Raw genomic sequence first — 46,266 nt, forward strand, 5'->3', positions numbered from 1 at the left:
GCCGGTCCGTCCGCCCGCCGGTCCGCCGGTCCCGTGAGCGAAAGGCCCTGCCGTGGAACTGTTCGACGATCCGTTGCCGCCCGCCCCCGGCCCGGCCGGTGGCTCCCGGGTACGGGGGGAGCACGCATGACGGGGGACCGGCAGGGCGAAGGGCGCTACGGCGAGGCGGTGTTCCGGCCGGAGCAGGCGGGGGAGGGCGAGCGGATCGACTTCGGCGCCCTCGCCTACGACGAGGTCACCATGGCCCGGCTGCACGCCCTCGGGGTCGGCCCCGGGTGGCGCTGCCTCGACATCGGCGCCGGTACCGGAACGGTCTCCCGCCGGCTGCTGGACGAGGCCGGGGTGGCGGAAGTGCTGGCCGTGGACCGCGATGTGCGCTTCCTCGCCGAGCGGGCCGTGCCCGGGCTGGAGGTGCGGGAGGCCGACATCACCGCCCCGGACTTCGCCCCCGGCCGGTTCCGGCTGGTCCACGCGCGCTTCGTGCTGATGCACCTGCCCGACCGCGAGCGCCTGGTCCGGGCGCTGGCCCGACTCGTCGAGCCGGGCGGGGTGCTGGTGCTGAGCGACGCGGTCGACCTGACCGGCGACCGGGTGCCCCGCACCCCGTACAGCACGGCGATGCGGGCGATGTGGCAGGGGCTGCGCGCCACCATCGGCACCGATGTCTCCCGGGTGCCGTCGTACCCGCAACTGCTGCGCGCGGCGGGGCTCGAACGGGTCGGCGCCGAGATCCACGTACCGCCGCTGCTGCCGGGCAGCCCGATCAGCCGGTTCTGGGCGGACACCTGGGAGCGGAGCCGGGCCGCGATGCTCGCCACCGGTCTGGTCGACGACGCGGCGGTGGACGAGGCGGTCCGCTACCTGGACTCCGAGGACTGTGCCGCCCTGGCGGCCGGCATGCTCACCGCCTGGGGGCACCGGCCCTCGGCCCGCCCGGCCTGACCGGGGCCTGTTCCCCGGCCTGACCGGGGCGCGTTCCCCGGACCGGCCGGGGCGCGTTCCCCGGACCGGCCGGGGCGCGTTCCCCGGGCCGGCCGGGCCGAATCCTCGACCCGGCCGGTGGTTCAGCGCACTCCGAGGGGTCAGGCCACTTCCTCGGGTGTCCGCCCGCCGACGAGCGCGGCGAGTTCGCCGAACGTCCGGTGGGTGACGATCTCGATCGCGTCGATCTCGATCCGCAGCTGGTCCTGGATCTCGGCCGCGAGATAGACGGCCACGACGGACGTACCGCCGGACTCGAAGAAGTCCGTGTCCTCGGTGACGTCCTCGCATCCGAGGAGCTCGGTCCACAGTGCCGCCAGGCGGCTGTTCACATCTGCCACGTCACACGTCTCCTGACTGCCGGTAGGCATGCTGGGGAGAAGTCCCGCCGGAGGTGGCGGGACATTCCATGGGGAACACCAGGTGGGACGAATCCGCCGAGGAAGCGCGGGGATTCACGCCGGGGAACCGGCCGGACCCGCGACCGCGAACACCGGCTTCAGCGCCCGGTCGCAGGCCCAGGCGGAGGCCAGGTCCTCGGCCACGATGCAGTACATGACTCCGTTGTTGCCGTCGAAGGCGTTGGTCAGCACGATCCCGGTGCGGGTGCCCGGGTCGTAGCGGAGACCGGCGCTCTCCACGGCGGCGAGGGCGGCCGCGAACGAGGTGGTCGCCCAGCCCTCCGGCCACACCCGTTCGAGGATGATCCGGTCCTTGCCGAAGCCCTCGCCCACCACGATCCCGCCGATCCGGCCGTAGATGTGGGTGGAGCCGGTGACCCGGCCGTTGTACTCGGTGAAGAGCACCTCGCGGTCCGGGGTCACGATCGCGTCCGGGCCCAGGACGCCCCGGTAGCCGATCGCGTGCAGCGCCTCGGCCAGCCGGCGGCCGCCGGTGACGATCCGGTCGAGCACCTCCGGCTCCAGGCCCTGGGACGGCATGATCTGCCCGACCGCGTAGGGGGCGGAGAGCAGTTCGCCGTCCCCGGTCAGCTCCACGCCCTCCTCGGTCAGGAGGAACTCGGAGAAGAACGCGGAGCTGTCGCGGACGTAGCGCTCCGCGACCGGCCGCCCCCGGCCGCCGGCGGTCAGCCACTCCCACCGCTCCCGCAGGTAGGACCGCACGTCCTCGCGGCCGGCGACGGTGATCACCCGGCGGGCGCCGATCGGGCGGAAGCTCTCGCCCGTCGTCAGGATCTCGTTGCCGCGCCCGCCGGAGAGGAAGTCGTGCTTGACCATCACCGGGCCGCCGCCGAGCAGGTCCAGGATCGCCTCCTCGGCGACCTGGGGGCTGACCAGGACGGCGCCCTCCGGCATCGGCACTCCCGCACCGCCCGCGACGGTCCGGAACGCCGACTTGCTGTTGACCATCACACCGCCCGCCTGGTCCACGAAGCCGTGGCCCGGCATCGCGTCCCGCAGGCCGAGGGCGGCGGCCAGGCGGGCCACCGCCGCATCCGGCCACAGGGCGGACAGATGGGTCACCTCCCGCTCGCCGAAGGCCAGTTCGAGCGCCTCGACGAACTCCGGGGCGGCCAGGCGGGCGGGGGAGAGGGTGCCCTCGCTGCCGGCGTGGGCCGGCGGCACGACGACCGTCAGGCTCTCCCGCCGCACGCCGGTCAACGAGGTCACGTAGTCGAGGAACTCCTCCTCGGGGCGCACCGGCAGGACGAGGACGTCGCCGTCCTCGGCGAACCAGGCGATCCGCTGCACCCACCAGCCGGTCCAGCCCCGGTCGGTGCGCACGTCCTCGCTGAAGTCGTTGCCGATGAGGACGCGGGTGGAGTGCCCGGTCCGGGCGGCCGTCCGCGCGGGCCGCGCGCTGGGCAGGATCAGCATCGGTTCTCCCGTTCGATCAGGTGGGCCATGGTGGCGACGGTGGGGGCGGCGAGGATCTCCAGGAGGTCCAGTTCGACGCCGAGTTCGGCCTGGAGTTCGGCGAGCAGGGTCAGCAGCTGGATCGAATCCCCGCCGCTGGCGATGAAGTTGCTGTGCAGGCGCGCCGACGGGATGCCGAGGACCCGGCACCAGACGTCGGCCACCGCCCGCTCGGTCGGGGTGTTCGGGGCGTCGCCGGTGTCGGCCGGGGCCTCCTCCGGCGCGGGCAGTGCGGAGCGGTCGAGCTTGCCGGTCGGGCCGAGCGGCAGCCGCTCCAGGGCGACCACCCGCCAGGGCACGGCGTGCTCGGGCAGGGTGCGGGCCAGGTAGCGTCCCAACTCCTCGGCGTCCGGCGGGAAGGCCGTCGCCGGGGTCACGTAGGCGACCAGCCGGGTCGTCGGCCGCCGGGTGTCGACGGTCAGCACGGCCTCCGCGACCGTGGGGTGGCCGCGGAGCACCGCCTCGATCTCCCCGGGCTCGATCCGGTGGCCGCGGATCTTGATCTGCCGGTCCCGGCGGCCCAGGAACACCAGCGCCCCGTCGGCGCGGCGCCGCACCAGGTCGCCGGTGCGGTAGAACCGCGTGCCGTCCGGCGCGGTGCCGAACACCCCGGCGGTGACCTCGGGTTGGTTCCAGTAGCCGGCGGCCACCCGCTCGCCGCGGGCCTCCAGCTCGCCGCGGAGTTCGGTGGGGTGCCCGTCCGCGTCGACGAGGCGGATCCGCACCCCTTCGACCGGTCCGCCCACCGGGAGGGCGCCGCCGCCGAGGTCGGCCCGGCCGGCGAGGTGCTGGGCGACCAGGGTGCACTCGGTCGGGCCGAGGCCGTTGACCAGGGCGCTGCCGTCGGGGAAGGCCCTGAGGAAGCGGCGCAGGTCGTGCTGGCCGGCCTCCTCGCCGCCGAGCACCACGACCCGGACGGTCCCGAGCGTGGCCTCGTGGCGCGCCGCGTCCTCGGCGAGGTCGCCGGTCAGGTGCCGGAAGACGGTCGGGGTGCAGTGCAGCACGGTGGCCCCGGCGGCGGCGAGCCGCTCGCGCAGCCGGGGGGCCGGCAGCAGCGGGTCCAGCACATGGAGGGTGGCGCCGGTCAGCAGCGCGCCGTAGAGGTCCATCACGGCCGCGTCGAAGGTGTGGCGGGCCAGCAGCGGGACCTGGTCGCCCGGGCCGAGGCGGATCCGGTCCGCGTAGGTGAGCGCGTGCGCGAGGACGTTGCCCCGGGTCTGCATCACCGCCTTCGGCTTTCCGGTGGACCCCGAGGTGTGCAGGAGGTACGCGAGCGCGTCGGGCCCGGCGGTGGGAGCCTCCCCGGCGCCCGGCGGTGCCTCGGCGGCGGGGCCGGGGTCGGTCGGCGGTGCCTCGGCGGCGGGGCCGGGGTCGGTCGGGTCCAGGGGGACGATCTGCCGCCCCCGGGCCAGCAGCGAGGCGCGTTCCGCGAGTTCGGGGTCGCAGAGGATCGCGGCGGCGTCGACGTCGAGCAGCAGCCTGGTCAGCCGGCCGTCCGGCTGCCGGGGGTCCAGCGGGACGTACGCCGCGCCCGTCCTGAGCACCGACCAGGCGCCGACCACGGCGCCGATGTCGTGGGCGCAGAGCAGCGCGACGCGCTTGCCGGGGCCGCCGAAGCGCCGCAGCCGTCGCGCCGTCGCGGCGGTGACGCGCTCCAGCCCGGCGTAGTCGAGCGCGCCGGAGGGGCCGGTCACGGCGGTGCGGTCGGCGTGTGCGGCCGCCGTCCGCAGGAACCGGTCGACCAGGGTCTCGCCCGGTCCGGCCGGCGCGGGGGCGGTGAAGCCCGCCGGGGCGGGCAGCGACCAGGTGTCGGCGGGCGGCTCGTCCTGCACCCGCAGCTCCCGGACCGGCCGCCCGGGGTCGGCCAGGGCCTCCCCGAGCAGGGTCAGGCAGTGGCCGAGCATCCAGACGGCGGTGGAGCGGGACAGCAGGCTCGTGTTGTAGCGCAGGCACAGGTCGGCGGTCCCGTCCTCGCGCTCCAGCGACAGCGCGAGGTCCGGCGCCGCTTCGCGCAGCTCGCGCTCACCGGGGTGGCCGGCGACGGCGCGCAGTTCCGGCGGCGCGGTGTCCGGGTCGACGGTGGCAGCGGTGGCGTCGGCGGCAGCGGCGGCCGCGGAGTGGACGCGGGGGAGCTCCTCGGCGAACGGGGCCGCGGGTCGCAGCCGCAGGAGCAGCGGCAGGACGGCGGGGCCGGTCGCCGGGTCGGCGGCCAGGCCCAGCAGCAGTTCCGACTGCCCGGTGTGACGGTGCAGCACGGCGGCCCAGGCGGTGAGCACCGTGATCGACGGGGGAACCCCCGCAGAGTCGCTCACCCGGTCGAGGCGGGCCGTCGTGGCGGCGGGAAGCGGCAGGCGCTCGGTCCCGGGGCGGTACGGCCCGGCGGTGAGCCGGGGCCGGTCGGTGGCCAGGTCGATCGCCGTCGCTCCGTCGAGGTGCCCGTGCCGGGCCCCGGACCGGATCGACGCGGTGTCCGTCATGTGGTCCCCCTTCGTGCTTCGGTGTCTGGGTGGTGCGACGGCATGCGGGATCGACAGAGCGCCGGCCCGGGCCGTCGTCCTGCTGCTGTCGTTGTTGTCGTTTGTTGTCGCTTGCTGTCGCTGTTGTGCCTGGCGGGCCCGGTCAGCCCGACCGGTCGGCCGGCTCGGCCCGCTCGCCGTGCCAGGAGCGCCACAGCCGGGCGTACGGACCGCCCTGCCGCACCAGCTGCTCGTGGTTCCCGGTCTCGGTGATCCGGCCGTCCTCCATCACCACGACGCGGTCGGCGTCGTGCGCGGTGTGCAGCCGGTGGGCGACGGCGACGACCGCGCGCCCCTCCAGTACGGCGGCCAGGGCCCGTTCCAGCTGCCGTGCGGCACGCGGGTCCAGGAGCGAGGTGGCCTCGTCCAGGACCACGGCGATCGGATCGCTCAGCACCAGCCGGGCGAGGGCCAGTTGCTGCGCCTGGATCGGCGAGAGCGGCGCGGCGCCCGAGCCCACCTCGGTGTCCGGGCCCAGTTCGCAGGCCCACTCCCAGGCGTCGACCGCCTTCAGGGCGTGTTCGAGCTCGTGCTCCCCGGCGTCCGGCCGGGCGATCAGCAGGTTGTCCCGCAGGGTGCCGCGGAAGACGTGGTGCTCCTGGGTCACCAGGGCGATCTGGCGGCGGAGTTCGGCCACCGGGACGGCCGCCATCGCGGTGCCGCCGATGGTGATGGAGCCGGCGGTGGGGGTGTGCAGCCCGGCCAGCAGTCCGGCGAGCGTGCTCTTCCCGGCGCCGGACGGGCCGACGACCGCGATCCGCTCCCCGGCCCGGATCGTCAGATCGACGGAGTGCAGGACGTTCTGGCCCTCCCGGTAGGCGTGCGACACGCCCTTCAGGACGATGTCCTTCCCGGCGCCCGCACCGCTCGCCCCCGCACCGCCCGGGCCGGACGCCGCCGCACTGCCCGTCTCCGGCGTGGCCACGCTGCCCGCCTCGGACCCGGGCCCGTGCACGCCGAGGATCCGGGCCAGCGAGGCCCCGCCGACCTGCAGCTCGTCCATCCAGTACAGCAGCCGGTCCACCGGGCCGATGATCTGCTGCACGTACAGGGTGGCCGCCGTCACGGCCGCCAGGGACACATGACCGTCGAGGTACAGCAGGCCGCCGATCAGCAGGGTGGCGACCACCGGCAGCACATAGCCGGTGTCGGCGATCGGCAGGTAGACGCTGCGCAGGTACAGCGTGCGGCGCTCGGCCGCGTAGGACTCGGCGATGTCCTCGTTGACCCGGGCGAAGCGGTGGTCGGCCAGCCGCATCGCGTCGACGGTGCGCGCCCCGTCGACGGTCTCGCCGAGGCCCCCGGTGAGCCGGGCGTAGGAGGCGTTCGCCCGCAGGTAGCCGGCCCGGGCCCGGCGCAGGTACCAGCTGGTCGACAGCCACAGGACGGGCACGGCGACCAGGCACGGCAGCACCAGCACCGGCGCGGTGAGGGCCACCGCGCCCAGCGTCAGCGCGACCGTGGCGAGTGCCACCAGGGTGTCGGGGACGGCGAGTTGCACGGTGCCGGCGAGCACGTCGATGTCCCGGGTGGTGCGGGTGATCAGCTCGCCCGGGCCGGCCCGTTCCACCGTGGCCAGGGGCAGGGCGAGCACCCGGTCGACGAACTCCTCGCGCAGCCGGGCGAGGACCTTCTCGCTGAGCCGCAGCGAGGCGAGCAGCGCGAAGCGGGTGAGGACGGCCTGGGCCACGACGGCGGCGCCGATGGTCAGCGCGGTGCCGGTGGCGCCGTCGATGCCGGTGCCCCGGCCCGCGTCCTCGACCAGTCCGCCGAGCAGTTTCGGCGCGACCAGCCCCGCCGCGGTGGCGAGGGCGTGCAGCAGCAGGGAGAACGAGAGCTGTCCCGGGTACCGGAGGGCGAGGCGCCTGGCGTACGCGCGCACCTCGCGGGGTGTCGCGACGGGAAGGGTGCTCATGCCACCGTCACCTCCCTGGTGACGACGGCGCGGTAGCGGGCGTCGGCGAGCAGTTCGCCGTGCCGGCCCTCGGCCACGACCGTTCCTCCCTCGACGAGGACCACGTGGTCGGCGCGGTCCAGCAGGATCGGGCTGGTGGTGAACACCACGGTCGACCGGCCGCGCCGGTGGGCGCCCAGCCGTTCGGCGACGCGGGCCTCGGTGTGGGCGTCGAGCGCGCTGGTCGGCTCGACCAGGACGAGCGTGTCCGGGTCCGTGACCAGGGCCCGGACCAGGTTCAGCCGCTGCCGCTGGCCGCCGGAGAACTCCCGGCCGCCGGTGATCTCCTGGCCGAGGCCCTCGGGCAGCGCCTCGACGACATCGTGGGCCGAGGCGGTGTCGAGCGCCCTCCGCAGCCGGTCCGTGCCGCCGTCCGTGCCGCCGTCCGCGTTGCCGTCCGGGCTGCCGTTCGCGCCGCCGCCCGCGGGACCGTCCGGCCTGCCGCCCGCCGGGCCGTGCGGATCGAGCTGGCCGGCCAGACCGCCGGAGAACAGCCGGGCGTCGTGGTCCACGACCAGGATCCGGCGGCGCACCCCGGCGAGCGGGAACTCGGCCAGCGGGGTGCCGCCGAGGGTGGCCGGGGAGTCCACGTACCGGCCGAGCCGGTCGGCCAGCAGCAGCATGTCGTCCGGGCGGGCGCAGGCCACCGCGACGAACCGGCCCGGTGGGATCTCCAGGCCCGATGCCGGGTCCCGCAGCGGCCCCCGCGCGCCCTCGGTGTCGAGGTCCCGGTCGCCCGAGCCGAGGCCGGGTTCCATCGCGAGGAGGTCGGTCACCATCCGGGCCGCGACGAACGCCCTGGTCAGCTGGTCGACCATGGAGGTCGCACGGCGCAACTGCTCGGCGAGGAACACGGCGTAGCCGTAGAAGGCGACCAGCGCGCCCGGGCTCATCCGGCCGGTGCCGACGAAGTGGGCCCCGAGCCAGACGATCACCGTGACCAGGAGTCCGGGCAGCAGCAGCCGTCCGGCGGCCACGCTCGACTCCACGCCCGCGACCCGGACGCCCTCGTGGCGCACCCGCTGCGAGCGCTCGCGGTACCGGTCGGCGAAGACCCGCTCGCCGCCGATGCCGCGCAGGACCCGCAGGCCGTCGACGATGTCCACGGCGAGGTCCGCCAGCGCGCCCTGTTCCTTCCGCAGGCCCTGCTGCCTGGCGTGCAGCAGCCGCATCAGCGCGGCGATCGCCGCCGCCGAGAGCGGTACGCCGACCAGGGCGACCAGGCCGAGCTGCCAGGAGACGGTCAGCATGACGCCGGCGATGACCGCGATGGACACCACGGCGCCGCCGCCGCGGGCGGTGCTCTCCAGGGCGGCGCCGATCCGGGTGATGTCGGTGGCGCCGACGCTCACCACCGTGCCGGCGGAGACCCGCCGGGGCAGTTCCGCGCCCAGCTGGGCCGCCTTGCGGGTGACGAGCTGCATGGTGCGGTAGCTGGCCCCGAACCGGTTGGTCACCGAGCAGCGGTCGCGCAGGGTGCCGGCGACGGCCTGGGTGACGCCGAGGCCGAGGACGACGGCGCACCAGGCCACCAGCGCGCCCCTGTCCCCGGCGATGAGCCCCCGGTCGACCCCGCGGCCGATCGCGGCGGGCACGAAGGCCTGGGCCAGGGTGCAGAGCACGCCGTAGCCCACGGCGAGGACCGCGGAGGCGCGGTGGGCGGCCGCGAGCCACAGCAGGTAGCGGCCGGGGGAGCCGAGCGCGGGCTCGCCCGGGTCGGGTTCGGGGAAGGGACGCATACGAGGACCCTAGGCTTTCGTGCCGAGGGTGAGGCCGTGCTCGTAGGGGAGTCCGCCGACGGTCCGCACCTCGGTGAAGCCCACCCGGCGCAGCCACTCCTCGTAGTCCTTGGCCGGGTAGGCCATGCCGCGGCCGCTGGCGAGCACGTTGAAGTAGAGGCCCAGCCGGGCCGAGAAGATGCCCTCGGTCTCGTCGTCGGACACGTTGAAGCCGTAGACGAAGACCTTGCCGCCGGCGGGCAGGGCGTCGTACGCCTTGGTCAGCAGCGCGAGGATCTGCTCCTCGGCGAAGATCTCCAGGACGTGGCTGAAGAGCACGGCGTCGGCGCCGGGCGGGAACGCGTCCTCGAAGATGTCGCCGGGGTGCAGCCGCACCCGGTCGGCGAGTTCGGCGGCCGCGCCGTCGCCGGCGAGCCGCGACACGCTGGGCATGTCGAAGACGGTGGCCCGGAGTCCGGGGTGGCGCCGGGCGAACTCGGCCGAGGTGGTGCCGTCGCCGCCGCCGATGTCGAGCAGGTGCCGCACGGAGGCGAACTCGCTCCGTTCGACCAGGGCGTCGACGCTCCGCAGGGTGAAGGCGCTCATCGCCCGGTGGAACACCGCCTCCAACTCGGGGTTGCGGGACAGGCGCTGGTAGAGCGTGGGTTCGTCGCCGGGGTGGTCGGCGAGCGCCGTGTTGGTACCGGCGCGCAGCGCCCCGGTCATGTGTGAGAAGGCCGGGTAGTAGACCTCCTTCCAGCCCACCAGGATGTGGGACCAGCTGTCCGGCGCGTCCGTCGCCAGCAGGTCCCCGGCCACCGCGGAGTTGGCGTACTGGCCGTCGGTCCTGGTCAGGAGGCCGGTCGAGCAGACGCCCTGGAGGAGCACCCGGAGCTGGTGGGCGGGGATGCCGGTGAAGGCGTGGAGCTGCTCGAACGAGGCCCGGTCGTGCTCCTGGAGGTGGCGGAAGACGCCGAGTTCGACTGCTGTGGTCACCGCGTTGAAGAGCGCGGGGGCGTTCACCAGGAACCGGAAGCGCTCGTAGACCGGATCACCATCGTGCGTGTTGCTCATATGGACGAGCATTCCCTTCTGGATCGTCGGCGGAGGACTTCCCGAAGCGCGAGAACTCGGAACGCGAAAGGCGGAGAACTCGGAAGCGCCCGAGGAATGCGGGCGGCCCGAGCGGAACAATCGTCGCGGGGGCCGTCGATCCGGGGATCCACGGCCTGGACGGGCCCGGCGGACACCCCGGTGCCCAGCAGATGGTACGTCACATTGCACCGGTAGGCGACCCCTCGGGATCAAGAGGGTCCGCGCGGCCGACTCTGTGGGCTTATGGGTGAATCGTCCCGCAGATCTCGAAGCCCCGTTCGTCACCGGGGTCTTGACGCACAGTCGGGCGGGATGAAGTGATGGTGTGCAGACACCGCGCCCCCGGGGCGGATGTGACGATCAGTCAGGGCCCTGGAGGGCCGGGCCGGGAGGGTCGCGCATCCCGGTTCCGGCGCGATTCCGCCCCCCCTGGGTCATGAGCGGCGAACGGCCGACCGCACCCGGTGGTCACCCTGGTCGCCGGACCATTCACATGCCGACAGAACCACCACTGGAGGAGCCCGCGATGCAGCTGAACAGCTTCGACGAATGGTCGCCGCTCAAGGAGGTGATCGTCGGTTCGGCGGAGAACTACACCTCGCACGAGCGCGAGCTGTCCTTCGATCTGTTCTTCCACGACAACATCGCCAAGGACAACTCCTCGCGCTCGGAGTGGTACTACCCCCGGCTGACGGCCGCCGCCGACGGCGGGCCGGGCGCCGGATCCGGCCGGAAATCGATCAAGCAGCGCTATGTGGACGAGCTGAACGAGGACCTGGACGGCATCGTCAAGGCACTCGAATCGCTCTCCGTGACGGTCCGCCGGCCGATGAGCGTGGACGCCGCGACGGCCAGGGTCGAGACGCCGGCCTGGACGGCCTCGGTGGTGCCGCCCCTCAACGTCCGCGACAACACCCTGATCCTGGGTGACGAGATCATCGAGACGCCGCCGATGATCCGGTCCCGCTACTTCGAGACCCAGTTCCTCACCGGGATCTTCAACGACTACTTCCAGCAGGGCGCCCGCTGGACCGTCATGCCCCGGCCGCTGATGACGGACGCGTCCTTCGACCTCGACTACGCGCGCACCAGCACGGTCGGCGGGCCCACCGAGCCGATCGGGGACCCGCGACCGTCGCCGTACGACGTCGGCTTCGAGATGATGTTCGACGGCGCCCAGTGCCTGCGGCTCGGACGCGACCTCGTGGTCAACATCTCCACCGCCAACCACGCGATGGCCTGCGACTGGCTGGAGCGCCACCTCGAAGGCCGGTTCCGGATCCACCGGGTGCACCGGCTGAGTGACAGTCACATCGACAGCATGGTGCTGGCGTTGCGGCCCGGCACCCTGCTGGTCCGGAACGAGCGGGTGGTCGAGAAGCTGCCCGAGGCGCTCCGGAAGTGGGACCTGATCGTCCCGCCGCCGGCCGAGGGCAACAACTTCCCGCAGTACGACGACGACGACCTGATTCTGACCAGCCCGTTCATCGACCTGAACGTGCTCTCCGTCGCCCCGGACACCGTCCTGGTCAACGAGGCCTGCCCGGAGCTCGGGCGCACGCTCGAACGGCACGGCTTCACCGTCGTGCCGGTCCGCCACCGCCACCGGCGGCTCTTCGGCGGCGGCTTCCACTGCTTCACGCTGGACACGGTCCGCGAGGGCGGGCCGGAGGACTACCTCGACTGACGCGGCGGCGGGGCGGCGGGGCGGCGGGCACCGGCGCGGTGGCCGGTTCCCGCCGCCGAAGGGGGGAGCGGCCGGGTGTCAGCGGCCCTCCCAGTCGGGGGTGCGCTTCTCGACGAACGCGAGCGGCCCCTCCACCGCGTCCCGGCCGGCCATGCGCCGCTCCTCCCAGGGGTAGCGCATCGCGAAGGCCTCTTCCAGCGGCACGGTGGCGGAGCGGGTCGCCGCCTCCTTGATGGCCCGGACCGAGAGGGGAGCACAGCGCAGGATGTCCGAGACCCACCGGTCGGTGCAGGCGTCGAGCTCGGCGGCCGGCACCACCTCGTTCACCAGGCCGAGTTCGAAGGCGCGCCGCGCGTCCATCGGGCGCCCGGTCAGCAGATGCCCCATCGCGGTCTTCCACGGCAGCTGCCTGGTCAGCCGGAACACGCCGCCGGCGCCCGCCATGAGGCCGAGCCTGGCCTCCGGCAGCGCGAACGTCGCGTCCTCGGCGGCGACGACGAGGTCGCAGGCCAGGGCGAGTTCGAACCCGCCGCCCATCGCGAACCCCCGGACCGAGGCCACCACCGGCTTGGCCAGCTCGAACCGCTCCGTCAGCCTCGGCCAGCCGGGTTTGCCCCGGCTGCCGAAGGTGGCCGTGCCCGCCGTCCCGTCCCGGACCCGGCCGGCCAGCTCCTTGAGGTCCTGGCCGACGGAGAAGGCGCGCTCGCCCGCGCCGGAGAGCACGGCGACCCACAGGTCGTCGTCGGCCTCGAAGGCGTCCCAGGCCCGCGCCAGCTCCTCGTGCGTCCGGAAGTCCATCGCGTTGAGTACGGCGGGCCGGTTGATCGTCACCCGGGCCACCCGGCCGTCCTTCTCGAACAGGACCCTCGGCTTCTCGGCATTCCCGGCGGCTGCCGCGTTCCCGTTCGTGCTCTCGTCCGTGTTCCCGTTCCCGGATTTCCCTGAAGATTCTTCCGACATGGCGGAATCGTAGCCCGGCGACACCGAAGAAACTACCGAGGAAGCGTCCGGAGGAGACGACGATGAAAGTGGCCGACCGGAGTGTCCGGAACCGCCCGAAATCCTTGTCCGCGGAATCCCGAACGACATCCCCCGCGATCGTGGGGGTCGGCACCTCGGTGCCCGGAACCTCCTATTCGCAGCGCGAACTCCTGGACATTTTCGGCATCACCGACCCGCGGGTCCGCTCGATATTCCTGAACAGCGCCATCGACCGCCGCGCGCTCACGCTCCCGCCGCCGCTGCCGGACGGCTCGATGCCCGTCGAGACCCAGGGCCAGCTGCTGGCGAAGCACGTCACCAGCGGTGTGGCGCTGGGCCGGCAGGCGGTCGAGGCCTGCCTCGGGGCGGCCGGCGCGACCCTCGCCGAGGTGCGGTACCTGTGCTGCGTCACCTCGACCGGGCTCCTCACCCCGGGCTTCTCCGCGCTGCTGATCAAGGAGCTGGGCATCGACCGGCACTGCGCCCGGCTGGACGTGGTGGGCATGGGGTGCAACGCGGGCCTCAACGGCCTGACCTCGGTGGCCTCCTGGGCCGCCGCCCACCCCGGTGAGCTGGCCCTGATGGTCTGCATCGAGGCGTGCTCGGCGGCGTACGTGATGGACGGAACCATGCGCTCGGCCGTGGTCAACAGCCTCTTCGGGGACGGCTCGGCGGCGGTCGCCGTGGTCGCACCGGCCACCGCACCGTCCGCCGTCGAACCCGCCACGCCCGCCGGTCCGGCGCTGCTGCGCTTCTCCAGCTGCATCGTGCCCGAGGCCTCCGCCGCGATGCGCTACGACTGGGACGACGCGCAGGGGAAATTCAGCTTCTACCTGGACCCGGACATCCCCTATGTCGTGGGAGCGCACGCGGAACTCTCGCTCGACCGCCTCCTCGACGGAACGGGACTGAACCGCTCCGACATCTCCCACTGGGTGATCCATTCCGGCGGGAAGAAGGTCGTGGATTCGGTCCGGGTGAATCTCGGCCTCACCCGCAAGGACGTCCGGCACACCACCGGGGTCCTCCGCGACCACGGAAATCTTTCGAGCGGATCCTTTCTGTTCTCCTACGAACGGCTTGCCGCCGAGGCCTGCGCCGAACCCGGCGAATTCGGCGTCCTCATGACCATGGGTCCCGGATCAACCATCGAACTGGCCCTGGTGGGCTGGTGACGGAAGGAATGGCGGTCACGATGCACGCGAACCTCGACCCGACCCCGCTGCCCGACGGACTCGGCCCCGAGGTGAGGATCGACGGGACCCGGCCGCTGGCCGAGCTCACGGCGGCGGTGAACGCCGTCTGCGACGAGGTGGAGAACCGGCCCGAGCGGTCCGTCGTGGTGCTGCGCCTCGACGTCACCCCGGCCGACTCCCGGTCCTGGCCCGGCGCCGTCGACGTCCGGCAGGTCAACCGCTGGGAGCGGGCCGTGCGCCGGTTCGAGCGCCTGGCCGCGATGACCATCGCCGCCGCGCGCGGCGCCTGCGGCGGCCCGGCCCTGGACCTCCTGCTGGCCGCGGACTTCCGGATCGGCGCACCCGACCTGCTGCTGATGCTGCCCGTCAACGACGGCCACTTCTGGCCCGGCATGTCGCTCTACCGGCTGGTCCAGCACCTCGGCGTCGCCAGGGCCCGCCAGATCGTCATGTGGGGCAATGACATCTCGGTCGACCGGGCACTGGAACTCGGCCTGATCGACCAGCTCAGCGAGGACGTCGCGGAGGCCGTGCACACCGCGACCGTGCTGATGGGGCGGATCTCGGACCGGGAACTGGCCGTCCGCCGCCAGCTCCTGCTGGAGGCCGGCTCGGCCGACTACGACGAAGCCCTGGGCGCCCACCTGGCCGCCTGCGACCGCGAGCTGCGCCGGCTGACCGCCGCCGCGGCCCCGGGGACTCCGGGGAGCGCCCGGTGACGACTCCGGCCCGCCCGCCCGGCCCGGCACCCCAGCTCCCACCACCGGCACCCGTCCCGGCACCCGTCCCGGCCCCCGCCCCCGCTCCCGCTCCCGCTCCCGCTCCCGCTCCCGCCTTCACCGGCCACCGCGAGGAGGACGCGGCCGCCCTGCGGCGGTACGCCGACGCGGCGGAGCACGCGCTCGCCGCACTCCCGGCCAGGCCCGGGCGGACCGCCGCCCAGCAGCAGCTCGCCGACCGCCTCCACACCGAGACCAGGGCGGCCCGCCGGGCCTTCCTCACCCACCACGTCGACGCGGTGTACGGCGAACTCACCGCGGGCCTGACCCGGCGGCTGCGGCTGCCCGAACTCCTCGCCGCGGCGGCCGAGCACGTCCCCGGCCTGGTCCCGACCCGGGCCCAGCTGGACGCCGAACAGCGCCGCATCCAGGCCGACAAGGAAGGCCGGGAGATCGACCAGGGCCTGTTCTGCGGCGCCGTGCTGCGCTCGCCCACCGCGGGCACCCATCTGGTCGAGACCATGCTGACGCCCACCCGGCGGGCCCTGGACCTGGCCGAGGAGTTCCGGGGCACGGGCCGGATCCGCCTCGGCACCGTCCTGGTCGAGCGCCGCGGCCACGCCGCCCATGTGACGTTCCACAACACCCACTGCCTCAACGCCGAGGACAACCGGCTGAACGCCGACCTCGAAACCGCCGTCGACCTCGCCCTGCTGGACGACCGGGTCCGGGTCGGCGTGCTCCGCGGCGGCGAGATGGAGCACCCCCGCTACCGGGGCCGCCGGGTCTTCAGCGCGGGCATCAACCTCAAGGACCTGCGGGACGGCGCCATCTCCTTCGTCGACTTCCTCCTCGGCCGGGAACTCGGCACCCTGCACAAGATCGCGCGCGGCCTGCTCACCGACCCCGCCCCCGGCGCCTGGACCGAGCGCACCGTCGCCAAGCCGTGGATCGGCGCGGTCGACTCGTTCGCGATCGGCGGCGGCATGCAACTGCTGCTGGTCCTGGACCGGGTCGTCGCCGAGACCGGCGCCTACGTCGCCCTCCCCGCCGCGGCGGAGGGGATCGTGCCGGGCCTCGGCAACCTCCGCCTCACCCGGCTGACCGGCGGCAGGCTCGCCCGGCAGATCGTCCTCGGCGGGCGCAGGATCACGATGGCCGACCCCGAGGCGCGGCTGCTGTGCGACGAGGTCGTCCCCCCGGAGGCCATGGACGAGGCCGTCGAGCGCGCCGTGCGCGAACTCGGCGCCCCCGCCGTGGCCGCCAACCGGCGGATGCTGAACCTCGCCGAGGAGCCGCTCGACCTCTACCGCGAGTACCTGGCCGAGTTCGCGGTGGCCCAGGTGGCCCGGGCCTACAGCCAGGACGTCCTGGCCAAGGTCGAGGCCCGCCGGCAGCGCTCGTCGGCCCGCCGGTGAACCCCCGCCCGGTGCGCCTGGACGCCACCTCGCTGCACGCCTCGCTGGCGGAGCCCGTGCTCGGCTCGATCGGCTTCCTCAACGAGGTCATGGCCCGCTACCCCGACGCCGTCTCCTTCGCCCCGGGCGCCCCCCACCCGGACCTGCTGCCCGACCTCGCCCCCGGGCGCTACCTCGACCGCTTCCTCGACCACCTCGTCCGGGACCGGGGCCACACCCCGGACCGGGCGCGCCGGCTGCTGCTGGAGTACGGGCCGAGCCGCGGGCTGATCGGCGACCTCGTCGCCGGGGCGCTGCGCCGGGACCACGCCGTCGACGTGCCGGAGGCGGCGGTGGTGGTGACCGTCGGCGCCCAGGAGGCCATGTTCCTGACGCTGCGCACCCTGTTCGGCTCCCGGGGGGACGTGCTCGCCGTCGCCGACCCCTGCTTCGTCGGCATCAGGGGGGCCGCCCGGCTGCTCGACATCGACCTGGTCGGGGTCGAGGAGACCCCGCTCGGGCTCGACCTCGACGCCCTGGCGGCGCGCTGCCGGACCGCCCGCGGCACCGGCCGGAGGGTCCGCGCGTGCTACGTCGCGCCCGACTTCGCCAACCCGGGCGGCGGCCGGATGCCGCTCGACGTCCGCCACCGCCTGCTCGAACTCGCCGACCGCGAGGACTTCCTGGTGCTGGAGGACAACGCCTACGGCTTCACCGCGGCGCCCGGGACGGAGCTGCCGCTGCTCAAGGCGCTGGACCGGAACCGGCGGGTGGTGCACCTCGGGACCTTCGCCAAGGTCTGCTTCCCCGGCGCGCGGGTCGGCTACGTGGTCGCGGACCAGGAGGTCGTCCGCCCGGGCGGCGCCGGGACCCTGCTGGCCGACGAACTCGCGGCCGCCAAGAGCATGGTGACCGTCAACACCTCCCCGATCTGCCAGGCCGTGATCGGCGGCATGCTGCTGGAGCACGGCGGCTCCCTGATGGCGCTGAGCCGGCGCAAGTCGGAGCTCTACCAGCGGAACCTCAACCACCTCGCCGAGGCGCTGGACCGCCACCTGGCCGACGGTCTGCCCGGCGGGATCAGCTGGAACCGGCCCGAGGGCGGGTTCTTCGTCCGGATGACGCTGCCGGTGCCCGCCGACACCGCCCTGCTGGAACGGTCGGCGGCGGAGTACGGCGTGCTGTGGACGCCGATGGCGCCGTTCCACCTCGGCTCCGGGGGCGACCACCGGCTGCGGCTCTCCTGCAGTTACCTCGACCCCGGGGAGATCGAGACCGGGGTCGCGCGGCTCGCCGAGTTCCTGCGGAAGGAGGTCCGATGACGCACGCCGCCCAACCGTCCTCGCACCCGTGCCCGCACCTGTGCCCGCACCCGTCCTCGCCGGCGTCCCCGCTGCCCACGGTCCGGCCCAACCCCTTCGACCCGCCGACCGAACTGGCCGACCACCGCGGCGGGGAGCCGATCCGCCCGCTGGCCTACCCCGACGGCCACACCGGCTGGCTGGTGACCGGCCACGCCCTGGCCCGGAGCGTGCTGGCCGACCCGCGGTTCAGCGCCGGATCCGAGCTCAAACGGGCACCGGTGGCCCGGCCCGGCGCCGACCCCTTCTTCGGCGTCCCCGCGCTGCCCGGCTGGATGGTCGACATGGATCCCCCCGCCCACACCCGGGTCCGCCGCCCCTTGGCCGGGACCTTCACGGCCCACCGGACGAAGGCCCTGCGGCCGCGGATCGAGCAGCTCGTCGAGGAACGCCTCACCGCCATGGCCGACTCCCGGCCGCCGGCCGACCTGGTCGAGCGGTTCGCGCTGCCGGTGACCTCGCTCGCGATCTGCGAACTCCTCGGTGTGCCCTACGGGGAGCGGGCCGCCTTCCAGCGCGACAGCGCCCTCCTGTTCAGCCTGGACGCCTCCGCCGGGGAGGCCGCCCTGGCGATGGACCGCCTGGACGGGTTCCTGCGGGAGCTCACCCGGAGCAGGCGGACCCGGCCGGGCGACGACGTGCTGAGCATGCTCGTCGAGGACGGCACCCTGAGCACCGAGGAGATCGCCGGCGCGGGCGTCCTGCTGCTCACCGCCGGGCACGAGACGACCGCGAGCTCGCTCGCCCTAGGGACCTTCGCCCTGCTGTCGCACCCCGAGCAGCTGGCCGCGCTGAAGCGGGACCCGGCGCTGGCCGACAACGCGGTGGAGGAACTGCTGCGCTATCTGACGATCTTCCACTTCGGGGTCCCGCGCACTCCGCTGGAGGACGTCGAGCTCGGGGGCCGGCTGCTCAGGGCTGGCGAGTCGGTGACGGTGTCGCTGTCGGCGGCGAACCGGGACCCCGCGCAGTTCGCCGACCCCGACCGGCTGGACCTCTCCCGGCGGACCTCGGGCCATCTGGCCTTCGGCCACGGGATCCACCAGTGCCTGGGCCGGAACCTGGCGCGGCTCGAGATGCGGGTCGCGTTCCCCGCCCTCTTCCGGCGCTTCCCCGGCCTGGCCCTGGCGGTGCCGCCGGGGGAGGTCCCGCTCGCCACCGACATGGGCTTCTACGGGGTGCACCGGCTCCCCGTCACCTGGTGAGCCCCAGCTCCAGCCCCCGCCCCTGACCCCGCGCCCCGCCCCGCGCCCGGCCCACGACGAGTGAGAGGGAACCATGCACGGCACCACCATCTCGGCCATCGGATACGAGTGCGGCGACGTCCGCCCGGTGTCCGACCTGGCCGGGACCACGACCGCTGACATCTCCCCGCTGGTCACCGAGATCGTCCGCTTCCGGGAGAGCCGGCGCGAGATCTGGGACCTCGCGGCCACGGCCGCCGAGCGGACCCTCGCCACCGCCGCCCGGCCCGACCTCGTGGTCTACGTCAGCGAGAACGACCCGGACACCACCGGCTCGCTGGCCCGGATCCTGGACCGCCTCGGCCTCAACGACGTCGAGCACCTCGCCCTGTCCGGGCAGGACTGCGGCAACCTGGTCCCCGCCGTCCGGGTTGCCTCCGACGCCCTGGCCTCGGGCCGGTGCGAGCGCGTCCTGCTGCTGCTCGCCGACCGGGCGGAGGGCCGGGACCGGATCATGGCGAGCGGCCTGTCCGTGTTCAGCGACGGGGCGGCCGCCTGCGTGCTCTCCGGCGGACCGGACACGGCCGGCCCCCGGCTCAGGGTGGAGGCCGCCGCGAGCCGCACGGCCGTACGGCTCGCCGACGCCGACCCCGCCGAACAGGGGCTGCTCTCGACGGTCCGGCTCGCCTCCGAGACCGTCACCGCCCTGCTCGACACCCTCGGGCGGACCCGCGCCGACTTCCGGTACGCGGTCCTGCCCAACTACCGCCCGGCCGCCCAGAAGTTCCTGCTCGCGGCCATGCGGATGCCCCCCGGGAAGCTCCTGCTCGGGCCCGTCACCGAACTCGGGCACTGCTTCTCGGCGGACCTCCTGATCACCCTGCACCGACTGGCGGCCTCGGGCGCGCTCGACCCCGGGGACCGCCTCCTGCTCGCGACCGGCGGACCGTACTCCTGGTCGGCCCTGGCGGTCGAGTACAACTCCTAGCCGCACCCACGTCCGAAGGCCCATCCACCACGTGCCCCGCCCCGGGGCCGCATCCGGCAGGTGTCTCATGATCGATGACGCGTTCGTTTCGACGGTGAAGTCCCTGGAGGTCCCCGAGATGGGGACCGACTCCACCGCCCCGCTGCTGTACTGGCTCATCCGCACGCTGCGGCCGCAGCGCGTCCTGGAGGTCGGCATGGGGTACACCACCCCTTACCTGGCCAGGGCGCTCAAGGACAACAAGGAGGCCTTCGAGGCCGAACGCGCCCTGCTCGGCACCCCCGGGTCGAGCGAGGCGCAGCCGCTCGCCCACGCCCCGTACTACGACGAGCCGTACGAGCCGAGGCTCATCTGCATCGACCGGATGACGGACACCTCCTCCTCCGCCCCCAGGGCCCTCGACGTCCTCGACCAACTTGACCTCACCGGCGTCTGCCAGGTCATCGAGGGCGATCTGAGGGGATCGGCCGACAAGGTCAGGGACGCCTTCGGCCTGATCGACTTCGCCTGGATCGACACCTGGGACACGCTCGCCTTCGTCCGCGAGTACTGGGAGCTGGTCAACCCGGCCGGCGGCATGTTCGCCGCGCACTACTTGATGACGTACCCGCAGGGGCGGGCGGTGCTGCGCTACCTCGAATCCCTCAAGGGCCGGGACGGCGGCCGGCTGGAGATCACCAACCTCCGCGAGCCGCACCGCTTCGGCCAGAACAGCACCACGCTGATCCGCCGGATCCGCGACTACGTGGACCCCGAGGACCTGCGCCCGCAGGGGAACAGCAACGACCCGACCGGCGTACTCGCCATCGACTGACGGAGGAACACCGTGCACGTCTATTCCGTGACCCCGGAATCGGCAAGCCGACAGCGTGAGTTCGAGCAGGACTACCTCTCCCGGCTGCGGGAGACCGGAGCGGCCTGCGAGCGCGCCGGCTGGTCGGGCATCCTCGTCCCGCACAACCTCCACGAGGTCGACCCCTGGCTGATCGCCGGCCAGCTCGGCGCCGCCACCGACACCCTCGTCCCGCTGATCGCCGTCCAGCCCTCCTCGCTGCCGCCCCACACCGCCGCCGCGATGGCCGCGGCGTACGCGACGCTGTACGGCCGCCCGCTGCACTTCAACCTGGTGGCCGGCGCCCGCGACGACGAGCTGCGCCGCACCGGCGACCAACTCGGCCACGACGAGCGGTACGAGCGGATGCGCGAGTACGGGCTCGTCCTGCGCGCGCTGCTGCGCGGCGAGGAGGTCGACACCGAGGGCCGGTTCTACTCCTACCGCAAGTTCCGGCTGGAGCCCCGGCCCGAAGTCCTCTCGCAGTGCAAGCTGTTCGTCGCCGGCTCCTCGCCGGCCAGCATCGGTGTGGCCAGGGACGTCGCCGACGTGGTGGTCACCCACCCCGCCCGCTACCCGGAGTGGGAGGAGACCTTCCTGGAGCCGCTGCTGGCCGGCGGCTACACCGGCGAGCTCGGGATCCGGATCGGCATCGTCGCCGGGTCGGCCCGGGAGGACGCCTGGGCGACGGCCAGGGAGCGGTTCCCCGAGACCTGGCAGGGCCGGCAGGAGACGCTGCTCAAGACCGTCTCCCAGAACTCCTGGTCGCGCCGACTGGCCGTCGAGGCCGTGGCCGAGGCTGCCGGGGCTGCCGAGTCCGCCGGGGCCGCCGGGGCCGCCGGGGCTGCCGGGGCCGCCGAGTCCGCCGGGGCCGCCGGGGAGAAGGAACCGGACGCGTACTGGCTGGGTGCCTTCCGCAGCGGCCACGCCAGTGCGCCGTTCCTGGTCGGCAGCCACGAGGACGTCGGCTCCCGGCTCGCCGAGTACCTGCGCGCCGGGGTCGGGCACGTCCTGCTCAACGGCAGCTACGAGGACGACCACGAGGACATCAACAGGGCACTCCTCGCGGCCCGGCGGGCGGCCGGCTCCTGAGGCGGGCCCGGCGGCCGGCCGGTTCCCGGGGTGGTCCCGGCGGCCGCTTCCCGGGGCGGGCCCGACCGGGCCGCGTCCCACTGTCGATCCACGGAGGGGTGGAGGAATTGAGTCTTGTCGTGCGGAGCGGTCCGCTCACCGAACAGCAGGAACGCTGGTGGCTGCGGCTCTACTGGCGGGAGAAGGGGGACATCGACAACGCCTGGTCCAAGCAGTGGGACCTCCCGGCGGGCATCTCCGTCGAGGCGGCGACGGCGGCGCTGACGGTGCTGGTCGAGCGGCACGAGGTGCTCAGGACCGCGTTCGGGCTCGGCCCGGACAACCTTCCGTACCAACTGGTCTTCGAGGCCGAGGGCTTCCGGCTGCCGCTGACCGTCGCCGAGCTGGGCACCCTGGCGGAGTACGGCGAGGAGGGCGGGATCCACCCGCTCGTCGGCGGCTCGCTGTACACCCGGCCGCTGTGGTCGGTGCGGCTGTTCGTCGAGGACGACGAGGTCCGGGTGCTCAGCCTCGTCTTCGAGCACATCGTGCTCGACGGCTCCGGGGTGCGGAACCTCAGGGAGCAGTTCCTGGCGCTCTGCACGGGGACGGGGACGGAGAAGCCCCTGCGGATCACCCACCCGCTCGACCGGGCGGCCAAGGAGCGCCGGATCCCGCGGACCCCGGAGAGCAGGGCGCGGTACAGCCGGGACCCCAGGGCGCTGGCCCCCCGGCTGCTGGTGCCGGCCACCGTGAAGGAGGAGACCCCGGACCCGCGGTTCCTCATGTCCGCGGTGCGCTACGAGGGACTCCTGCCGCTCCTGGACCGGGTCTGCCGGGCGCACGGAGTGTCCCGGGCCATGGTCCTGATGCACGCCGTCGGCTGGCTGATCTCCCGTTACTCGGGCATCCCCCGGATCATGGTCGTCAACGCGATCGGCCTCCGGCTCCCCAGTGACGACAGCATCGACCTCGTCGCCAAGGCGCTGGAGATCATGGTGGACCTCGACGAGGAGCGGACACTGGCGGAGTCCCTGACCGAGGTGTCCGCCGGGGCCCTGCGCGCCTACACCGAGGAACTGCGGCTGGGCATCCGGGACCAGGACTCCCGGCTGCGGCTGGAGAAGGAGCGCGGCATCGGATCCGTCCGCGGCCTGTACTTCAACTACCAGGGGCTCTCGGAACCGGACACCCCGGAAACCGACGGGATCCCCGTCGCGGAGGTCCGGCTGACCCGCACCGACGAATGGCGGTCCGGCGAGGAGCCCTGGAGCTACGCCACCTGGATCTACGTCGACGACGCCACGGTGGCCGTCGACTTCGACGTGGACGCGGTGATGCTCCCGGCCGGGATCGTCCACCACATGTCCGAACTGCTGCCGAGGTTCGTCCGGTTGGTCGCCGAACAGCCGGACGTCCCCCTGGCCGCCGCCCGTGCGCTGCTCCCGTCGGACTTCGCGCGCTCGACCGAAGCCCGGCTGGTGCGGGGGACGTGGGTCCACCTCGACACCGTCGCCGAGGTGGTCGCCGGCTGCCCCGGGGTGCTCGCCGCCGAGGTGTCCGAGGAGGACGAGGAGATCGTGGCGCGGGTGTCGCTCGACGGGCCGTCCTGCCTGTTCGACGTGCACGAGTACGTGCTGTCCCGGCTCCACCTGGAGGGCGACCTGATCGCGCCGCACCGCTACCGCCTCGCCGAGGGGTCCGCGAGCCGCGCCACCGGTCCCGGGCTCCCCGACCTGGCGGCCGGCGCCGACTGGCTGCCGGGCGACGGCACCCCGGTGCTCGGCCCCACGACCGAGCCCGAGCGCGAACTCGTCGCGGCCCTGCAGGAGACCCACGGCCTCGGGACGGTCAACCTGGCCCTCACCTACGCGGAGGCCGGCGGCCGCGCCGTCCTCGCCCCCGCCCTGGTCGAGACCCTGCGCCGCCGGGGCCTCGAAGGCCTGCAACTCCCGCACTTCGCCACCGCGCACACCCTGCGGGCCATGGCCAGGGCGCTGGTCCGGAGAACGCCCGGTCACGCGCTCTGACCGGGGCCGGGGTATTACGGCCGGGGTATTCCGGCCGGGGCGGCCCGGTCGCAACACCCCGGAGGAACAGCTCGACCGCAGTGATTCACAACGAGGGAACGACAAGTGACAGAACGTCTTGACATCTCGGTAGGTGGTACGAAGGTCGGCGTACGGGTCGCCGCCCGGCCGGGGGGAGGCGCCGCGGGCGCCGTCCTCTGGCCGAGCATCGGCGAGTACCCGGTCTACGACTCCGCGCTCTACGGCGCGCTGACGTCCGACGAGAGCCGGGTGGAACGGTTCCGCGCGGCGGTCCGCGCCTTGGCGCCGGGGCGGCGGGTGCTCGACATCGGCACCGGCGAACACCTCAACTGGGCCCGGGAGAGCGTGTCCTGCGGCGCGAGCGGCGCCGTGGCGATCGAGGCCATGGCGGAGACCTTCCGCAACGCGTCGGCGAACCGCCTCGCCTGGGGCCTCGCGGACCGGGTCGCCCTGCTGCACGGAGTGTCCACCGAACTGGAGATCGGGCCCCCGGCGGAGGTCTGCGTGGCCGAGGTGATCGGGTCGGTCGCGGGCGCGGAGGGCGCCGCCGTGGTCCTGGCCGACGCCCGGCGCCGGCACCTGGTGCCCGGCGGTGTCGTCGTGCCGCACCGGTGCGTCACCCGGGCGGCCGCGGTGAACCTCCGGGAGGTCCTGGGCGGTTCCCCGGTGGCCTTCGCACCCGAGGCGGTCCCCTATCTGGAACGGATCTTCGAGTGGAACGGGGCGCCGTTCGACGTCCGCCTGCGGATCGGCGACCCGGACCCGGAAGCCCTCCTCTCGACCGAGGAGGAGGTCGAGGTCCTCGACTTCAACGGTGACCTGCGGGCGGAGCAGGAGCGGCGGGTCCGGCTCACGGTCCGCCGCCCGGGCAGCGTGGACGGCGTGCTCACCTGGCTCCGGATCGCCTGCCTCCCGGACGAGGAGCCCCTGGACGCCCTCCGGGACCCGACCAGCTGGGCGTCGGTGTACTTCCCGCTGTTCGACGCCGAGGTCCCGGTCGAGCGCGGCGACACGCTCGACCTGACCTTCCGGGTCCGGACCGGCGCCGACGGCGTCCACCCGGACTACCACCTGGCCGCCACCCTGCGCACCGCGGCCGGGGAACTGTCGGCCACCCACGGCTCGCCGCACCGCGGCCGGGGCTTCCGCGAGCACCCCGTCCACCGGACGCTGTTCCCGGCGTAGGGCCGGGAGCGGCCCGGCGGCCCCGCGCACCGGCTGTGCGCGGGGCCGCCGGGCCGTGGTGCCTCAGCGCTCGTGCAGGGCCCACCGGCCGCTCTCGACCCGGACCGTGTCGGTGCCCGGCAGGGCGATGAGTTCGGGCTTGAACAGCGGCGGCGCGTCCATCGCGGGCTCCCAGGTCGCCAGCCTCTCGTCCTGCGGCACCTCGATCCGCCGGTTCGCGGCGAGGTCGGCGACCACCTTCAGCAGCAGCCGCACCCCGAGCGGCGCCAGGTGGTCCCGCCACAGGGTCTGCGGGGTCGAGCCCGGCGGCACCAGAAGGTGCTCCTGGGCGGCGAGCGGCCCGCCGTCCGTGCGCTCGGTGAGGTGGTAGACGCTGCCGCCGGTCACCTTGTCGCCGTCCCGCACCGTCCACCGGATCGCGTCCCGGCCCCGGTGCAGCGGCAGCAGGCTCGGGTGGTAGCCGATGGTGGCGACCGCCGCCCTGGCCCTGGTCCGCCGGCCGAGGAAGGCGTGCGAGTGCGCGGCGAGGATGATGTCCACCCCGTCCGGGATGTGCATCGCCCGCAGTTCCGCCGAATCCGTCCACGGGACGTCCCGGTGGTACGCCCAGGAGCGCAGCCGGTCCCAGGACATCGCGTCGCCCTCGTCGGACTTCCCCTTGCGCAGCCGGGGGGCGGCCGCGCCGACGATCTTGTGCCCCTCGTCCAGCAGGGCCTCCGCGACCTGGACCGCGAACGCCCCCTGTCCTGACATGTAGATGTTCATCCGCACTCCTGCGCTCACTGATCGGATGGTGGCCGGCGTCAGCCGTCGGCGGCCTTCAGTCCGGAGGGGTCGGGGGTGAACCGCACCGGCATCGTGGAGAAGCCGGTCAGGAAGTTCGACCGGATCCGCAGTGCCTCCTCGGTCTGCTCGAAGCCGGTGGTGAAGTCCCGCAGTGCGTCGAGCAGTTCGGCGATCTCCACCTTGGCCAGGTAGGAGCCGACACAGAAGTGCGGACCGTAGCCGAAGGCCATGTGCTTGTTCGGCGCGCGGCCGAGGTCGAACACCCCGGGCCGGTCGAAGACCCGCTCGTCGCGGTTCCCGGAGGCGTGCCAGAGGGTGACGATCTCGCCCGGCCGCAGCCGGACGCCGTGCAGTTCGGTCTCCCGCTCGACGCTGCGCCCGAAGTGCATGGTGGGCGAGGCCCAGCGCAGCACCTCGTCCACCGCCGTCCCGACCGCGACCTCGCCGTGCTTGAACCGCCGCCACTCGTCGGGCCGGGCCGCCAGGGTGTGGAGGCAGTCGATCATCGTCAGCCGGCTGGTCTCGTCGCCCCCGATGATCAGGCTGTAGCAGTTGAGCACCACGTCCTCGTCGGACAGCGGGACCCCGTCGATGGAACTGGCGATCAGCATGCTGATCACGTCCTCGCCGGGCGACTCGCGGCGCTCCTCGACGACGTCCATGAAGTACATCAGGATCTCGTTGCGGGCCATCTCGGAGTCGACCGCGTCGACGTCCTCGTCCTCCGCCGAGAGCGCCGCCTTGGTCAGACTCAGCAGGTAGTCCCGGTCCTCCTCGGGCACCCCGAGCAGGCTGGAGATGGTGGTCATCGGGATCCGGCTCGCGATCTCCTCGGCGAACTCGCAGCTGCCGGCCTCGACCGCCTCCCGGATCCACAACCGGGTGTTGGTCCGGACCGTCCGCGCGACCTCGTCGAGCACCCGCGGCGAGAGCACCCGTTGCAGGATCTTGCGCAGCTCGTGGTGCCGGTGCCCGTCGGTGACGGCCAGCATCCGGCCGGCCGCCGCGTCGCCGCCCTCCAGCAGGGTGACGAGCACATTGCCGCGCTCCGAGGTGAAGTTCACGTTGTCGCGGTAGGTGGCGATGATGTCCTCGTGGCGGGACAGCACCCAGAACCCGCGCCGGCCGTCGACCGGTGGGTTCCAGTGCAGCGGCGCGCGGTCGCGCAGACCGCGCCAGTACCCGTCGAGGTCGAGGCGGTGGTCGGCGAAGGTCGCCGGGTCGCCCAGGTCCAGGGCGTCCACGGCATCCGGGGCCGGGACCGGTGTGGAGGCGCTCATGCTCACCAGTCCGTGCGCCAGAACCGGCGGGGCCGGAACGGATAGGTGGGCAGCGGCACCCGGCGCCCGGACTCCCCCCGGTGCAGGGCGCCGAAGTCCACCTGGCTGCCGCCCACCCAGGCGGCCGCCAGCCCGGCCAGCTCCGCCGCGTCGCCGCCGGCCGGCACCAGACCGTGGTCGGTGCGGCCGAAGGCGCCCGGGTCGGACGGCGGGGCGGCGGCCGTCGAGGTGACGGCCGTACCGGCGGGGGCGTCCCCGGACAGCGCCGCGATCAGCTCCTCGCGGCTGCGCACCACCGCCGCCCAGCGCCGGGCCATCACCTTGCGGCCGAGGTTGAGGCTGAAGCAGACGTCGTCCAGCCGGAGTTCCGGGTCGGCCTCCAGCCGGGCCAGCAGCCGTTCGCGCTGCCGGGCGAGCGCCTCGTCGTCCAGGGCGGACAGGGTGGCCAGCCGCGGCCGGCCCGCCGGCTCGGGCGCGCGCCGGGCGGCGTCGGGTGCCTCCTCCAGCAGCAGATGGGCGTTGTAGCCGCCACCGCCGAGCGAGGTGATGCCGGCCCGGCGGATGCCGGCCTCAGGGTCCCAGGCGGCCGTCTCCAGCTGCGGCACGAAGGGGGTGCTGGGGAAGTCGAGGTCAGGGTTGACCTCGGTCAGGTTGATCGTGGCCGGGAGCGTCCGGTGGTACAGCGCCAGCGCGGCCTTCATCGCGCCGAAGCCGCCCGACACCACGCCGCCGTGGCCCACGTTGCCCTTGACGCCGCCGATCGAGGTGGTCCCGGTCTGCTTGCCGAAGGCCATGCCCGCCGCGTGCACCTCCAGCTCGTCGGTCATCGGCAGGCCCAGGCCGTTGGCCTCGTACATGGACACCGTCTCCGGGTCCACGCCACCGACCTGCATCGCGTTGGCGATGCAGGCGCTCAGCCGCTCGGGCTGGGCGAGGCCGTAGGCCATCGCGCTGACACCGTTGTTGTTGACCGCCGAGCCCTTCACCACCGCGTAGACGTGGTCGCGGTCGGCGACGGCCCGGCCCAGCGGCTTCAGCAGCAGGGTGACGACACCGCTGGACAGCGCGGTGCCGGTGCCGTTGGCGTCGAAGGGCCGGCAGTGGCCGTCCCTGGACAGGACGCGGTTCTCCTCCCACAGGTGGCCCCGGGGGTGCGGCAGCCGGACCATCGCGCCGCCGGCGATCGCCATGTCCGTCTGGCCGAGCAGCAGCGACTGGCAGGCCAGGTGCACCGCGTAGTGGAAGCCGGCGCAGACCGCGGCGACCGTGACGGCCTCGCCGGTGAGCCCCATGTAGTAGAGCGCGTTGGAGGTCATGGTGTCCGGCGACCACGCCAGACTGGCCTCGATCGCCTCCGGTCCGACCGACACCCGGTCCGGCGGGGAGCTGTAGAGCGCGGCGGTCTGCGGGTTGTTGGCGCCGTACATGCCGATCTCGGCGGTGAGCCGGTCCGGGTCGTAGCCGCCGTCCTCCAGCGCCTCCCAGGCGCTCTCCAGGTACAGCCGGTTCTCCGGGGTCATCGCGGCGGCCATCCGGTCGCTGATGCCGAACACCGACGGGTCGAACTGGTCGTAGGTGTCGAGCACGCCGCAGGCCCGTACGTAGAACGGGCTGTGGATCAGGGTCTCGTCGACATGGATGTCGTCCTTGGCCAGGAAGGAGACGGACTCCCGGCCGTGGACGAGGTTGTCCCAGAACTCCTCCTTGGTACGGGCGCCGGGGGCCCGCAGCGACATGCCGATGACGGCCACGTCACCCGGGTCGTAGTCCTGCTCCGGGTTGTCGGTCATGGGGAACGCTCCTGCTTCGGTCGAGGGTGGTGACTCGGCGGGCGGTGCGGTTCGGTGTGCGGTGCGGTTCGGTCGAAGTACTCGTTCAGCGGCCGGCGCTGCCCCGGCCGCGCAGCGCGGCCCGGCGGGCGTCGGCGCGCTGGCGGGCCGACTGGACCACCTCGGGGGTGGCGCCGCTGTCGTCGTCGAGCCAGCGCCCGAGGGAGGCGATGTCGCGGAAGCTGAACAGGTCGGGCACCCGGACCCGGCGGTCGAAGCGCCGGGTCATCAGCCGGGCCAGCCGGACCAGCAGCAGCGAGTCCCCGCCCAGGTCGTAGAAGGCGGCCTGCACGTCGATGCCCGCCGGGTCGAGGTCGAGCAGCTCGCCCCAGATCTCCGCGAGGGCGGTCTCGGTCGGCGTGCTCGGCGCCGTCCGCGGCCCGTCGGCGCCGGCGGCCGGCGCGGGCGGCTCGGGGAGCGCGTCCCGGTCGAGCTTCCCGCCGGGACCCAGCGGCAGGGCGGGCAGGACCACGACCGTCGCGGGCACCATGTAGTCGGGGAGTCCGGCGGCGAGCCGGGCGGTGACGGCGCTCTGGAGCGCGGCGTCCAGCCGGGGTCCGGCCGGTGTGGCCGCGTCCGGCTCCGGAACGTCGCCCGAGGGCACGACGTAGCCGACCAGCCGGTTGCCCCGGACGACGACGGCGGCCTCGCGGACCTCGGGGCAGCCGGTCAGCCGGGCCTCGACCTCCTCCAGCTCGATCCGGTAGCCGCGCAGCTTGACCTGGTGGTCGGTGCGGCCGAGGAAGCGCAGCTCGCCGTCCTCGGTGAACCTGACCAGGTCCCCGGTGCGGTACATCCGCTCGCCGTCCAGGAACGGGTCCGGCAGGAAGCGCTCCGCCGTGGTGCGCGGCCGGTTGACGTAGCCGTGCGCGAGGCCGACACCGCCGAGGAACAGCTCCCCGGCCTCCCCGGCCGGGACCGGCCGCAGCTCCTGGTCCAGCACGTACACCCGGGCCGTGCTCGTCGGCGGGCCGATGGTCGGCTCGTCCGTCCCCTCGGCGGGCACCGGCCCGAACGAGCAGAACACCGTCCCCTCGGTGGGGCCGTACGCGTTGAACACCCGCTCGGCGCCGGTCTCCCGGAACGCCCGGTCCACCAGCTTGCGGCGCAGCGCCTCGCCGCCGAACACGATGGAGCGCACGTTCGGAGGCAGCGCCCCCGCGTCGAGCAGTCCGTTCATGACCGACGGGACCATGTTCAGATGGGTGATCCGGTCCGCGTGGCGGCTCTCCGCCAGGTGCACGGCGCTCTCGACCAGGACGAGGGAGCCGCCCCGGCAGAGCGCGTTGAAGATCTCCATCACCGACATGTCGAAGCAGACCGAGCTGGCCGCCGCGACGCCGCTCAGGTCGCAGCCCTCCAGGACCCGGTCCATCTCGGCGAGCATCGCCACACAGCCCGCGTGCCGGACGGCCACGCCCTTGGGAGTACCGGTGGAGCCGGAGGTGTAGATGATGTAGGCGGTGTCCCCGGGCACGACGGCCGAGGGCGTCCCACCGGGCTCGGTCGTGACGCTCTCCCCGAGCACCACCACGGTCGGCCCGGCCGGGCAGCCGGCCCGGGACGCGGGGGTGGTCAGCAGCAGCCGGGTGCCGCTGTCCCGGACCATGAACGCCAGCCGCTCGGCGGGGTAGTTCGGGTCCAGCGGCAGATAGCAGGAGCCGGACCGCAGGACCGCCAGGATCGCCACCAGCAGGTCGGGGGTGCGCTCGACGCAGATGCCGACCGGGATGCCGGGACCGGCGCCGTCGGCCACCAGCCGCTCGGCCAACTCCTGGGAACGCTGGTTGAGTTCGCCGTAGGTCAGGACTCCGGCCTCGGAGTGGACGGCGATCGCTTCGGGGTTCTTGACCGCTTGCGCGACAAACTCGGAGTGCAGGGTTTCGGTCACCGGTCCGTCTCCTCAGGGAGGCCGCCCGGCGCGAGGTCGCCGAGCGCCAGGTCGGGTCGATCGATCGAGTCGAAGAGCACAGTGCGGTAGAGCGCGAGCAGGTCCTCCACGGTCCGCCTTTCCAGGTAGCTCGGTTTGAACTGGACGTGGCCCGCCACCTCGCCGTCGATGTCGGCCATCGAGATCTCCAGATCGAACTTGGCGAGGTGCCTGCGCACCTGGAGCGGTTCGAGCGGGAGCGCGCCGTCCGGTTCGAGGGTCCCGCCGACGCCGTGGAAGAGCTTCACCGAGCGCGGGAACGCCTCCGAGGAGAGCCAGTTGACCACCACGTCGAACCACGGGGAGCGGCCCTCGACGCGCGGCGGCTTGAGCTGGGCCGCCAGCAGGTCCAGCGGGTAGTCCATGTGCTCCAGCAGGCCGAGCGAGAACGCGTGGACCTCGCGCAGCAGTTCGCGGAAGCTGCGCCCGGCGGCGGGGTTCGCCCGGACCAGCACCGTGTTGAGGTAGTAGCCGACGGCGGACTCCCAACCGGGCTCGGAGCGTTGGGCGATCGCGGTGGCCAGCACCGAATCCTCCGTCCCGACCGCCCGGTTGAGCGTGGCGAAGAACCCGGCCAGCACGACCGTGCTGACCGAGACGCCCTCGCGCAGCGCGAACTCCCGCAGCAGGCGGGTCTCTTCGGCACTCCAGCGGAAGGCGAGGTCGCGGCCCTCGTAGGTGACGCCCGGCGGCCGCTCCTTGTCGGACAGGTCCAGCCGGGCCGGCGGGTCGGCCAGCTTCGCCGACCACCAGTCCAGGGCCGCGTCCGCGGCCGGACCGGCCAGCCACTGCCGCTCCCGGGCGACGAACTCCGTGTACGGAGCGGCGGGCGCCCGGCCGGCAGGGTCGGCGCCCCGGTAGAACTCCTGGATCTCGCGGATCATGACATCCGCCGAGGCGGCGTCCGAGGCGATGTGGTGGACCAGCACCAGCAGGTAGTGGTCCGCCGGGCCGCGCCGCAGCAGGACGACCCGCACCAGCGGCCCGTAGTCCAGGTCCAGCGGCCGGTGCCCGTGCCGGGCCAGCTCCTCCCGGGCCTGCTCGTCGTCCAGTCCGGAGGTGTCCGCGACCACGAACTCGTACACCGGCTCGTCCAGGACGACCTGGTACGGGCTGCCGCCCGCCTCCACGAAGAGGGTGCGCAGGGCCGGGTGGCGGTCCAGCACGGCCCGGACGGCGCGCTCCAGCGCCTCCTCGTCGACCGAGGTCCGGATCCGGGCGGTCACCATGAAGTTGTAGGGCACGGCGTCCGGCGCGACCATCTGCATGAACCACAGCGAGGCCTGGCCGTGCGAGGCCGGTGCGAGGGTGAGACCGAGGCCGTCGGCGCGCAGTTGCTCCAGGGCCGGCGCGTCGGTGGCCTCCAGCAGGCCGCGGGCGTCGAGCTCCTCCACCAGCTCCTCGGCGTCGAGTTCGGACAGGTCGTCGAGGAAGGACGGCTCGTCGAGGAAGGACGGCACGGGGGCCGGGGTTCGATCCGCTGCGGGCGCCGGAGCGGGCTCGGAGGCGGCTGCCGGTTCGGCTGCCGGTGCGGGGGTGCCGCCGACGATCCCGACGAAGTGGGCGACCACCTCGGCGATCGAGCGGCCGTCCAGGAAGACCACCGGCGACACCCGGTGCCCGAACAACGACTGCATCCGGTTGACCAGGCGGATCGCCAGCATCGAGTCGAGGCCGAAGTCCCGCAGCCCGGCGTCCGCGTCGAACCGGCCTACCGGCACACCCAGCGCGTCGGCCAGCTCGGCCAGCACGACCTCGTCCACCGGCCGGGTTGCGGGGGCCGCTTGGACGGGTGCCGCAGCTTCGGTTTCCGCCGCGCTCGGGGCCGCGGTCGTGCCCGCGGTGACAGTGGCGGTGACGGCCGCGGGCCCGCCGACGCCCGGGATCGAGGCGGGCGCGCGGTGGGACTCGGTGTCGATCCAGTACCGGTCCTTCTGCCACTGGACGAGCGGCGTCTCCACCACCTCGACGTCGTCGGCGAACAGCGGGTCGAAGGTCAGCGGGACGCCCCGGACGTACAGCGAGGCGGCGGCGCCCAGCAGGCAGCGGAGGTCGCTCTCCTCGCGCCGCAGGGAGTTGACCGCGTGCACCTGGGCGCCCCGGGTCAGCGCGATCTCCTCGACCGCGCCGCGCAGCGTCTCGTGCGGGCCGATCTCGACGAAGGTACCGACCCCCCGGTCGACCAGCGCGCCGATCGTCTCGGCGAACCGGACCTGGTTGCGCAGGTTGTGCACCCAGTAGTCGACGTCGGCGACCGGGTTCACCGCGCCGGCCACGGCCGTCGAGTGGAAGTCGAGTTCGGGGGCCAGCGGGGTGATGCCGTCGATGCGCGCCCGCAGCGGCGCGATCAGCGGGTCCATGCCGGGGCTGTGCACCGGCCGCTCGACCCGGATCCGGCGCACCGAGACCCCGTCCCGCCTCAGCTCCGCCTCCAGCGCGTCCACGGCCTCGGGCGAGCCCGAAACCGCCGCGCTGGTGGGGCTGTTGACGACCGCGACCGCCGCGTGCGCGGCGTAGCGGGCGAGCCGGGGCAGCAGCTCCTCCTCCGGCAGGTCGACCGAGATCATGGCGCCCGCGGCGGCCTCGCGCTCCAGCAGGTGCGAGCGGGCGACCACCACCCGGGCGGCGTCCTCCAGCGACAGCGCGCCGGAGACGCAGGCGGCCGCGACCTCGCCCAGGCTGTGCCCGACCACGGCCGTCGGCCGGACGCCGAGCCCGAGCCAGACCTGCGCCAGCGAGACCTGGAGGGCGAACAGCACCGGCTGCTGGAAGTCCATCTCCTCGTACCTGGCCGACTCGGCCGGGGCGGCCAGCAGGTCAAGCACCGGCGGGCCGCCGGCCGCGCGCACGGCGTCGTCGCAGGCCCGCATCCAGGTGCGGAACCCGGCGTGGGAGCGCAGCAGTTCGCGGCCCATGCCGACCCACTGGGTGCCGCCGCCGGAGAACACCAGCGCCACCCGGCGGTCGGCGCCGCCGGACACGGTGCCGGTGAGGAGGTCGGGGTGCGGCTGTCCGGCGGCGACCCGGGCGAGTCCGTCCAGGACGTCCTGGCGGGAGCGGGCGAGCAGCGCGATCCGGTGGTTGTGGTGGCTGCGCCGGGCGGCGAGCGTGTAGGCCAGGTCGGAGACCCGCAGGGCGGTGTTCCGCTCGACGTGGCTGGAGAGTTCGCGGCAGGTGTCGGTCAGCGCGCCCGCCGTCCGGGCCGAGACGGTGACGAGGTGCACGTCCCCGTCGGCCGCGGCGTCGCCCCGGCCCGGCGCGAGGTGCCGCCCCCGGTCGCCGGCGAGGAACGGATGGGCCGCGACCGGGAGTCCGGCGGTGTACAGGGCGCCGAGCGAGCCGAGCAGGGTCGCGGCCTCGTCGGCGCCCCGGCGCATCGAGGGCAGCGTGGTCGCGGGCAGGATCTCGGACGCCGACTTGAGCAGCAGGGGGTGCGGGCCGAGTTCGAGCACCGCGTCGACGCGGTGCTCGCGCAGCTTCAGCAGCGCGTCGACCACCAGGATCTCCTGGCGCAGGTTGGCCGCCCAGTAGTCCGGCCCGAGCTCCGCCCCGTCGACGTGTTCGCCGGTGACCGTCGAGATCATCGGGATGCGGGCGGCGCGGGGCCGGATGCCGGCGAGTTCCGCCTTCAGCGGGGCGAGGACGTGGTCGACCAGCGGCGAGTGCGGGGCGTGGCCCATCCGCACCCGGTGGTTGGTGACGTCGGCCTCGGTCAGCCGCCGGACGAGTTCGTCGATCTCCTGCGGAGTGCCGGTCACCAGGGTGGAGTTGAGGCCGTTGTAGCCGGAGAGGGTGAGCCCGCCGGTCAGGTACGGCCGCACCTCGTCGGCCGGCGTCATCACCACGATGCCCTCGCCCCGGCCCACGGCCAGCTGCTGGAGGAGCCGGCCGTGGTGGGCGGCGAGGAGGGAGGCGTCGTCGTAGTCCAGGACGCCGGCGACGTACGAGGCGGCGAACTCGCCGACGCTCTGGCCGAGGACGACGTCCGGCTCCACGCCCAGCGAGCGCCAGGCCTCGGCCAGCGCGACCTGGAGCGAGAACAGCAGCGGCTGGAAGACGTCCATGTCGTCCAGCCGGCCGTCGGCGGAGAGCAGGTGCTCGACCGGGGAGAGGCCCACCAGCTCCCGCATCCGCCGGTCGGACCTCATCATCGACCGGCGGAACACCGGCATGCCGGCGAGGAGTTGGCGGCCCATGCCGACCCACTGCGAGCCGTTGCCGGAGAACAGGAACGCCACCCGGGGCCGCTGCCCGGCCGGCCGGCCGCCCCGTTGCCCGGCCCGCTGCCCGCTCTGCTGCCCGGCCGGTTCGCCGGTGCTCAGCCCGGCGGCGGGCGCACCGTTCGCGAAGGCGTCCAGCTGGGAGCGGAGTTCGGACATGTCGCGGGCGGCCGCCGCGAGCCGGAACGGGCCGTCGCCCGGGGTGCGGCGACAGAGCTCACGCAGGTCGGTCCCGTCCCGCAGGGCGAGTGCCCGCTCGGCCAGCGCCTCCCGGGAGTCCGCCGCCAGCAGCAGCAACGAGGCTTCGGGGCGCGGCAGTTCCTCGACCGCGACATGGCAGATCGCGCCACCGAAGCCGAACGAGCTGACCCCGCCCCGGCGGGCGTCGGAGCGCCGCGGCCACGGCGTCAGCCGGTCCTGGACGGTGAGCTTGTACTCGTCGAACATGATCTGCGGGTTCGGCGCGCTGTAGTGCAGGCTCGGCGGCAGCACCCCGTTGCGCATCGACATCGCGAGCTTGACCAGCCCGACGATGCCGGCCGCCGCCTCCAGGTGCCCGACGTTGGACTTCACCGAGCCGAGCCGCAGCGGCTCCGCGCGGTCGGCGCCGCCGAGGACGGCGCCGATGGCGTTGGCCTCGATCGGGTCGCCGAGCGGCGTCGCCGAGCCGTGGGCCTCGATGTAGTCCACGAGGTGCGGGTCGATGCCGGCCCGCCGGTACGCGGTGCGGAGCATCTTCTCCTGCGCCTGCGGGTTCGGCGCGGTCATGCCGTTGCTCAGGCCGTCGTTGTTGGAGGAACTGCCCTTGATCAGGCAGTACACCGGCAGTTCGCGCTCCAGCGCCACGCTCAGCGGGGCCAGCACCACGACCCCGGCGCCCTCGCCTCGCACATAGCCGTTGGCGCGGGCGTCGAAGGACTTGCAGCGGCCGTCCGGGGCGAGCGCCCCCATCGCGTCCATGGCGGTGTAGTAGTCGGAGACGAAGCTCAGGTTCACGCCGCCGGCCAGCACCAGGTCGCTCTCGCCCAGTTGGATCGACTGGCACCCGACGTGCACCGAGACCAGCGAACCGGCGCAGGCGGCGTCGATGGCCATGCTCGGGCCCTGGAGGCCGAGGATGTAGGAGACGCGGTTGGCGATGATGCCGTCGTGCATGCCGGTCGCGGTGTGCGGGGTGATCTGGACATCGGGGCCGCGGTAGTGCGCCAGCGCGGCGTAGTCGCCCCAGCAGGAGGCCATGAACACGCCGGTGTCGCTGCCGACCAGGCTGTGCGGCGCGATGCCCGCGTCCTCCAGCGCCTCCCAGCACAGCTCCAGGACCAGCCGCTGCTGAGGGTCCATCTGGACGGCCTCGCGGGGCGAGATGCCGAAGAACAGCGGATCGAACTGGTCGATGCCGTCGATGAATCCGCCCCAGCGCACCCGGTCGTTCAGCAGCGCCCGGCGCGCGGCCGGCACTGGTCCGACGGCGTCGCCGCCCTCGACCAGCAACTGCCAGAACCCGGCCGGGTCGGCGCCCCCGGGGAAGCGGCAGCCGATGCCCACGACGGCGACCGGCTCGTTCGGCGCGGTCCGTCGGCCGGCGGCGGGCGCGGCGGGCTCGGCCTCCTGCGGGCCCTCGACCAGCGCGCGGGCCAGTCCGTCGACGGTCGGGTACTGCCACATCATGGTGGCCGGGACGCGCCGGCCGAGGAACTCGGAGAGCGCGGCGGCGAGGGCCACCGACTGCACCGACTCCAGGCCGTAACGGTGCATCGGGGCGCGCCGGTCGACGGTGTGTGCGGGGATGTTCAGCAGCTCGGCGAATCGGGACAACAGGAAATCGGTGACGCTGGAGATGTCTCGCGCTGCGCGCTCTTGAGGCATGGCGACTCCCTCGGCAGGGCGGGTGGCGGGGTGGTGGGGGCGGTCGGTACTGCGGCCGGGCGGAGCGTCAGCGCCGGCGGGGCGAGGAGCGGTCGGCCGGCCGCAAGATCGTCATGGGCATGACATGGGTGTTTCCGTGTCCGGGCAACGCTGCTCCTCCCGTGGCAAGAAGAAAGGCCCGAAAGCTGCGGGCCGCGCGGCTCGGCCGCACAGTCCGGGCATCAAGGCGTGTTCGAGGTTGCTCGATGGATCGCACATCAGCGGCCTACGACGGGCCGACGGTCTCCTCGTCCGCCCGGAGGCGCGAGGAGTGCACCGACTACAGGATTGCGTACGAGGCGTGCCGGTCGTCGAGGTGGCGAGATTTGATCGACAAAGTGTCCGATTCGATCTCCTGGAACCGGGTGTCACGCTCAGGTACTATCCGTGTACAAGTGGACTGGACAGCCGTCGATCGGGCAATGCAAGCTGGCCCCATGGCAGTTGAGACCTTCGAGGTATCGTCGGGCCGCGTTCCGGGCGTTTTGCCGGAGTCCTTCCCGCAGCCCTTCCCGCGGCCTTTCCCCCAGTCCGTCGCGCAGCCGGGCCCCGCTCGGGCGGCCGCCCGCCACGACGCCGGCGGGAGGCCCGCATGACCGACATCGCCGTCAAGTCGGTGGTCCGGCCCGGCCTCGCGCTCGGGGTGCTGGCCGGCGCGCTCGCCCTGGACGTGAGCGGCCTCGGAGTGCTCAACGCCGCCCTCCCGTCGGTGGGGGAGCGGTTCGATCTGGCCGACACCACACTCCAGTGGGTCATGACCGCCTACGCCGTCACCTTCGCCGGCTTCCTGCTGATGGGCGGCCGACTGGCCGATGTGCTGGGCCGGCGACGGGTGTTCGAGGCCGGCGTCGCCCTGTTCACGGTGTCCGCGCTGGTCGGGGCGGCCGCGCCGAGCACCGCCGTCCTGCTGGGCGCCCGCGCCGCCCAGGGCATCGGCGCCGCCCTGTCGGGACCGGCCGCCCTGGCCCTGCTCACCCAGACCTTCCCGGCCGGTCCGGCCCGCAACCGGGCCTTCAGCGTCTACGCGGCCGTCGGCGCCGCGAGCTTCAGCGGCGGGGTGATGCTGGGCGGCGTGCTGACCCAGTTCTGGGGCTGGCGTTCGGTGTTGTGGTTCTCGGTCCTGCTCGGCCTCGCCGTGCTGGCCGCGACCCGGGCCGGCCTGCCCGACAGCCCCGGCCACAGCGGCCGGCTCGACCTGCCCGGCGCGATCACCGGCACCGTCGGACTCACCCTGCTGGTCGTCGGCGTCAGCAGCGACGGCGCCGCGGTCTGGGTCCTGCTCGCCGCCGCCGCGCTCGCCCTGGTGCTGTTCGTCGTGCGCGAGAGCCGCACCACCGACCCGGCCCTCCCGCTCGGCCTCTTCCGGCTGGCCCCGGTCCGGGCCGCCAGCCTCGCGGCGTTCCTCCAGTACATGGGCTCGGTGGGGATGCTGTTCTTCGCGCCCCTCTACCTCCAGGGCATGCTGGACTACTCGCCGTTCGAGTCCGGGCTCGCCCTGGTGCCCATGTCGGCGGCCGTCTTCCTCACCGCCAACTTCGCCACCGGCCGCCTGCTCGCCCGCTGGACCCCGCGCACCCTGATGGCGGTCGGCCTGGTCCTGATCGGCGTCGGCACCGGCCTGTGGCTGACCACCCCGCTCGACGGCGGCTACGTCCAGCACGTCCTGCCGGGCCTGGTGCTCAGCGGCATCGGCCAGGGCCTCAACTTCCCCTCGATGACCTCCGCCGCCCTCTCCGGCGTCCCCGGCGAACAGCACGCCGTCGCCGGCGCGGTCAACGTCGTCACCCAGCAGATCGGCGCGAGCGCCGGCGTGGCCGTCCTGGTCCTGGTCGCCGGCACCCGCGACGACCACCTCGCCGGCTACCACCTCGCCTACCTCACCGCCGCCCTCGCCTGCCTCGCCGGCGCCGCACTCATCGGCCTCCGCCGCCGCACCTGACAGTCCCGACCCGGCTCCCCGGGGCGCGTGGACGTCCGGCGACGATTTCGTGATCGTTCTGCCGGTCCGCAGGTGGTCCCGGGGCGGTAGCGTCGGCCCCGGAGGGGCGGCTGGGAGGCTGCTCCGGGGCGAGGGGAGTGCAGGCGTGGAGCCGCTGGAAGCGGACGATCCGCAGTGGGTGGGCGAGTACCGGGTGCTGGGCAGGCTCGGTTCGGGCGGGATGGGCCGGGTCTACCTGGGCCGGACCACCGGTGGGCGGACCGTGGCCGTCAAGCTGGTCCATCGCGACCTGGCCGGGGACCCGGAGTTCCGGGCCCGGTTCCGGCACGAGGTGGCGGCGGCCCGGAGGGTCGGCGGGGTGTGGACGGCACCGGTCCTGGACGCGGACACCGAGAGCGGACACCCTTGGGTGGCCACCGGCTACGTCGCCGGGCCCGCGCTCAGCACCGCCGTGCGGGAGTTCGGGCCGCTGGCCGATCCAGCCGTCCGCGCCCTCGGGGTCGGCCTCGCCGAGGCGCTCGCCCATGTGCACGGCCTCGGGCTGGTGCACCGGGACGTCAAACCCTCGAACGTGCTGCTGACCCTGGACGGGCCGAGGCTGATCGACTTCGGCATCACCCGCGCGCTGGACTCCACCGCCGGGCTCACCCGGTCCGGCCAGGTGTTCGGCTCGCCGGGCTTCATGTCACCGGAGCAGGCGAACGGGCTGCCCGCCGGCCCGGCCGGCGACGTCTTCTCGCTCGGCGCGGTGCTCGCGTTCGCGGCGACGGGCACGATGCCGTTCGGCTCCGGGGTGAGCGCGCCGGTCCTGCTCTACCGGGTGCTCCACGAGGAACCCGACCTCTCCGGCCTGTCCGGCCCGCTGTACGCGGTGATTCGCGCCTGCCTGGCCAAGGACCCCGCCGCCCGCCCGGCGCCCGGGCAGCTGCGGCGGTTCCTGGACGGCGACGGCGCGGCCGCCGCCCGGCTGGTGCGCGGGGACTGGCTGCCGCCGGGGCTGGCGGCGGCGGTCGGGCGCAGCGCCGTGCAGCTGCTGGACCTGGAGGGGGAGCGGGGGACGGGCTGGACGGCCCCGGGCCCGGTCTCCGTACGGGCCTCGACCGTGCCGCCGACCGTAACCCCGCTCCAGCCTCCGCCCCCGCCGCCGCTGCCGACCTGGTCGGCGCCGGGCCGCGCGAGGTCGCCCCGGCGGGGGTACGGCGCCCTGGCGGCCGGGCTGGTCGCCGTGCTGCTGCTGGGCGGCGGCGGGTACCTGCTGCTCGACCGGCTGCGCGGGCAGGAGCAGCAGACCGCCGCCTCGGAGCCCGGGGCGTCCGCTCCCGCCGCGTCCCCGCCCGCCGCGTCCGCTCCCGCCGCGTCCGCTCCCGCCGCGTCCGCTCCCGCCGCGTCCGCTCCCGCCGCGTCCGCTCCCGCCGCGTCCGCTCCCGTCCCGTCCGCGACGACCGCCGGGCCGGGCATCGTCCCCGCCAAGTACCTCGGGAAGTGGATCGGTCAGCGCACGGCCGCCAACGGCGACGTCACCACCGTCACCCTCACCATCGTCCAGTCGGCGCAGAGCGAGGAGAAGAGCAAGATCCGCGCCGAGACGCCCAGCACCGGCACCTGGTGCGAAGGCGCCTGGACGCTCTCCGAGGCCGACGAGAACCGCGTGACCTACGCGTCCCGGGCGACCGGCTCCTCGCCCGGCGACCAGTGCATCACCGACCGGTCGGTCTACCGGCAGATCAGGATGCAGCCGGACGGCGGCCTCCAGTACTGCACGGACCTGCTCAAGCCGGACCAGTACATCGTGCTGCAGAAGTTGGGCTGAGGCCGCCCGGGTCCGCCGGGAACCGGATCAAGGGCGCGGCCGGTCCTCACTGTTGACCTTGCGTCCGTTCACTGCCGAGGAGAGCCATGGCCACCACCGTCAACTCGTTGATCTCCCGCCTGCACGACCTGCTGCTCGGGCACCTGACCAACAGCGGCGTCGACGTGGTGGCGGGCCTGCACGACGTCGTCGCGCGCGCCGCGGCCCTCGGCCCCGGCGGCGCGTGGCTCGCCGCTGCGGCCCACGCCGATCTGTCCGACCTGGCCGTCGCCCAGGGGCAGGTGGACCTCGGCCTGCGCCACCTCGACGCCGCGGTGGACGGCGGCTACAACGACTGCGTGGCACTCCACGTCCCCACCGTGCGCCCGCTGCACCAGGACCCCCGCTTCCGGGCCGCCTACGGGCGTATGCGCGTCACCCAGGCGGACCTGGACGAGTTCTTCTGGCTGCACCGGGAGATGCAGATCGCGGTGAGCGACGCCCGCACCGCGACCGTCGACAACATCGGCCGCCTCGACACCGGGGTGTCCCTGCTCCCGCAGGCCCCCCTGCCCACCCGCGAGCCGAACACCCCCGGCATCCTGATCACCCGCATCCACCTCGCCGTGATCCAGGGCGCGCTCCAGCAGAGCGCCGTGAAGGCGGAGTTCCAGCGCAGCGCCGGCAACACCGCCCTCGACCTCATCGACGGCACCTGGGACCCCACCCGCGCCCGGTACGACGCCCGGTACGCCGACGACCTCGACACCCGCCGCCACCACGCCGCCCAGGCCCGGGCCTTCGTCGAACGCCCCGGCGTCTCGACGACCCTCGCCCCCTGCCCGCCCCTCGGCTCCATCCACTACCCGGCCTGATCCCGGCCCGGGCGGGTGCGAGTTCCTCCTGCGTCCACCCCCCGCACGATCGCCTCCGACGAGGACGGTTCCCGGCGCATGCGCGCCGGGAACGTCGGGCAGTGCCGACCGGGGCCCGGGGGTGCCCCGCGGAATCAGCGCACCGGCATCGACATGTAGACCGCGCGCCGCCCGTAGGACGCGGGGACGGCCACCTCCCGGTGCGAGCGGTAGCCGATGATCCGCAGCAGGATGTCCGCCCCGCGCACCGCGACCATCGAGATCTGCGCGAAGCCCAACTCCTCGGCCCGGGTCCGGAAGTGCCGCATGAACCCGAGCGCGACCTCCCGGCCGCGCAGGTCCTCGGCGATCACCAGATCGTGCACATGCAGGTTGTCCGACTCGAACGCGGTGTCCTCCGCCCGGGCGAGGTCCGGGCAGCGCAGCGGCGGGTACGGCAGGCTCAGCAGGTAGCCGCGGACGGTGCCGCGCTGCTCCAGCACGAAGCAGGTCTCCGGTGAGGCGACGGCGCGGGACTGCAGCGCCTCCCGCCCCTCCGACAGGCCGTCGGCCGCGTAGGCGTCGTGCTCCAGCGCGACCACGGCGTCCCAGTCCTCGTCGGCGAGTTGCCGGATCACGAAGTCCTCGCTCACCCGGCAGCCCCGTCCAGGCCGGGGCGCAGGCCCTCGGCACGGGCGGCGGCCACCATCCCGGCCCAGGACTCCACCAGCACCGCCCAGCGCTCGGCGTCCTCCTGCGCCTCGTCCATCAGCTGCTGCCGCTTCCCGGCCACCACGTCCGCGAGTTCGGCGTACTTGCCGCCCAGCTTGCGGTAGGAGCGGTCCAGGACGTCCAGGCAGTGCTCGTTCCCGGCCCGGTCCCAGTCGACGCTGCCCCGCACCAGGTCGAGGATCGGCTCGACCTTCAGCCGGTGCTGCTCGTCCAGCAGCCCGCGGCCGTGGTCGATCATCCCGCCGTAGACCGGGTACAGGTACAGCATCGAGAGCAGGAACTTCACGAACCGCATCTGGTACGAGATGAAGCCGGCGCCGATGCGGCGCTCGGGCGTGTAGTAGTTGACGATGTGGCGGTTGTGGACGACACCGGGCGACTGCGAGTGGACCAGCGCGTGCAGCAGGGCGTAGTCGCAGCCGATGGTCTCGATCGAGGGCAGCAGCGGCAGCACCTCGTAGGCCCGGTGGTCCAGCGCGATGTTGCACATGTAGACGTTCCAGATGTCGGGCACGCCCAGCACGGACTCGTCGGCGTCGAACGGCTCGGCGCCGACGCCCTTGAAGGAGAGGTCCACCATCGCGTCCCGGTCCTCGTCCGACCACACCGGCGGGGTCCACAGGCGCACCAGGTCGCGGTAGACGGCCGGGTCCAGTTCGAGGATCTCGCCGATGTCCACGTTGAGTTCGCCGAGGAAGGAGCCGCTGACCAGCATCACCGGCAGGTCGGCGTCGGCCGGGTCGAGCTCGGAGCGGGTCACGACGGCCGCCGCCTCGCCGGCCGGCCGGCCGATCGAGAGCAGCTCGTGGTGGATCGGGAAGACCTTCTCGCCGTCGACGACCTGGAAGTCGGCGTCGTCGTTGCGCAGGTGCGTCGAGGTGCAGCCCAGGGCGGCCGCGGCGAGGAAGAGCCGGTTGACGCAGGAACCGTACGCGACGGCCTGCGGAAGCATCAGGTCGAGCAGCAGCTCGGGGTCGGCGCCACCGGAGCGCTCGGCCACCCCGCGCAGGAACTCCCGCTGCTGCGCGTTGCCGAGGTGGTGGACGAAGACGCCGGGGGTGGGGGCCAGCGCGGCCACGGCGTCCGCGTTCTTCGCGAACTCGGCCTCGTCGGTGGTGTCGAGGACGAGGAGGTGCACCTCGACCCCGAAGGTCGCGACGGCGTAGGCCGCCTCCTCGGCGAGGTCCACGATGGTACCGGGGCAGGAACGCATGGTGGGCAGGGCGAGGCAGACTCGTTGCATCTGTGGAACTCTCCGTCTGATCGTCAGATTCGGTACAGCGGCGGTCGGTTGGGCGCGGGACGGCGTGCGCTTGGCGTACGCCGACGCCACTGCGGCGTCCCGGGCGGACCTCCACGCCGACGTCCCCCGCCGCGCATGCGGCCTCCCTGCCAGTGGCCCTGCTCCACCAAGGTGGACTAGACCAACTTCAGTGTCAACGGAGTGCTTTCAGGGAGCGGGCGGTGACGCGCCGACACTGCCCGATGGGGCAGGCGCCGGTGCCCCCGCACGGGCCTCGGCGGTGCCCCGCTGCGGTCCGGTCGGGGTCGCGGCCCCTTGCTGCTCGGCGGCCACGACCCCGACCCGTTTCCTCCCGGTGCCCGTCCCCGGGCCGGCGACCCGGGACGTCCGGTCGTACCGCTACGAGCGGTACCGGTACCGGATCCGGCCGCGGGTGAGGTCGTACGGGCTGATCTCGACGAGGACCCGGTCGAAGGGGAGGATCTTGATGTAGTTCTTCCGGATCTTCCCGCTGATGTGGGCCAGGACGGTGTGCCCGTTCTGGAGCTCCACCCGGAAGGTGGCATTGCGCAGGCACTCCGTGACGGTGCCCTCGACTTCGATGCCGCCTGCTGTTTTCGTCATGCTGTCTCACTTCTCCGTCCGGGGACGGTCGTGTTGTCGGGGGCCGGGAGCGGGCCGGGCATGGAGCCGGCCCGCGTCCTGGCCACGGGGTGGGGAGTCAGGGGCGCACGAGCTCCAGGGCGGCGCCCGTGCGCCGGGCGCCGATGCTTTCGAGCAGCGCGGTGGCCGCCGGGTTTGCTTCGTCCGCCTCCGCCCAGGCCGACACCGTGCCGGCGCGGTGCAGGGAGGCCAGAGTGTGTGCCAGCAGGGCCCGGGCGATGCCCCGGCGTTGCCGCTCGGCCAGGACGGCGACCAGCCCGATCCGCGGCTGCCGGGTCAGCGGTGCCACCCGGACCATTCCCACGTAGCGGTCGGCCTCCCGTGCCACGGCGTACTTCGACGGATCGGCCATGGTGGACCAGGCCGGCCGGGGCAGGACCTCCGCCGGCATGGTCCGCCAGCCCGCGCCGGCCTCGACCTCCGCGCGGACCAGGCGGTCCAGGGTCCGCAGCGGCGCCTCCTCGGCCTCCCCGGCGGGGACGAGAGTCACCCCCGCCGGGGGCGTCACCGGTCCCAGTCCGGTGACCCGGGGATCGGTGGGCACCACATAGCCCCACTCGCGTCGTCCGGTCGTGAAGCCGGCGCGGTGCCAGGCCGCGGTCGATTCGTGGTCCGTCTCGTCGACGACCGCGTACAGCGGTGCGGGCAGGGCGGCGGTCATCGCGGCGGCGATCCGGTCGAAGGCCGGGGCGTGCCAGGCGTCGACGCTGACGAACAGCCGCCCGTCGGGCCGTTGCGAGGCATCGCCGCGGCCGACCGGCAGGCCGTCCTCGACGGCGTGCCACTCGGTGTCGGTGACCCGGGTCACCACGGGCGGCCGGTTGTCGGACCAGGGCTGGGAGGGAAGGGAGTTCATCGGTGTTGCCTTTCGGAGAGCCATGTCGAGGCGCTCCCGGCGACACCTGTGTCAATCGCCCGCCGTGACGACATGGGGGAGCACCCACCCGGATACAGCCTTCATGGGTCTCACCTCCTCGCGTTCCTTCACGGCGTGCCGGACGCTACCAGCCGGGCGCCCGCCGGACCAACGGGTTTTTTGATGAGGGGGGACGCGGAGCGCTGGGCGCCGCCAGGACGGCGGGAGCGGCGCCCTCGCTCCTCAGGAAGCGTCGCTCCCGGGCGGCGCGTCGCGACAGGGGTTCCGCGGCTTGGGCACGGCCTTGACCTCCTGGACGTCGAGCACGGGCGCCGCGGTGGCGGGCGCGTCGGGGACCCGTTCGTGTGCCAGGCAGTAGGCCACCGGCTCGACGCGCCGCCCCGGCTCCCACGCGCCGGGCCGGAGGTGTGCAGCCCGGGGCCGACGGTTCGACGTGTCGACGGTCGGAACACCCACCGGCCTGCTGTCCCGTCCGGGCCCGCGCCCGTCGGCCAGGGGCGGGAGCCGCCCGGTTGCAGCTGGCAGCCGGGTGCGAAACCCTTGAAGGTGAGGCCATTTGGGCCCTGCCGATCGTGAACATCACGGTGAGACCCGTGAGCGCGGCGCACGCGCGGAGACTCAGCTCCGCTGGAAGAACTCCAGCTCGGCCAGGGCGAGATGGCGGTCGCCGTCCAGGCCGGCGGGGGCGTCGAGGGTCAGGCGGACGGTGGTGGCGTCGCTGATGCCGGTGGGGAAGGTCTGCGGGCCGGGCTTGTCGACCAGGGTCAGCTTCTCGACCGTCTTCCGGCCGTCCGAGGCCGTCACCTCCAGGTCGATCCGCAGGGCCCGGCCCTCGCCGGCGTAGTCCTCGGGCGAGGTCGAGGCGCCGTTGGTGACGATCACGGCCACCAGGCGGAAGGGCTTGGCGAAGGTGTAGGTGAGCGAGGCGCCGGGGCCCGGTGCGCCCCAGTAGCGGTTGCTGAGCCCGTCCGTGGCGTTGCCGGCCGGGTGCCCGGGTACCTCGGCACTCGCCTCCACGCGGACCGGGGTCACCGGCCTGCTCCTGCCCAGTTTGTCCCGGGTGTCCTCGATCAGGTGCCGGCCGGCCGGCAGCAGCAGGAAGCCGCCCGCGCACAGGGCCAGCACCACGGCCAGGATCACCAGGAAGCGCGTCGTCCGTCCCGAACCGGCCCGGGTGCGGCGGCGCAGGGGCCGGATCGTCCGCCACCAGGGGAGCGGCGGCGGGGCCGTACCGGGCGTGAGCGGGGTCGCGCAGCGGCGGCAGAAGCGGCGGTCGGGCGGGTTGGGCGTGCCGCAGGAGGGACAGGGTGTCCCGGCGGCGTCCTCGTCCACCGGGACCGGCCGGACGACCGGACGCGGTGCGACGGCTTTCGCCGGCCGCACGGGCTGTGGCGAGTCGGGGGGAGGGGGGTCGGCGGGGCGAGGG

32 protein-coding genes are annotated in these 46,266 nt (G+C 73.8%); 15 read left to right on the forward strand and 17 right to left on the reverse strand.

All coding sequences use genetic code 11. The annotated features are described in order from the left end of the window. The first annotated feature begins 126 nt into the window (after positions 1 to 126). Positions 127 to 942 (forward strand): class I SAM-dependent methyltransferase, encoded by an 816-nt coding sequence (locus tag ADK60_RS32615; RefSeq protein ID WP_053650580.1) that lies wholly within the window; start codon positions 127 to 129, stop codon positions 940 to 942. 140 nt (positions 943 to 1,082) lie between these two features. Here the strand turns inward: ADK60_RS32615 and ADK60_RS32620 are convergent, their stop codons facing one another. The 6 genes from ADK60_RS32620 to ADK60_RS32645 form a co-directional block, all read right to left on the reverse strand. Beyond that, positions 1,083 to 1,322 (reverse strand): phosphopantetheine-binding protein, encoded by a 240-nt coding sequence (locus ADK60_RS32620; protein ID WP_159394247.1) that lies wholly within the window; start codon positions 1,320 to 1,322, stop codon positions 1,083 to 1,085. Between the two features lie 114 nt (positions 1,323 to 1,436). After that, a complete protein-coding gene (locus ADK60_RS47910) occupies positions 1,437 to 2,819 on the reverse strand; it encodes a preATP grasp domain-containing protein (RefSeq protein WP_053650581.1) in 1,383 nt (460 codons plus the stop codon). After that, on the reverse strand, positions 2,813 to 5,335 hold the full coding sequence (locus ADK60_RS32630) for an amino acid adenylation domain-containing protein (protein ID WP_053650582.1): 2,523 nt from the start codon (positions 5,333 to 5,335) through the stop codon (positions 2,813 to 2,815). The genes ADK60_RS47910 and ADK60_RS32630 overlap by 7 nt, the downstream gene beginning before the upstream one ends. A 142-nt stretch (positions 5,336 to 5,477) precedes the next feature. After that, a complete protein-coding gene (locus ADK60_RS32635; protein WP_053650583.1) occupies positions 5,478 to 7,289 on the reverse strand; it encodes an ABC transporter ATP-binding protein in 1,812 nt (603 codons plus the stop codon). After that, a complete protein-coding gene (locus tag ADK60_RS32640) occupies positions 7,286 to 9,067 on the reverse strand; it encodes an ABC transporter ATP-binding protein (protein ID WP_053650584.1) in 1,782 nt (593 codons plus the stop codon). Before ADK60_RS32640 ends, ADK60_RS32635 begins: the two co-directional genes overlap by 4 nt. Before the next feature lie 9 nt (positions 9,068 to 9,076). Then, positions 9,077 to 10,120 (reverse strand): methyltransferase, encoded by a 1,044-nt coding sequence (locus ADK60_RS32645; RefSeq protein WP_045940789.1) that lies wholly within the window; start codon positions 10,118 to 10,120, stop codon positions 9,077 to 9,079. A 547-nt stretch (positions 10,121 to 10,667) separates the two neighbouring features. On the opposite strand from ADK60_RS32645, the gene ADK60_RS32650 reads away from it, so the two are divergent. Continuing rightward, positions 10,668 to 11,828 carry a glycine amidinotransferase gene (locus ADK60_RS32650; protein ID WP_053650585.1) on the forward strand — a complete coding sequence of 387 codons (1,161 nt, stop codon included), beginning with the start codon at positions 10,668 to 10,670 and terminating at the stop codon, positions 11,826 to 11,828. Positions 11,829 to 11,906: 78 nt separating this feature from the next. On the opposite strand, the gene dpgD is transcribed toward ADK60_RS32650, so the two are convergent. Further along, entirely contained in the window at positions 11,907 to 12,788 is an 882-nt protein-coding gene (dpgD, locus tag ADK60_RS32655; RefSeq protein ID WP_079008879.1) for an enoyl-CoA-hydratase DpgD, read from the reverse strand. Positions 12,789 to 12,850: 62 nt separating this feature from the next. Here dpgD and dpgA point away from each other — a divergent pair, with 62 nt between their 5' ends. The 10 genes from dpgA to ADK60_RS42615 all read left to right on the forward strand — a co-directional run bounded on the left by dpgA (position 12,851) and on the right by ADK60_RS42615 (position 24,793). Then, positions 12,851 to 13,984, forward strand: a complete 1,134-nt coding sequence (gene dpgA, locus ADK60_RS32660; protein WP_053650586.1) for a 3,5-dihydroxyphenylacetyl-CoA synthase DpgA — start codon at positions 12,851 to 12,853, stop codon at positions 13,982 to 13,984. 20 nt (positions 13,985 to 14,004) lie between these two features. Further along, positions 14,005 to 14,724, forward strand: coding sequence for an enoyl-CoA-hydratase DpgB (gene dpgB / locus ADK60_RS32665; RefSeq protein ID WP_053650605.1), 720 nt, complete (start codon positions 14,005 to 14,007; stop codon positions 14,722 to 14,724). Next, the gene (dpgC, locus tag ADK60_RS32670; protein ID WP_079008880.1) at positions 14,721 to 16,142 is read left to right on the forward strand and encodes a (3,5-dihydroxyphenyl)acetyl-CoA 1,2-dioxygenase DpgC; all 1,422 of its coding nucleotides are present in this window, start codon (positions 14,721 to 14,723) and stop codon (positions 16,140 to 16,142) included. The genes dpgB and dpgC overlap by 4 nt, the downstream gene beginning before the upstream one ends. A gap of 11 nt (positions 16,143 to 16,153) precedes the next feature. Next, a complete protein-coding gene (locus ADK60_RS32675; RefSeq protein ID WP_234371402.1) occupies positions 16,154 to 17,443 on the forward strand; it encodes an aminotransferase-like domain-containing protein in 1,290 nt (429 codons plus the stop codon). After that, positions 17,440 to 18,687, forward strand: a complete 1,248-nt coding sequence (locus ADK60_RS32680) for a cytochrome P450 (protein ID WP_079008881.1) — start codon at positions 17,440 to 17,442, stop codon at positions 18,685 to 18,687. The genes ADK60_RS32675 and ADK60_RS32680 overlap by 4 nt, the downstream gene beginning before the upstream one ends. A 73-nt stretch (positions 18,688 to 18,760) precedes the next feature. Beyond that, positions 18,761 to 19,654, forward strand: a complete 894-nt coding sequence (locus ADK60_RS32685) for a 3-oxoacyl-[acyl-carrier-protein] synthase III C-terminal domain-containing protein (protein WP_053650588.1) — start codon at positions 18,761 to 18,763, stop codon at positions 19,652 to 19,654. 67 nt (positions 19,655 to 19,721) lie between these two features. Next, positions 19,722 to 20,468 (forward strand): O-methyltransferase, encoded by a 747-nt coding sequence (locus ADK60_RS32690; RefSeq protein WP_052709557.1) that lies wholly within the window; start codon positions 19,722 to 19,724, stop codon positions 20,466 to 20,468. Between the two features lie 12 nt (positions 20,469 to 20,480). Beyond that, a complete protein-coding gene (locus ADK60_RS32695) occupies positions 20,481 to 21,578 on the forward strand; it encodes an LLM class flavin-dependent oxidoreductase (RefSeq protein WP_053650589.1) in 1,098 nt (365 codons plus the stop codon). A 107-nt stretch (positions 21,579 to 21,685) separates the two neighbouring features. Next, entirely contained in the window at positions 21,686 to 23,587 is a 1,902-nt protein-coding gene (locus ADK60_RS32700; RefSeq protein WP_159400686.1) for a condensation domain-containing protein, read from the forward strand. Between the two features lie 105 nt (positions 23,588 to 23,692). Next, positions 23,693 to 24,793, forward strand: a complete 1,101-nt coding sequence (locus tag ADK60_RS42615) for an SAM-dependent methyltransferase (RefSeq protein WP_053650591.1) — start codon at positions 23,693 to 23,695, stop codon at positions 24,791 to 24,793. A 63-nt stretch (positions 24,794 to 24,856) separates the two neighbouring features. Here the strand turns inward: ADK60_RS42615 and ADK60_RS32710 are convergent, their stop codons facing one another. The 5 genes from ADK60_RS32710 to ADK60_RS32730 all read right to left on the reverse strand — a co-directional run bounded on the left by ADK60_RS32710 (position 24,857) and on the right by ADK60_RS32730 (position 36,653). Then, positions 24,857 to 25,576, reverse strand: coding sequence for a formyltransferase family protein (locus ADK60_RS32710; protein WP_234326403.1), 720 nt, complete (start codon positions 25,574 to 25,576; stop codon positions 24,857 to 24,859). Positions 25,577 to 25,596: 20 nt separating this feature from the next. Continuing rightward, complete coding sequence (locus tag ADK60_RS32715; RefSeq protein WP_053650592.1) at positions 25,597 to 26,859, reverse strand: cytochrome P450; 1,263 nt, start codon at positions 26,857 to 26,859, stop codon at positions 25,597 to 25,599. Between the two features lie 2 nt (positions 26,860 to 26,861). Then, on the reverse strand, positions 26,862 to 28,649 hold the full coding sequence (locus ADK60_RS32720; protein WP_053650593.1) for a beta-ketoacyl synthase N-terminal-like domain-containing protein: 1,788 nt from the start codon (positions 28,647 to 28,649) through the stop codon (positions 26,862 to 26,864). 85 nt (positions 28,650 to 28,734) lie between these two features. Further along, on the reverse strand, positions 28,735 to 30,579 hold the full coding sequence (locus ADK60_RS32725) for a non-ribosomal peptide synthetase (protein WP_053650594.1): 1,845 nt from the start codon (positions 30,577 to 30,579) through the stop codon (positions 28,735 to 28,737). Next, positions 30,576 to 36,653 carry a type I polyketide synthase gene (locus tag ADK60_RS32730; protein ID WP_234371404.1) on the reverse strand — a complete coding sequence of 2,026 codons (6,078 nt, stop codon included), beginning with the start codon at positions 36,651 to 36,653 and terminating at the stop codon, positions 30,576 to 30,578. Before ADK60_RS32730 ends, ADK60_RS32725 begins: the two co-directional genes overlap by 4 nt. 682 nt (positions 36,654 to 37,335) lie before the next feature. Between ADK60_RS32730 and ADK60_RS32735 the strand changes: the two genes are divergently transcribed. The 3 genes from ADK60_RS32735 to ADK60_RS32745 all read left to right on the forward strand — a co-directional run bounded on the left by ADK60_RS32735 (position 37,336) and on the right by ADK60_RS32745 (position 41,346). Beyond that, positions 37,336 to 38,682: an MFS transporter gene (locus ADK60_RS32735; protein ID WP_053650596.1), complete on the forward strand. Its 1,347-nt coding sequence runs from the start codon at positions 37,336 to 37,338 to the stop codon at positions 38,680 to 38,682. 145 nt (positions 38,683 to 38,827) lie between these two features. Beyond that, complete coding sequence (locus ADK60_RS32740) at positions 38,828 to 40,492, forward strand: serine/threonine-protein kinase (RefSeq protein WP_053650597.1); 1,665 nt, start codon at positions 38,828 to 38,830, stop codon at positions 40,490 to 40,492. 86 nt (positions 40,493 to 40,578) lie between these two features. Further along, positions 40,579 to 41,346, forward strand: a complete 768-nt coding sequence (locus tag ADK60_RS32745; RefSeq protein WP_053650598.1) for a hypothetical protein — start codon at positions 40,579 to 40,581, stop codon at positions 41,344 to 41,346. Positions 41,347 to 41,480: 134 nt separating this feature from the next. On the opposite strand, the gene ADK60_RS32750 is transcribed toward ADK60_RS32745, so the two are convergent. From ADK60_RS32750 to ADK60_RS32770, 5 genes are all read right to left on the reverse strand, one after another. Then, on the reverse strand, positions 41,481 to 41,978 hold the full coding sequence (locus ADK60_RS32750; protein ID WP_053650599.1) for a GNAT family N-acetyltransferase: 498 nt from the start codon (positions 41,976 to 41,978) through the stop codon (positions 41,481 to 41,483). After that, positions 41,975 to 43,300: a DUF6271 family protein gene (locus ADK60_RS32755; RefSeq protein WP_053650600.1), complete on the reverse strand. Its 1,326-nt coding sequence runs from the start codon at positions 43,298 to 43,300 to the stop codon at positions 41,975 to 41,977. Before ADK60_RS32755 ends, ADK60_RS32750 begins: the two co-directional genes overlap by 4 nt. Positions 43,301 to 43,699: 399 nt before the next feature. Further along, positions 43,700 to 43,924 carry a translation initiation factor IF-1 gene (infA, locus tag ADK60_RS32760; protein WP_053650601.1) on the reverse strand — a complete coding sequence of 75 codons (225 nt, stop codon included), beginning with the start codon at positions 43,922 to 43,924 and terminating at the stop codon, positions 43,700 to 43,702. A gap of 97 nt (positions 43,925 to 44,021) precedes the next feature. Next, positions 44,022 to 44,819 carry a GNAT family N-acetyltransferase gene (locus tag ADK60_RS32765; protein WP_053650602.1) on the reverse strand — a complete coding sequence of 266 codons (798 nt, stop codon included), beginning with the start codon at positions 44,817 to 44,819 and terminating at the stop codon, positions 44,022 to 44,024. A gap of 639 nt (positions 44,820 to 45,458) precedes the next feature. Beyond that, on the reverse strand, positions 45,459 to 46,266 hold an 808-nt coding region (locus ADK60_RS32770; protein WP_353651782.1), incomplete at its 5' end, for a zinc ribbon domain-containing protein.

The organism is Streptomyces sp. XY431, from assembly GCF_001279805.1.
In the GTDB taxonomy this organism is placed as follows: domain Bacteria; phylum Actinomycetota; class Actinomycetes; order Streptomycetales; family Streptomycetaceae; genus Kitasatospora; species Kitasatospora purpeofusca.

Bases quoted from the DNA above. Each gene is read 5' to 3' on its own strand.
- ADK60_RS32690 (WP_052709557.1), top strand. From the start codon at position 19,722: ATGATCGATGACGCGTTCGTTTCGACGGTGAAGTCCCTGGAGGTCCCC.
- ADK60_RS47910 (WP_053650581.1), bottom strand. From the start codon at position 2,819: ATGCTGATCCTGCCCAGCGCGCGGCCCGCGCGGACGGCCGCCCGGACC.
- dpgD (WP_079008879.1), bottom strand. From the start codon at position 12,788: ATGTCGGAAGAATCTTCAGGGAAATCCGGGAACGGGAACACGGACGAG.
- dpgA (WP_053650586.1), top strand. From the start codon at position 12,851: ATGAAAGTGGCCGACCGGAGTGTCCGGAACCGCCCGAAATCCTTGTCC.
- ADK60_RS32635 (WP_053650583.1), bottom strand. From the start codon at position 7,289: ATGAGCACCCTTCCCGTCGCGACACCCCGCGAGGTGCGCGCGTACGCC.
- ADK60_RS32615 (WP_053650580.1), top strand. From the start codon at position 127: ATGACGGGGGACCGGCAGGGCGAAGGGCGCTACGGCGAGGCGGTGTTC.
- ADK60_RS32685 (WP_053650588.1), top strand. From the start codon at position 18,761: ATGCACGGCACCACCATCTCGGCCATCGGATACGAGTGCGGCGACGTC.
- ADK60_RS32630 (WP_053650582.1), bottom strand. From the start codon at position 5,335: ATGACGGACACCGCGTCGATCCGGTCCGGGGCCCGGCACGGGCACCTC.
- ADK60_RS32650 (WP_053650585.1), top strand. From the start codon at position 10,668: ATGCAGCTGAACAGCTTCGACGAATGGTCGCCGCTCAAGGAGGTGATC.
- ADK60_RS32645 (WP_045940789.1), bottom strand. From the start codon at position 10,120: ATGAGCAACACGCACGATGGTGATCCGGTCTACGAGCGCTTCCGGTTC.
- ADK60_RS32715 (WP_053650592.1), bottom strand. From the start codon at position 26,859: ATGAGCGCCTCCACACCGGTCCCGGCCCCGGATGCCGTGGACGCCCTG.
- ADK60_RS32640 (WP_053650584.1), bottom strand. From the start codon at position 9,067: ATGCGTCCCTTCCCCGAACCCGACCCGGGCGAGCCCGCGCTCGGCTCC.
- ADK60_RS32735 (WP_053650596.1), top strand. From the start codon at position 37,336: ATGACCGACATCGCCGTCAAGTCGGTGGTCCGGCCCGGCCTCGCGCTC.
- ADK60_RS32745 (WP_053650598.1), top strand. From the start codon at position 40,579: ATGGCCACCACCGTCAACTCGTTGATCTCCCGCCTGCACGACCTGCTG.
- ADK60_RS32680 (WP_079008881.1), top strand. From the start codon at position 17,440: ATGACGCACGCCGCCCAACCGTCCTCGCACCCGTGCCCGCACCTGTGC.
- ADK60_RS32755 (WP_053650600.1), bottom strand. From the start codon at position 43,300: ATGCAACGAGTCTGCCTCGCCCTGCCCACCATGCGTTCCTGCCCCGGT.
- ADK60_RS32765 (WP_053650602.1), bottom strand. From the start codon at position 44,819: ATGAACTCCCTTCCCTCCCAGCCCTGGTCCGACAACCGGCCGCCCGTG.
- infA (WP_053650601.1), bottom strand. From the start codon at position 43,924: ATGACGAAAACAGCAGGCGGCATCGAAGTCGAGGGCACCGTCACGGAG.
- ADK60_RS32720 (WP_053650593.1), bottom strand. From the start codon at position 28,649: ATGACCGACAACCCGGAGCAGGACTACGACCCGGGTGACGTGGCCGTC.
- dpgB (WP_053650605.1), top strand. From the start codon at position 14,005: ATGCACGCGAACCTCGACCCGACCCCGCTGCCCGACGGACTCGGCCCC.